Annotated in this window: 52 protein-coding genes and 2 tRNA genes (2 of these 54 cut by a window edge); 27 read left to right on the plus strand and 27 right to left on the minus strand. The window is 72.2% G+C overall.

Going from position 1 to position 57,671, the window contains the following annotated elements:
• Positions 1-1,235: the start of a replicative DNA helicase gene (locus RF640_RS00590; RefSeq protein ID WP_081994253.1), read on the minus strand. Its footprint begins 1,855 nt before the window's first position; the window shows 1,235 of its 3,090 coding nt (coding positions 1-1,235); the start codon lies at positions 1,233-1,235; its stop codon lies beyond the left edge, outside the window.
• Between the two features lie 150 nt (positions 1,236-1,385).
• On the opposite strand from RF640_RS00590, the gene RF640_RS00595 reads away from it, so the two are divergent.
• Together RF640_RS00595 and RF640_RS00600 are read left to right on the plus strand one after the other, a co-directional pair.
• Entirely contained in the window at positions 1,386-2,816 is a 1,431-nt protein-coding gene (locus tag RF640_RS00595) for an amidase family protein (protein ID WP_109221571.1), read from the plus strand.
• A 166-nt stretch (positions 2,817-2,982) separates the two neighbouring features.
• Positions 2,983-3,957, plus strand: a complete 975-nt coding sequence (locus RF640_RS00600) for an ABC transporter substrate-binding protein (RefSeq protein ID WP_109221572.1) — start codon at positions 2,983-2,985, stop codon at positions 3,955-3,957.
• Here the strand turns inward: RF640_RS00600 and RF640_RS00605 are convergent.
• Positions 3,954-5,045: a patatin-like phospholipase family protein gene (locus RF640_RS00605; RefSeq protein ID WP_109221573.1), complete on the minus strand. Its 1,092-nt coding sequence runs from the start codon at positions 5,043-5,045 to the stop codon at positions 3,954-3,956. The genes RF640_RS00600 and RF640_RS00605 overlap by 4 nt on opposite strands.
• Before the next feature lie 453 nt (positions 5,046-5,498).
• Positions 5,499-5,810 (minus strand): hypothetical protein, encoded by a 312-nt coding sequence (locus RF640_RS00610; protein ID WP_109221574.1) that lies wholly within the window; start codon positions 5,808-5,810, stop codon positions 5,499-5,501.
• Positions 5,811-5,908: 98 nt separating this feature from the next.
• On the opposite strand from RF640_RS00610, the gene RF640_RS00615 reads away from it, so the two are divergent.
• On the plus strand, positions 5,909-6,526 hold the full coding sequence (locus tag RF640_RS00615; protein ID WP_109221575.1) for a bifunctional 2-polyprenyl-6-hydroxyphenol methylase/3-demethylubiquinol 3-O-methyltransferase UbiG: 618 nt from the start codon (positions 5,909-5,911) through the stop codon (positions 6,524-6,526).
• Positions 6,527-6,631: 105 nt separating this feature from the next.
• On the opposite strand, the gene rplI is transcribed toward RF640_RS00615, so the two are convergent.
• The 5 genes from rplI to RF640_RS00640 all read right to left on the minus strand — a co-directional run bounded on the left by rplI (position 6,632) and on the right by RF640_RS00640 (position 9,091).
• Positions 6,632-7,081 carry a 50S ribosomal protein L9 gene (gene rplI / locus RF640_RS00620; RefSeq protein ID WP_017835047.1) on the minus strand — a complete coding sequence of 150 codons (450 nt, stop codon included), beginning with the start codon at positions 7,079-7,081 and terminating at the stop codon, positions 6,632-6,634.
• Between the two features lie 19 nt (positions 7,082-7,100).
• Positions 7,101-7,337, minus strand: a complete 237-nt coding sequence (rpsR, locus tag RF640_RS00625) for a 30S ribosomal protein S18 (protein ID WP_017835048.1) — start codon at positions 7,335-7,337, stop codon at positions 7,101-7,103.
• A gap of 78 nt (positions 7,338-7,415) precedes the next feature.
• Positions 7,416-8,066, minus strand: a complete 651-nt coding sequence (locus tag RF640_RS00630) for a single-stranded DNA-binding protein (RefSeq protein ID WP_017835049.1) — start codon at positions 8,064-8,066, stop codon at positions 7,416-7,418.
• Between the two features lie 111 nt (positions 8,067-8,177).
• The gene (rpsF, locus tag RF640_RS00635) at positions 8,178-8,483 is read right to left on the minus strand and encodes a 30S ribosomal protein S6 (protein WP_035924389.1); all 306 of its coding nucleotides are present in this window, start codon (positions 8,481-8,483) and stop codon (positions 8,178-8,180) included.
• Positions 8,484-8,668: 185 nt separating this feature from the next.
• A complete protein-coding gene (locus RF640_RS00640) occupies positions 8,669-9,091 on the minus strand; it encodes a TM2 domain-containing protein (protein WP_232035215.1) in 423 nt (140 codons plus the stop codon).
• A gap of 250 nt (positions 9,092-9,341) precedes the next feature.
• Between RF640_RS00640 and RF640_RS00645 the strand changes: the two genes are divergently transcribed.
• From RF640_RS00645 to RF640_RS00655, 3 genes are read left to right on the plus strand one after another with little or no spacing between them, the layout of a single operon-like run.
• Entirely contained in the window at positions 9,342-10,415 is a 1,074-nt protein-coding gene (locus RF640_RS00645; protein WP_017835052.1) for an iron ABC transporter substrate-binding protein, read from the plus strand.
• A gap of 50 nt (positions 10,416-10,465) precedes the next feature.
• On the plus strand, positions 10,466-12,004 hold the full coding sequence (locus RF640_RS00650; RefSeq protein WP_109221577.1) for an iron ABC transporter permease: 1,539 nt from the start codon (positions 10,466-10,468) through the stop codon (positions 12,002-12,004).
• Positions 11,997-13,058 carry an ABC transporter ATP-binding protein gene (locus RF640_RS00655; protein WP_017835054.1) on the plus strand — a complete coding sequence of 354 codons (1,062 nt, stop codon included), beginning with the start codon at positions 11,997-11,999 and terminating at the stop codon, positions 13,056-13,058. The genes RF640_RS00650 and RF640_RS00655 overlap by 8 nt, the downstream gene beginning before the upstream one ends.
• A 105-nt stretch (positions 13,059-13,163) precedes the next feature.
• On the opposite strand, the gene RF640_RS00660 is transcribed toward RF640_RS00655, so the two are convergent.
• The 5 genes from RF640_RS00660 to RF640_RS00680 all read right to left on the minus strand — a co-directional run bounded on the left by RF640_RS00660 (position 13,164) and on the right by RF640_RS00680 (position 19,313).
• Positions 13,164-14,285, minus strand: a complete 1,122-nt coding sequence (locus tag RF640_RS00660; RefSeq protein WP_136340908.1) for a hypothetical protein — start codon at positions 14,283-14,285, stop codon at positions 13,164-13,166.
• Between the two features lie 115 nt (positions 14,286-14,400).
• Positions 14,401-15,417 (minus strand): ABC transporter permease subunit, encoded by a 1,017-nt coding sequence (locus RF640_RS00665; RefSeq protein ID WP_136340907.1) that lies wholly within the window; start codon positions 15,415-15,417, stop codon positions 14,401-14,403.
• On the minus strand, positions 15,414-16,379 hold the full coding sequence (locus tag RF640_RS00670; RefSeq protein WP_136340906.1) for an ABC transporter ATP-binding protein: 966 nt from the start codon (positions 16,377-16,379) through the stop codon (positions 15,414-15,416). The genes RF640_RS00665 and RF640_RS00670 overlap by 4 nt, the downstream gene beginning before the upstream one ends.
• Before the next feature lie 140 nt (positions 16,380-16,519).
• Entirely contained in the window at positions 16,520-17,755 is a 1,236-nt protein-coding gene (locus tag RF640_RS00675) for a glycosyltransferase 87 family protein (protein WP_368826165.1), read from the minus strand.
• Positions 17,756-17,900: 145 nt separating this feature from the next.
• Positions 17,901-19,313, minus strand: coding sequence for a CCA tRNA nucleotidyltransferase (locus RF640_RS00680; protein ID WP_043739739.1), 1,413 nt, complete (start codon positions 19,311-19,313; stop codon positions 17,901-17,903).
• A 124-nt stretch (positions 19,314-19,437) separates the two neighbouring features.
• On the opposite strand from RF640_RS00680, the gene RF640_RS00685 reads away from it, so the two are divergent.
• The 6 genes from RF640_RS00685 to RF640_RS00710 all read left to right on the plus strand — a co-directional run bounded on the left by RF640_RS00685 (position 19,438) and on the right by RF640_RS00710 (position 26,247).
• A complete protein-coding gene (locus RF640_RS00685) occupies positions 19,438-19,938 on the plus strand; it encodes an NUDIX domain-containing protein (protein ID WP_017835060.1) in 501 nt (166 codons plus the stop codon).
• Between the two features lie 82 nt (positions 19,939-20,020).
• Positions 20,021-21,643, plus strand: a complete 1,623-nt coding sequence (murJ, locus tag RF640_RS00690; RefSeq protein WP_136341834.1) for a murein biosynthesis integral membrane protein MurJ — start codon at positions 20,021-20,023, stop codon at positions 21,641-21,643.
• A 202-nt stretch (positions 21,644-21,845) separates the two neighbouring features.
• On the plus strand, positions 21,846-23,288 hold the full coding sequence (locus tag RF640_RS00695; protein WP_109221580.1) for a hypothetical protein: 1,443 nt from the start codon (positions 21,846-21,848) through the stop codon (positions 23,286-23,288).
• Positions 23,289-23,442: 154 nt separating this feature from the next.
• The gene (trxB, locus tag RF640_RS00700) at positions 23,443-24,453 is read left to right on the plus strand and encodes a thioredoxin-disulfide reductase (RefSeq protein WP_229586515.1); all 1,011 of its coding nucleotides are present in this window, start codon (positions 23,443-23,445) and stop codon (positions 24,451-24,453) included.
• A gap of 135 nt (positions 24,454-24,588) precedes the next feature.
• Complete coding sequence (trxA, locus tag RF640_RS00705; protein WP_017835063.1) at positions 24,589-24,924, plus strand: thioredoxin; 336 nt, start codon at positions 24,589-24,591, stop codon at positions 24,922-24,924.
• A 114-nt stretch (positions 24,925-25,038) separates the two neighbouring features.
• Complete coding sequence (locus tag RF640_RS00710) at positions 25,039-26,247, plus strand: peptidoglycan-binding protein (RefSeq protein WP_109243529.1); 1,209 nt, start codon at positions 25,039-25,041, stop codon at positions 26,245-26,247.
• Positions 26,248-26,331: 84 nt separating this feature from the next.
• Here RF640_RS00710 and RF640_RS00715 read toward each other — a convergent pair whose 3' ends face one another.
• The 8 genes from RF640_RS00715 to rpmH form a co-directional block, all read right to left on the minus strand.
• Positions 26,332-27,588, minus strand: coding sequence for a ParB/RepB/Spo0J family partition protein (locus RF640_RS00715; protein ID WP_368826327.1), 1,257 nt, complete (start codon positions 27,586-27,588; stop codon positions 26,332-26,334).
• Between the two features lie 652 nt (positions 27,589-28,240).
• Complete coding sequence (locus RF640_RS00720; RefSeq protein WP_269149900.1) at positions 28,241-29,275, minus strand: ParA family protein; 1,035 nt, start codon at positions 29,273-29,275, stop codon at positions 28,241-28,243.
• 185 nt (positions 29,276-29,460) lie between these two features.
• A complete protein-coding gene (gene rsmG / locus RF640_RS00725) occupies positions 29,461-30,132 on the minus strand; it encodes a 16S rRNA (guanine(527)-N(7))-methyltransferase RsmG (RefSeq protein WP_136341491.1) in 672 nt (223 codons plus the stop codon).
• Positions 30,132-30,767: a protein jag gene (locus tag RF640_RS00730; RefSeq protein WP_368826169.1), complete on the minus strand. Its 636-nt coding sequence runs from the start codon at positions 30,765-30,767 to the stop codon at positions 30,132-30,134. Before RF640_RS00730 ends, rsmG begins: the two co-directional genes overlap by 1 nt.
• 85 nt (positions 30,768-30,852) lie before the next feature.
• The gene (gene yidC / locus RF640_RS00735) at positions 30,853-31,839 is read right to left on the minus strand and encodes a membrane protein insertase YidC (protein WP_095650042.1); all 987 of its coding nucleotides are present in this window, start codon (positions 31,837-31,839) and stop codon (positions 30,853-30,855) included.
• Positions 31,836-32,276, minus strand: coding sequence for a membrane protein insertion efficiency factor YidD (yidD, locus tag RF640_RS00740; RefSeq protein WP_017835070.1), 441 nt, complete (start codon positions 32,274-32,276; stop codon positions 31,836-31,838). The genes yidC and yidD overlap by 4 nt, the downstream gene beginning before the upstream one ends.
• Positions 32,273-32,686, minus strand: a complete 414-nt coding sequence (gene rnpA, locus RF640_RS00745; RefSeq protein ID WP_095650041.1) for a ribonuclease P protein component — start codon at positions 32,684-32,686, stop codon at positions 32,273-32,275. Before rnpA ends, yidD begins: the two co-directional genes overlap by 4 nt.
• A gap of 102 nt (positions 32,687-32,788) precedes the next feature.
• Positions 32,789-32,926 (minus strand): 50S ribosomal protein L34, encoded by a 138-nt coding sequence (gene rpmH / locus RF640_RS00750; RefSeq protein ID WP_019181680.1) that lies wholly within the window; start codon positions 32,924-32,926, stop codon positions 32,789-32,791.
• A 660-nt stretch (positions 32,927-33,586) separates the two neighbouring features.
• On the opposite strand from rpmH, the gene dnaA reads away from it, so the two are divergent.
• The 10 genes from dnaA to RF640_RS00800 all read left to right on the plus strand — a co-directional run bounded on the left by dnaA (position 33,587) and on the right by RF640_RS00800 (position 45,114).
• Positions 33,587-35,179 (plus strand): chromosomal replication initiator protein DnaA, encoded by a 1,593-nt coding sequence (dnaA, locus tag RF640_RS00755; RefSeq protein WP_017835072.1) that lies wholly within the window; start codon positions 33,587-33,589, stop codon positions 35,177-35,179.
• 629 nt (positions 35,180-35,808) lie between these two features.
• Positions 35,809-36,933 (plus strand): DNA polymerase III subunit beta, encoded by a 1,125-nt coding sequence (gene dnaN / locus RF640_RS00760; protein WP_035924354.1) that lies wholly within the window; start codon positions 35,809-35,811, stop codon positions 36,931-36,933.
• A gap of 36 nt (positions 36,934-36,969) precedes the next feature.
• A complete protein-coding gene (gene recF / locus RF640_RS00765) occupies positions 36,970-38,190 on the plus strand; it encodes a DNA replication/repair protein RecF (protein WP_017835074.1) in 1,221 nt (406 codons plus the stop codon).
• Entirely contained in the window at positions 38,187-38,852 is a 666-nt protein-coding gene (locus tag RF640_RS00770; protein ID WP_207307499.1) for a DUF721 domain-containing protein, read from the plus strand. The genes recF and RF640_RS00770 overlap by 4 nt, the downstream gene beginning before the upstream one ends.
• A gap of 351 nt (positions 38,853-39,203) precedes the next feature.
• Complete coding sequence (gene gyrB, locus RF640_RS00775; protein WP_017835076.1) at positions 39,204-41,291, plus strand: DNA topoisomerase (ATP-hydrolyzing) subunit B; 2,088 nt, start codon at positions 39,204-39,206, stop codon at positions 41,289-41,291.
• Between the two features lie 90 nt (positions 41,292-41,381).
• A complete protein-coding gene (gene gyrA / locus RF640_RS00780) occupies positions 41,382-44,087 on the plus strand; it encodes a DNA gyrase subunit A (RefSeq protein WP_017835077.1) in 2,706 nt (901 codons plus the stop codon).
• Entirely contained in the window at positions 44,084-44,698 is a 615-nt protein-coding gene (locus RF640_RS00785; RefSeq protein ID WP_136341121.1) for a DUF3566 domain-containing protein, read from the plus strand. The genes gyrA and RF640_RS00785 overlap by 4 nt, the downstream gene beginning before the upstream one ends.
• Positions 44,699-44,795: 97 nt before the next feature.
• A tRNA-Ile gene (locus tag RF640_RS00790) sits at positions 44,796-44,869 on the plus strand.
• A 33-nt stretch (positions 44,870-44,902) separates the two neighbouring features.
• On the plus strand, positions 44,903-45,025 hold the full coding sequence (locus RF640_RS00795) for a hypothetical protein (RefSeq protein ID WP_255219369.1): 123 nt from the start codon (positions 44,903-44,905) through the stop codon (positions 45,023-45,025).
• A gap of 13 nt (positions 45,026-45,038) precedes the next feature.
• Positions 45,039-45,114 (plus strand) — tRNA-Ala (locus tag RF640_RS00800).
• A 143-nt stretch (positions 45,115-45,257) separates the two neighbouring features.
• Here RF640_RS00800 and RF640_RS00805 read toward each other — a convergent pair.
• Complete coding sequence (locus tag RF640_RS00805; RefSeq protein ID WP_136341120.1) at positions 45,258-46,130, minus strand: hypothetical protein; 873 nt, start codon at positions 46,128-46,130, stop codon at positions 45,258-45,260.
• 159 nt (positions 46,131-46,289) lie between these two features.
• Between RF640_RS00805 and RF640_RS00810 the strand changes: the two genes are divergently transcribed.
• The 4 genes from RF640_RS00810 to RF640_RS00825 all read left to right on the plus strand — a co-directional run bounded on the left by RF640_RS00810 (position 46,290) and on the right by RF640_RS00825 (position 50,277).
• The gene (locus RF640_RS00810) at positions 46,290-46,835 is read left to right on the plus strand and encodes a peptidylprolyl isomerase (RefSeq protein ID WP_017835081.1); all 546 of its coding nucleotides are present in this window, start codon (positions 46,290-46,292) and stop codon (positions 46,833-46,835) included.
• 162 nt (positions 46,836-46,997) lie between these two features.
• Entirely contained in the window at positions 46,998-47,798 is an 801-nt protein-coding gene (locus RF640_RS00815; protein ID WP_136341119.1) for a rhomboid family intramembrane serine protease, read from the plus strand.
• A 341-nt stretch (positions 47,799-48,139) separates the two neighbouring features.
• A complete protein-coding gene (locus tag RF640_RS00820) occupies positions 48,140-48,832 on the plus strand; it encodes a response regulator transcription factor (RefSeq protein ID WP_017835083.1) in 693 nt (230 codons plus the stop codon).
• On the plus strand, positions 48,829-50,277 hold the full coding sequence (locus tag RF640_RS00825) for an ATP-binding protein (RefSeq protein ID WP_136341118.1): 1,449 nt from the start codon (positions 48,829-48,831) through the stop codon (positions 50,275-50,277). The genes RF640_RS00820 and RF640_RS00825 overlap by 4 nt, the downstream gene beginning before the upstream one ends.
• Before the next feature lie 211 nt (positions 50,278-50,488).
• Here the strand turns inward: RF640_RS00825 and RF640_RS00830 are convergent, their stop codons facing one another.
• The 3 genes from RF640_RS00830 to RF640_RS00840 form a co-directional block, all read right to left on the minus strand.
• Positions 50,489-51,289, minus strand: coding sequence for a GntR family transcriptional regulator (locus RF640_RS00830; protein ID WP_368826176.1), 801 nt, complete (start codon positions 51,287-51,289; stop codon positions 50,489-50,491).
• Entirely contained in the window at positions 51,286-52,287 is a 1,002-nt protein-coding gene (locus RF640_RS00835) for a zinc-binding dehydrogenase (RefSeq protein ID WP_017835086.1), read from the minus strand. Before RF640_RS00835 ends, RF640_RS00830 begins: the two co-directional genes overlap by 4 nt.
• An 86-nt stretch (positions 52,288-52,373) precedes the next feature.
• Entirely contained in the window at positions 52,374-53,219 is an 846-nt protein-coding gene (locus tag RF640_RS00840; protein WP_017835087.1) for an MSMEG_6728 family protein, read from the minus strand.
• A gap of 82 nt (positions 53,220-53,301) precedes the next feature.
• On the opposite strand from RF640_RS00840, the gene RF640_RS00845 reads away from it, so the two are divergent.
• The gene (locus RF640_RS00845; RefSeq protein ID WP_368826179.1) at positions 53,302-54,615 is read left to right on the plus strand and encodes an MFS transporter; all 1,314 of its coding nucleotides are present in this window, start codon (positions 53,302-53,304) and stop codon (positions 54,613-54,615) included.
• A 120-nt stretch (positions 54,616-54,735) separates the two neighbouring features.
• On the opposite strand, the gene RF640_RS00850 is transcribed toward RF640_RS00845, so the two are convergent.
• Complete coding sequence (locus tag RF640_RS00850; protein ID WP_035924343.1) at positions 54,736-56,424, minus strand: thiamine pyrophosphate-dependent enzyme; 1,689 nt, start codon at positions 56,422-56,424, stop codon at positions 54,736-54,738.
• A 263-nt stretch (positions 56,425-56,687) separates the two neighbouring features.
• Positions 56,688-57,671 carry the 3' portion of a sugar porter family MFS transporter gene (locus RF640_RS00855; RefSeq protein WP_017835090.1) on the minus strand. 432 nt of this gene lie beyond the right edge of the window, so only the last 984 of its 1,416 coding nucleotides appear in the window; its start codon lies beyond the right edge, outside the window — the gene reads right to left on this strand; the stop codon is at positions 56,688-56,690.

The following is a 57,671-nucleotide window of genomic DNA, read 5'->3' on the forward strand; positions in this document are numbered from 1 at the left end:
TCGGCGGAGAGCAGGCGCATCGCGATCTCGTTGCGGCTCATCTCGAGGGAGAAGATCACTGTGGTCTGGTTGTGCTTGATCGCCGCGGACCGCGCGACGTCGAGGGCCAGCGTCGAGTTGTGCGTGGGGATGAACGTCCTGCCGGCTAGATACAGGTGCGAGGGATGGTCGATCTCGATGCACCGCACCGGCACGGAGTCGATCGGCTCGACAGCCGTGAGACGCCGTCGTCCCCCTGGTTCATAGCCGGCCTCCGGGCGGTCGAGGACGGGGGCGTTGACGACGGTGTGCTGCTCTCCCACCAGCATGGAAGCCAGGATCTCCTCGGTGGTCCGCACCGCGGAGGAGTCGTCGGTGACTGTCAGCCACTGGTGCTGCTCGTCGGCGACGATCTCGGATCCGTCGTCGAAGCTCACGCGGTAGCAGGGACGTTCGGTCATGACCTCGGTGGCCGCGACCACACGGGACGGCGTGCCGTCGGCGGCGATGACTTCGTCCCCCACCTGGACCTCGCCCATGGTGGTCCACCCCGTGGGTGTGGGGATCGCAGTGTCCAGGGCGAGCGCCTTGCCCATGGCCGGCCTCGCCGCGATGACGATCATCTGACCGCCCTGGAAGCCCTGGGTCAGCTCGTCGAGCTCGATGAAGCCGGTGGGCACACCGCGCATGCCCTCGCCGCGGGAGCCGGCGGCCTCGATCTCGTCGACCGTGGACTCGATGACCTCCTTGAGCACCGTGTAGTCCTCGGAGGAGCGGCGCTCGGCCACCTGGTAGATCTCGGCCTGGGCGGCGTTGACGATGTCGTCGACCTCGCCGTCGGAGCTGTAGCCGAGCTGCACGATCTTGGTGCCGGCCTCCACGAGCCGGCGCAGCACGCCGCGCTCGCGCACGATCTCGGCGTAGAAGCCCGCGTTGGCCGCGGTGGGCACGGAGGAGATGAGGGTGTGCAGGTACGCGGGACCGCCGACGCGCTCGATCTCGCCGCGCTTGGTCAGCTCGTCCGCCACGGTGATGGCGTCCGCGGGCTCGCCGCGCCCGTACAGGGAGATCACGGCCTCGTAGATGGACTCGTGGGCGGGCTTGTAGAAGTCGACGCCGCGCAGGACCTCCACCACGTCCGCGATCGCGTCCTTGGACAGCATCATCCCGCCGAGCACGGACTGCTCCGCGACGTTGTCCTGCGGCGGGGTCCGGCCGTACTCCCGGTCGCTCCCGGACGAGCGCTCCGACACCATCGACACCTGGTCCACCTCTCCCCGCGCACCCCGCGGACAGCGGAGCGCGCACACGACGACGCCGCCCCGATCTTCCGGGCAGCCCCTCCATTCTCGCACCGACCGCGGACACCGCTTGCCGCCCGGGCCCGTCCGTGGACACCATGGATCATGACGCTCACCACAGACCTCAGCGGTCCCTGTTCGTGGGACATCAGGACCACCCGGACGGAGCTGGCCGCGGGCCGGATCAGCCACGTGGAGCACCTCGACGCCCTGCTGGAGCGCCTGCCCACGGCGCAGCGGCTGGGCGCGGTGATCAGCGCGGACCCGGAGCTGGCCCGGGCCCTCGCCCACGCGCTGGACCGCCGGGAGACGCGGGGCCCGCTGACGGGGATCCCGCTGGCGGTCAAGGACATCGTGGACGTCGCGGGCTTCCCCACCACCGGCGGGACCCGGTCGCTGGAGCGCGACGTGGTGGCGCGGGACGCCCCCGCGGTGGCCCGCCTGCGCGAGGCCGGGGCCCTGTTCGCCCTGAAGACCAACCTGCACGAGCTGTCCTTCGGCATCACCTCCAACAACGGCTCGTACGGGCCGGTGCGCCACCCCGCCGACCCGGCGCTGAGCCCCGGCGGCAGCAGCGGGGGCTCGGCGGTGGCCGTGGCGGTGGGCCTGGTCCCGGCGGCGGTCGCCGCGGACACCGGGGGCTCGGCCCGCATCCCCGCCGCCCTGTGCGGGATCGTGGGCTTCCGGCCCACCCTGGGCCGCTACCCGTCGTCGGGCGTCCTGCCGATCGCCCACTCGCGGGACACGATCGGCCCCATGGCCCGGACCGTGGACGACATCGTGCTGCTGGACGCCCTGCTCGCGGGCGAGCACCCGCTCGGCGTGCCCGGCGCGCGGCGCCTGGAGTTCGACGACGAGGGCCCCGGCCCGCTGCACGGCGTCCGCCTCGGCGTGCCCGAGCTGTTCCTCGAGGACCTGGAGCCGGGCGTGGACACGGTCTTCGGCGCGGGCCTGCGGGCACTCGAGGCGGCGGGCGCGGAGCTCGTGCCGGTGGACGTGCGCCCCGCCCGCGAGCTGGCCGCCACGGCCGGCATGACGATCGCCCTCCACGAGTTCCTGCCCGACCTCCAGGCCTATCTGGAGGCGCGCGGCACAGGACGCTCCCTCGACGAGGTGCGGGACGGGATCGGCAGCCCGGACGTGCGGCGGATCTGGGAGCTGGCGCAGGTGTTCCGCGCCGCCGACGACGACTACCGCGCGGCCCAGGAGGACCGCCGGCTCGCTCTGCGGCTGTACACCGGGGCGATGCAGGCCCAGGGGGTCACGGCCCTGGTGCAGCCCACGTGCCCGCTGACGGCCCGGCCGATCGGCGACGACGAGACCGTGGAGCTCAACGGCCGGCGCGTGCCCACCTTCGACACCTTCACCCGCCACTCCGACCTCGCCGGCATCATCGGGACCCTCGGGATCAGCATCCCTGCCGGGCGCACCGCCGAGGGCCTGCCGGTGGGCCTGGAGCTCGCGGCGGGGCCGGGGGCGGACGCCGTGCTCCTGGACCTCGCCCGCACCGTGGAGGCGCTGCTGCGCGACCAGTGAGCCGCCGCGGTCCTTTTCGGGGGACAGCGCAACAATTCAGAGCTACAACCGTTGACGAATCCAACGGTCGCCCTCTACCGTGAGGTCACCGATGTGCGTGATGCATCTCACAACGGATTCGCCGGTGCCGGGCGCCGGCAGGACCGACCCGAGGAAGAGGACCACCATGAAGCACCCGTTCGCCAGAGCAGCCGCCGTCGGAACCGTCCTGACGTTCGCCCTGACCGCCTGCGGCGGCGGGGGCACCACCGGCGGCGGCGGGGACGGCGAGGAGCTGCAGCCGCTCACCATCGGCGTCATCCCCATCGCGCCCTCCGCGCCCGTGCAGCTCGCCCTCGACGAGGGCATCTTCGAGAAGCACGGCCTGGACGTCACGATCGAGACCGCCCAGGGCGGTGCGGCCATGCTCCCGGCCGTCTCGGGCGGCTCCATGGACATCGGCGTGGGCAACCCGCTCTCGGTCATCCTCGCCAAGGACCAGGGCCTCGACATGAAGATCCTCAGCGGCTACAGCAGCTCGATGGCCGAGGGCGAGGACATCACCGGCGTGGCCGCCAACCAGGACGCCGGCATCGCGTCCTGGGCCGACCTGGCCGGCAAGCGGGTGGCCGTGAACACGATCAACGGTCAGGGCGACCTCACCATCAAGGAGGCCGTGAGCCAGGACGGCGGCGATCCCGACGCCGTGAACTTCGTGGAGATGCCCTTCCAGGACATGCCGGCCCAGCTGGAGCGCGGGGAGATCGACGCCGCCTGGGTCCCGGAGCCGTTCCTGACCCAGCTGATCAACGGCGAGCAGACCGCCCTGGTCGGCTACAACTACCAGGACACCGTCCCGGGCCTCGACACCATGGTCACCTTCAGCAGCACGGCGTTCACCGAGGAGAACCCGGAGGTCCTCGAGAACTACGACGCCGCGATCGAGGAGGCCCTCCAGTTCGCGCAGGAGAACCCCGACCGGGTGCGCGAGACCATCGTGAGCTTCCTCAACATGCCGGAGGAGGTCGCCACCGACCTGCGGCTGGAGGAGTTCGACGCGGAGGTGGACCGCGACGAGCTCGACACGCTCGCCGAGCTGATGCTCAAGTACGACGTGATCGACAACGAGGCGAACCTGGACGAGATCGTCCAGGCCGACTAGGACCGCGGCCGCGCCGGCGGGAACTCGTCGGCGCGGTCGATGGCCTCCTCGGTCATCCGCCGGCCGAGCTCGATGAGCTCCCCGGCGCGGTGGAAGTCCAGCAGCCGCCCGGCGCTCTTCGGCACGGTGATGAGCAGGTCGGGCGGGTAGCCGGCCAGCCGGTAGCGCAGCACCATGGACTGCAGCACCTCGAGGGAGAGCTGCATGACGTCCAGCGTGCGCAGCCCCGCCGGCAGGGCGCCGAAGCCGTCCTGGGTGAGCTCCTCGGCGGCGTCCACGAGCGCGTCCCGGCCGACGTCCTGGACGGCGTCCCGGACGAGGGCCTCGGCGGGGTCCACCGGGGCCGTCCCGGCGGGGCGCAGGAACCGGGACGGGGTGCCGCGGCCGCGCGTCTCCGCCAAGCGCTCCAGGACGCTGCGCGTCAGCTCGCGGTCCAGGACGTGGGAGGCGCTGCGCCGGAACCGCTCCGCCCACTCCTCGGACGGCCGCACGGCGGACGTCTCGTGGGCGGGGACCCGGCCCTCCCCGGACTGCTGTCCTCCGGACAGGGACACCGCCACCGTCACGTCCGCGCGGGTGGCGACGGTCGCGGCGATGGGCACGGGGTTCATGATCCCCCCGTCGGCGAGCAGCCGGCCGTTGAGCATGACGGGGGTGATGATGCTCGGCAGGGCGATCGACGCGCGGACCGCCACGTCCACGGGACCCTCCTGGAACCAGACCTCCTTGCGGGCGAGCAGGTCCGTGGCCACCGCCGTGAAAGGGACGGGCAGGTCCTCGATGAGCCGGCCGGCGAGCAGCTCGCGCACCTTCGCCATGATCTTCTCCGCGCGGATCACCCCGGGCGCCGAGGGGGACGGGTCCAGCAGTCGCAGCACGTCCCGCTGGCTGAGACCCCGCACCCACTGCGCGTACGACTCCATCTGCCCGGCGGCGTGGAGGCCGCCCACGAGCGCCCCCATCGAGCTCCCCGCCACGGTCACGATGTCGTAGCCGCGCTCCTCAAGCACCTCGATCACGCCGATGTGGGCGTAGCCGCGGGCGCCTCCGCTGCCCAGCGCCAGGGCCACGCGCGTGCGTGGGGACATCCGCCGCTCCTCTCCCGCAGGGACCCGGCCACTGGACCGGCCGGGTGCCCCGAGCCTAGCCCGCCGGCCGCGGAGGACGGCTCCCGGACCGGGTGCCGGACCAGCCGGGAAGGACGGAGGAGCCTATCAGCCGGCGGCGTTTTCCACGCTGTGGACAACCGGTGGAAAACGCCGTGGACGGCTGTGCACAGGTTGGGGAGAACCCTGTGGAAAGTTATGCACAGGTCGTCGCAGACCCCGTTCTGACCAGCGGCGACGATGATGCACACCCTGTGCAGGGCGGACCGGGGCACCACCGGTGCCGTCCACAGCACCGTGTTCTCCGACTCGTGTTCCGGCCCACGTCGGAGGCGGGTCCCTCAGGAGCGCCGCACACCCCGGAGCACGCCGGGCACGATGTGCGCGCCACGGACCCGCACGCCCTGTCCGGGGGGCCGGAGCGGGCCTCCGCCCTCAGGAGACCGAGGCGAGCAGCGCCAGCCACAGCAGCGGGTGGCAGAGCACCGACAGCCCCAGCAGCACCAGGAACCGGACCCGCTCGGACGCGAACCCGATGGCCCCCGCGAGGGCCACCACCGCCGTCACGGTGGCCCCCACCGCCGCCGCCGCGACGAAGCCGATCACGAAGAACGCCATGGAGGTCTCGGGCCCCGCGGAGTTCCCGCCCAGGAAGGCCACGACAAAAGCCAGTACGGTGAAGAGGAGGCACCCCACGCCGAACCAGTACAGGGCGGACGGTGAGACGCGGGAGATCAGGGACGGCATGGACCCATTGTCCCCCGGGGAACCCGACGGCCCCGCCGCACCGGCCCGCGGCCGCCCGAACGCCCGACCGACGCATCCGACCCCTCCAGGAGGTCCCCGTGGACGACAACCAGCGCATGTGGGAGGACCGGTACGCCTCCGGGGGGTCCTCCCCCGACGGCGCCCAGCCGCACCCCGAGGTGGCCGCCCTCCTGGACCGGACGGCCCGGGAGCGCACGGGCGGCCCGCCGACCGCCCTCGACCTGGGCGCGGGCACCGGCCGCCACACCCTGGCCCTGGCGGCGGCCGGCTACGACCCCACGGCCGTGGACTTCTCCCCCAGCGCCGTGCGGACCATCGCCGGGGCGCTGGCGGAGCGCGGCCTGCCCGGCCGCGCCCTGGTCGCCGACCTGCGGACCTGGACCCCCGAGCAGGAGCAGCGCTCCGGGCCCGACGCCGTGCCCCCGCAGTTCGACCTGATCGTGGCCGCGTACTTCCAGCACGACCTGGCGCTGCTGCGCCGCGCCGCCGAGTGGCTCGTCCCCGGCGGCCGGCTGCTGTGGATCACGCACGCCCCCGGCAGCGTCGAGGGCCCGCCCCCGACCGTGCCCCGGCCGACCCTCCAGGAGACCGTCGCCGTGCTCGAGGGCAAGGGACTGGACCTGCTGCGCGCCGAGCAGGTGCGCACCACCGACACCGCGCTCGACGTCGTCCTCGAGGCCCTCCGGCCCCACTGAGCGCTCCCGCCGGCCGATTCCGCTGGAGACGCCGGACATGCGGAAAGGGCCCCTGCGGCGCACCGCGGGGGCCCTTTCCGTGCTTGCACGGACCGGAGGAACCGATCAGGCGGGGACGACCTCGAACTCGACGTTCGCGTTGACGTCCTCGTGCAGACGCACGGAGGCCTGGTACACACCGGTGGTCTTGATGTGCTGGTTGAGCTCGACCTTGCGCTTGTCCACGGAGCCGAGGCCGGCGGCCTCGACGGCCTTGGCCACGTCCTCGGCCTTGACGGTGCCGAAGAGGCGACCCTCGGAGCCGGCCTTGACCGGGATGGTCACGGTGGCCGAGGTCAGCTTCTGCGCCAGGACCTGGGCGTCCTCGAGCGAGGCGACCTCGCGCGCGGCGCGGGCGGCCTTGATGCTCTCGATCTGCTTCTCGCCGCCGCGCGACCACGGGGTCGCGAAGCCGCGCGGGAAGAGGTAGTTGCGGGCGTACCCGTTCTTGACCTCGACCACGTCACCGGCAGCGCCGAGACCCGTGACCTCGGTCGTCAGGATGATCTTTGCCATGAGTGTCTGTCCTCTCTGATCAGCGGCCGGCGCCGGAGTAGGGCAGCAGCGCGACCTCGCGGGCGTTCTTGATCGCCAGGGCGATCTTGCGCTGCTCCTGCACGGTCACACCGGTGACGCGGCGGGCGCGGATCTTGCCGCGATCGGAGATGAACTTGCGCAGCAGCGCAACGTCCTTGTAGTCGATCTCAGTGACTTTGGCAGCCTTGAGCGGGTTCTGCTTTGGTTTGGGCTTACGGAGTTCAGCCTTGGCCATCGTGGTGCTCCTTGTTCTTCGAGTGGAGCCCGCGGCTTGTCACCGCGGGATGGGGTGGATGGGAAAAGTGCGGAAGGTCTAGAACGGCGGTTCGTCGTCCTGGCCGCTGCCCCAGTCGTAGTTCCCGCCGGAGGACTGGCTCCAGGGGTCGCTCTGGGGTGCGGCCTGCGGAGCGGGCTGGCGTCCGCCGCCGGAGCGGCCGCCCTGGCCGAAGCCGGAGCCGCCGCCCTGCTGGCCGCCGCCACCGCCGCCGAACCCGGAGTCGCCCCCGAATCCGCCGCCGGCCGGGGCGCCGGCGCCGAAGCCGCCGCCCTGCTGACCGCCGCCCTGCTGGCCGCCGAAGCCGCCGCCCTGCCCGCCGGAGCGGGCGTTGCGGTTGACCTTCGCGGAGGCGTAGCGCAGGGAAGGACCGACCTCGTCGACGTCGAGCTCGGTGACGGTGCGCCGCTCGCCTTCCTTGGTGTCGTAGGACCGCGACTTGAGCCGACCCTGGACGATGACGCGCATGCCCTTCTGCAGCGACTCCGCCACGTTCTCGGCCGCCTCGCGCCACACGGAGCAGCGGAGGAACAGGGTCTCCCCGTCCTTCCACTCGTTGGACTGGCGGTCGAAGGTGCGGGGCGTGGACGCAACGGTGAAGTTGGCCACCGCCGCACCCGACGGGGTGAAGCGCAGCTCGGGGTCAGCGGTCAGGTTGCCGATTACGGTGATGACGGTGTCACCAGCCATGTGGACCTCCCGGGTCGAGGATGTTCGCGGTCGTGCGGGACGTGCTGGGATCTCTCAAGCATCTCACCGGGGGCCCGGTCGGGGCGCCCTCGGTGATCAGTTGTGAAGTCCTTACTCGGCGGAGATCTTCTGCTCTTCCGGGCGGATGATCTTGGTGCGCATGATGGCCTCGTTGAGGTTCAGGACGCGGTCGAGCTCCTGGGTGGTCTGCGGGGTCGCGGTAAACCGGACGACCGCGTAGATACCCTCGGTCTTCTTCTGGATCTCGTAGGCGAGGCGACGACGGCCCCAGATGTCGACGTTGTCGACGGTCCCGTTGTCCTTGGTGACGACCTCGAGGAACTTCTTGAGAGTCGGCTCCACGGCACGATCCTCGACCTCGGGGTTGATGATCACCATCAGTTCGTACTCACGCATGTTCGAACCCACCTCCTTCGGGCTGAGCGGCTGCGGTCCTTCCGCAGCAGGAGGTTCTGTAGCGTCGTCCGCGCGCCGGCACCGCACGTCGGGCGGCGGGCACACAGACCTCACAACACTACTACACCCGCGGCCCCGCGCCCAACGGGGCGGGCGCGGGGCCGCGGTGGTCAGGGAACGGGGGCTCAGTACCGGTAGGCGCTGCGGGCGATCGAGGCGTTCACGAGGGCCGTGCGGAACGGCATGGTGAAGACGTCCACGAACATCAGCAGCATCCACGGGATCAGGAACAGGATCCCGACGCCGACCCCCGCGAGGGTCCAGCCCAGGCCCCCGAGGAACAGGTAGATCAGGCCCCAGATCGGCTGGCGCAGGTAGAACTTGTGGATGCCCAGCCAGCCCAGGAAGAGCCACAGGACGTAGGCGAGGACCACGGACTTCCCGCCCACCACGTTGACCACGGGCGGCCCGGGGTACGGGGCGCCGCGCCCGCCCCCGCCGAAGGGCTGCCCGCCGAACGGCTGCCCGTGGGGCGCCCGGGAGTACCCGGCGCGGCCGGGGTCGTCGTTCAGCGGGACGGGGCGGTAGTACTCGGGCTCGGGAGCCACGCGGATCCTTTCGGGGCGCCCGGGATCGGGCTGCGGGAAGGGCGGACAGGAACTGCTGCGGAGCGTCCTCGGCGGACGTCCTGACCCGTTCAACCGTTCGCCGGCGGCCGGTATTCCGGAGCTGTGACCCGATAAATCATACTTCTGTGCCCGAATTGCACCCAGGGGCGCATCCGTGCTGGACTGAGGATGTCCTAAGTCACAGGGACCACCGGGACCCACGACTTCCGCGCCACTCCAGGAGCCGACCTTGCGCACTGCCCGACCCCTCGCCCGCACCGCGGGCCTGCTGACCACTTCTGCCCTGGCGCTCGGACTCGCCGCGTGCGGCTCCGGGGAGACCGGCGGCACCACCGGCGCCGAGGAGACCGCGGGCACCGGCGGCGGCGACAACAGCCTCACGGTCTACAGCGGGCGCGACGAGGCGCTCGTGCAGCCGCTGATCGACCGGTTCAGCGAGGAGACGGGCATCGAGGTGGAGGTCCGCTACGGCGGCACGGCCGAGATGGCGGCGCAGCTGCTCGAGGAGGGCGAGAACTCCCCGGCGGACGTGTTCCTCGCCCAGGACGCCGGCGCCCTGGCCGCCGTCTCCGGGGAGGGTCTGCTCACGGAGCTGCCCGCGGAGACCACGGAGCAGGTCCCCGAGACCTACCGCGCGGAGGACGGCACCTGGGTGGGCGTCACCGGTCGCTCCCGCGTGCTCGTCTACAACGAGGAGGCGGTCCCCGAGGCGGAGCTGCCCGCCTCCGTCTTCGACCTCACGGAGCCCGAGTGGGAGGGCCGTGTGGGCATCGCCCCGACCAACGCGTCCTTCCAGGCGTTCGTCACGGCCATGCGCGTGGAGCACGGTGACGAGCGGACCCGCCAGTGGCTCGACGACCTCGCCGCGAACGACCCGCAGATCCGCGAGAAGAACGGGATGATCGTCTCCGACGTCAACGAGGGCGTCATCGACACCGGTCTCGTCAACCACTACTACCTCTACGAGCTGGCCCAGGAGGAGGGCACGCCCGCCGAGGACCTCGCCGCCTCCCTGCACTTCTTCCCCGACGGCGACACCGGCGCGCTGGTCAACGTCTCCGGCGTGGGCCTCGTCAACGAGCAGGAGGACGCTGACGGCCAGGCCTTCGTCGACCACCTGCTGAGCCAGCAGGGCCAGGAGTACTTCCGGGACGAGACCCACGAGTACCCGATGGTCGAGTCGGTCGACCCGCCCGAGGGCCTGCCGGCCCTCGACACCCTCGAGGTGCCCGAGGTCGACCTCAACGATCTCGAGGACCTGCAGACCACCGTGACGATGATCTCGGAGGCTGGTCTCAGCTGAGCGCACGGCGCCCCCGTTCCGTCCTGACCACCGCGGCCGTCCTGGCCGCGGTGGTCGCGCTCGTGCCCCTGTTCTACATCCTGGTGCGGACCGGGCAGGGCGGCGTGGGCGCCTGGTGGGAGCTGGTCACCACGGAGCGCACGGCCCGGCTGGCGGCGACGAGCCTGGCCCTGGCCCTCGTCGTCACGGCGGGCTCCCTCGTGCTGGGGGTGGGCAGCGCCTACCTGGTGACCCGGACGAACGTGCCGTTCCGCCGTGGCTTCGCGGTGCTGGCCGCCCTGCCCCTGGCCGTGCCCAGCTACGTCGCCGCCTACACCTGGGTGTCGGTCGCGGACCTGTGGTCCTCCGCGGCCCGCTTCGAGGGCTTCGGCGCGGCGGTGGTGGTGCTGACGCTCTACACCTACCCGTACGTCTACCTGCCCGTGGCCGCCGCGTTCGCGGGCGCGGACGTGGCCCAGGAGGAGGTGGCCCGCTCCCTGGGCCGGGGGCCGTGGCGCACGCTCACCACCGTGAGCCTCCCCCAGGTCCGCCCGGCCATCGCCGGCGGCGGGCTGCTGGCGATCCTCTACATCCTCTCGGACTTCGGCGCCGTCTCGATCCTGCGCGTGGACACCTTCACCCGGGCCATCTTCACGGCCTTCAGCGCCGGCTTCGACCGGGCCACCGCCCTGAGCCTGTCCACGATCCTCGTCCTGCTGACGGTGCTCGTGCTGACCCTCGAGGGCCGCACCCGGCGGCGGGACGCCCGCTACGAGTCCGCCGGCGCGGGCCGGGCCACGAGCACCCTGGACCTGGGCCGCAGCCGGTGGGCGGCCGCGGCGGTGCTGACCGCCACGGCCCTGCTGGCGCTGGGGGTGCCCGCCGTCTCGATGCTGCGGTGGATGACCGCGGGCACGTCCCGCGCCGACTCCTGGGGGCAGGTCCTCACGGCCGCGGCGGGCTCCCTCACGGTGTCCCTGGCCGGCGCCCTGCTGACCATGGTCCTGGCCCTGCCCATCGGCATCCTCGCCGCCCGGCACCCCGGCCGGCTCAGCGCCCTGACCGAACGGGCCGCCTACCTCGCGCACAGCCTCCCCGGGGTGGTGGTGGGACTGTCCCTGGTCTTCCTCGGCGTGACCGTCCTGATGCCGCTCTACCAGACCACGTGGCTGCTGGCGTTCGCCTACGCCACCCTGTTCCTGCCGCTGGGCGTGGCGGCGGTGACCGGCGCCGCGGCGCAGGCACCGCCGGCGCTCGAGGAGGTGGGCACGTCGCTGGGCCGCTCCCCCGCCCAGGTCTTCCGCTCGGTGACCCTGCCGCTGACCCTGCCCGGCATCGGCGCCGGCGCGGCCCTGGTGTTCCTCACCTGCATGAAGGAGCTGCCCGCCACGCTCATGCTGCGGCCCACGGGGCTGGACACGCTGGCCACCGAGCTGTGGCAGGCCACCAGCTACCAGCGCTACGCCGAGGCCGCCCCCTATGCCTTCCTCCTGGTGCTGCTCGCGACGATCCCCACGTGGGCCCTCGTCCGCCGCAGCGGCGTGGTCACGACCACCCGGACCCGGACACCGGCCCGCATCCTGGACGAGGAGCTGATCATCCATGACTGACGTCGCGATCAACCGGGTCGGGAAGTCCTTCGGCCCCGTCCGGGCGCTGCAGGGCGTGGACCTGAGCATGCGCTCGGGCGAGTTCGTGGCCGTGCTGGGCCCCTCGGGCTGCGGCAAGACCACGCTGTTGCGCTGCGTGGCGGGCTTCGAGCAGATCGACGAGGGGCGGATCGCGCTGGGCGGCCGCCTCGTGGCGCTGCCGGGCGTCCACGTGCCCCCGCACCGGCGGCACGTCGCGGTGGTCCCGCAGGAGGGGGCGCTGTTCCCGCACCTGGACGTGGCCGGCAACGTGGCCTACGGGCTGCGCCGCGGCCGCAAGGACCGGGCCGCCCGGGTGGAGCAGTGCCTCCAGCTGGTGGGCCTCGGCGGGTACGGTGCCCGGATGCCCCACGAGCTCTCGGGCGGACAGCGCCAGCGCGTGGCCGTGGCTCGGGCGCTGGCCCCTCGGCCGCCCCTCGTGCTGCTCGACGAGCCCTTCAGCGCCCTCGACGCCTCCCTGCGCTCGGAGCTGCGCCGGGACGTCCGCCGGGCGCTGCGGGAGGACGGCGCCACGGCGATCCTCGTGACCCACGACCAGGGGGAGGCCCTGTCCATGGCGGACCGGGTGGCCGTGATGAACGGCGGCCGGATCCGCCAGGTCGGCACCCCGGCGGAGATCTACCGGCAGCCGGCGGACGCGTGGGTGGCGGGCTTCGTGGGCGAGGCCGTCCTCGTCCCGCTGGACGGCGCCACGGCCGGCACCCGGCGCGACTCCCCCCTCGGGCCGCTGGTCCTGCGCCAGGACGACCGCCCCTGGACCGGGCCGATGGCCGCGGTGGTCCGGCCCGAGCAGGTGCTCCTGGCGCACAAGCGGACCCCGCAGGCCGGGCGCGGCGAGCCGGCCGTGGTGACCCGCGTGGACTACCACGGCCACGACACGCTCGTGGCCTTCCGGCTCTCGGACGGGACCGAGGCCATGTCCCGGATGGTCGACGGCCCGCTCGTGGACTACCGTCCCGGTGACCGGGTGTTCGCCCTGGTCGACGGCGAGGTCACGGCCGTCCCGGCGAGCTGAGCCGGTCCCCCGGACGCAGACGCTCAGAGACGCCGGGACACCCCCGAGGGGCAGTACCCCGGGGCGCCGAGCCGCCAGGGCCACCACAGCCACGGGAGCACCGGTCTAGTCCAGGCCCACCTCGATGTCGGCGCTCTGGCCCGTGGAGCGCACGGCGGCGCGGACGGGGAACTCGATCCGCTCCGTGACGGTCTCCCCGTCCTCCTCGTAGCTCAGCCGCGCCTCCGCGGGCCGGTGCGCGTCCGCCGTCCAGCGCAGCGGGTCCGCCGGGTCCGGGACCAGGACCAGGGCGGGCCGGGAGACCAGCCGCCACCGGACGCCGGTGATCTCCGGGTCCGGCGTCCCGGTCGCCGCCGCGGACGGCTCGAGCGGCTCCTGCGGGGCCGCCCAGCGCCGGGACGAGGGGCAGTCCTCGGGGGACAGCTCGTCGGAGTCGGTGCAGCTCTCCAGCCATTCCTCGATCCGGTCGTCGACCTCCTGCCACATCCTCGGGGAGGGCTCGATCCGCAGCGCCACCGAGGCCGGTGCCGGATCCCGGAACGCCACGGTGTGCGGCTCCAGGGGCGGGTCCGCCGTGTAGTAGGAGTTCCCGGGCAGCCCGATCGCGTAGTCCCCGGGCAGGGCCTCGAAGCGCCAAGTGCCGCCGGGGCCCTCGGGGTCGGGCACCCGGTCGTCCGGGTCCGGGCGGACGGTCTCCCCGTTGACGGAGAGCTCGTCGAGGGGGGCGGGCAGGTGGATCGAGAAGGGGGCCGCGTCCGGGGAGTCGAGTTGCCACTGGTCGTTGAAGGGACCGCTGCGCCGCACCTGGTGCACCCCGTAGACGTGGACCTCCTCCCGGTCCCGGGCGCCGTCGGGTCCGTCCCACCACACGCGCGCCCGGATCTCGGCGCGGCTCCCGCGGCGGTCCACGCCCAGGATCTCGTAGCCGCCGATCCGCCCCGCGGCGTTGCGGTACACGCGGTTCGAGAAGATGTTCAGGGTGGGGTCCGCCACGACGGCCTCGGTGCGGGACAGCAGCTGCCGCGAGCGCCCGTTCTCGAGCCCGCCGAGCCACGTGGCCACCGGGTCCTGCGGCTCCCGGTCCACGAAGACCCAGTTGACCACGGAGCTGAACACGGTCACGAGGACCACCACGACCGTCAGCCAGTGCAGCAGGGTCCGCCGCAGGCCCCGGGCGTCGACCGCGGAGAGGGCCTCGCCGGCCTCCCGCTCCCGTGACACCGACACCGCAGCTCCCGTTCCCCAGGGGTCCGTCCGGCACTCGGCCCGGACGGTGCGGGCCGCGTCCCGGCCCACCAGCTCACATCGTAGGGCCGGCGTCGCCGCCGGGACGGAAGAACCGCTAGAGCGCGCGCCTCCGGGTGGCCAGGATCCCGGCCGCGACGAGCACCAGGCCCCAGGCGCCGTAGACGAGGCCGGACTCCACGTGGGTGAGCACCGGGTCGGCGGACTGGTACATCGTGGTCAGCTGGGTGCCGGCCGCCCCCGGGGAGTACGGCTTGACGTCCTCGAGCCACTCGAAGGACAGCGCGAACAGCACGATCTCCAGGACCATCACCAGCACCACGAGCACCACGATCCCCCACGTCGTGGACTTCAGCAGGGCCCCGAGCCCGAAGCCCAGCCACGCGGTGACCATGTAGAAGACGCCCACCGCCAGGACGTTGAGCAGGACGGGCTCCTGCCACACGTCGTAGCCGAGGTCCCCGCCCGCCAGGACCGGCTGGACGACGAGGTGGCACAGGAGCCCGCTGAGCACCCCGAAGAGGAACGCGACCACGGAGAGCACCACGGTCTTGGCGAGCATCACCGGGGTGCGCCGCGGCACCGCCGTCATGGTGGTGCGGATGGCGCCGGTGGCGTACTCGGAGCCGATGAACAGCACGGCCAGCGCTCCCAGGAGCAGCATGACGAGCTGCAGGCCGCTGTTGGCGCTCGTCATGGCCAGGTACTCGCTGAAGCCCATCCCGTCCGGCAGGGCAATGTCGGACTGCGCGGCGATCTGCCGGTCCGACTCGGCGGCGAACGCGTCCTGCTGCTGCTGGACCTCCTCCTCGGTGAGCCCGAGCTCCTCCGGGGACCGTCCGTCCAGCGACTCGTCGACCTGCTCCTGCGCGGTCTGCTCGTTGAAGCTCTGCAACGACGTGGTGCTCCAGGCGCCCAGCGCCGCGAAGCCCAGGGACAGCAGCAGGGCGACGCCGAGCAGGATCCAGTGCGAGCGCAGGGAGCGGAACTTGATCCACTCCGAGCGCAGGACCCGGCCGAAGCCCAGCCGCACCCGGGACGCGGGGTCGGACGGCCCGGTGCGCTCCGGGGTACCGGTCTGCGGGCGGGGGGCGGTCGAGGTGCTGGTGCTCATGCTCGGTCTCCGGTTCGTGCGGCGGCGCCCGCCCAGGGCGCCGGGTCGGTCGGTGCGGGAGCGCCGCCGGAGCGGTACTCGACCTCGTTCTGGGTCATGGCCATGTACACGTCCTCGAGGGTCTCCGTGAGGGGGGTGAGCTCGTGGACCAGCACCCCGTGGGAGAGGGCGGCCTCGGCGATGCGCCGCGGCTCCGGCCCCGTGACCAGGAGCCCGTCGTCGTCGAACTCCGTGATGCCGGCGTCCGTGCCCTGCAGGGCGCGGCGCATCGCCTCCCGGTCGGTGGCGCGCAGCCGGGTGCGCGTGCGGCCCCCGGCGAGGATCTGCTGGATCGGCGCGTCCGCGAGGATCCGGCCCCGGCCGATCACCACGAGGTGGTCGGCGGTCTGCGCCATCTCGGACATGAGGTGGGAGGACAGGAAGACCGTGCGGCCCTCCGAGGCGAGGAACTTGGCGAGGTGGCGCACCCACACCACGCCCTCGGGGTCCAGTCCGTTGACGGGCTCGTCGAGGATCACGGTGTGCGGGTCGCCGATCAGCGCCGCGGCGATCCCGAGGCGCTGGCCCATGCCGAGGGAGAAGCCTCCCACCCGCTTGTCGGCCGCGGCCCCGAGCCCCGTGAGGTCCACGACCTCCTGGACGCGGGACTTGGCGATGCCGTGGGTCGCGGCGAGCGCCGAGAGGTGCGCGCGCGCGGTGCGCCGGGGGTGGACCGCCTTCGCGTCCAGCAGCACCCCGACCTCCGCGAGCGGCGCCCGGTGCTGGGCGTACGGCCTGCCGTTGACGCGGGTGTGGCCCCGGGTCGCGGACTCCAGCCCGACGACGAGGCGCATCGTGGTCGACTTGCCGGCCCCGTTGGGCCCCAGGAACCCGGTCACCTTGCCGGGGCGGACGGTGAAGCTGACGTCGTCCACCGCCGTCTTGCCGCCGTAGGTCTTCGTCAGGTTCTCGATCTCGATCACCGGCGCTCCTTCCGAGCACTCGTCGGTTCTTCTCCGCCACCAACCTACGGGAGAGCCGGCGCGGGACGGCACCGCCGTCAGGATGAACCCGTGCGGGCGTGGCGGCCGCCGGCCTCCCCCTCCCGGCGGAGCCGGGACGCTCAGCCGGCCTCGGAGAGCCCGATCCGCCGCGCCTGACCGCCCCGCAGGACGTCGACCGCGACCGCGACCACCAGGAGGACGAGGAGCAGCACGCGCACCGCCGCGAGCAGGTCCTGCGCGTCCCAGCCGATCAGGCCGAGCCCGGGCAGCACCGGCCAGGTCGGCTCGGGCAGGACCAGGGTGGTCCACCACAGGACCTCGACGAGCTGCCAGGCGGCGAACTCGAGCCAGTTGCGCCGGCTGAGCACCACGAGGGGCGCCAGCCAGAGCACGTGGACGAGGGAGTAGGCGGGACCGGAGAGCACGAGCACGGCCAGCAGGAGGAACGCGATCTGGACGACGCTGGGCTCCTGCCGGGTGAGCAGGGTCAGCACGAGCACCGCCACGAGGCCCAGCACGAGGGCCAGGAGCACCCACTGCCCCGCCCCCGCCGGGTCCGGGGCCGCACCCGTGCGCGCCTGCTCCACCCGGGCCCAGACGCCCCAGGAGGAGGAGCCCTCCACGGGCCCGTCCCAGGGCAGGCGGAGCTGCCGGACCCACCGGTCCGGGGCGGAGAGCAGGAACGGCCCGTTGACCAGCGCCCAGGTGAGCAGCGTCCCGGCCAGGACCACCGCGAAGTCCCGGAACTGCCGGTACCGCACGGCCAGGAGCAGCACGGCCAGGAGGACCACCAGGGGGAACAGCGCCACGGACGCCGCGAGACCCAGCAGGATCCCCGCCGGCACGGGGCTGCCCCGGACGTGGAAGAGCAGCGCCAGCATCATCAGCAGCACGGCCCACAGGTCCCACGTGCCGAAGCCCACCAGGACCACCACCGGTGCGAGCGCCAGCACGAACGCGTCCGCGCCGCGCCTGCCGGAGAGCGCGGAGACCGCGGCCACCGTGCCGATCCACACCAGGGCCAGCAGCAGCACGGAGAGGTCGGCGAACACGCCCCGGTCCACGTCCGTCCCGAACAGCGCGGAGAGGCGGGCCGCGAACCAGCCGACCACCGTGGTGATCATCCCGACCAGGGCGGGCTGGTCCCCCGCGGGCCCGCCCGTGAAGAACCCGCCCGCCCCGGACGCCTCGCCGGGCGCGATCTCGGTGGCGCACAGCGCGGGCAGGCTCTCCGCGGCGCCCCAGCCGGGCACCCGGCAGGGCAGCCGCAGCAGCCAGGCCGTCATGACCGCGTAGAGGCTCAGGCCGACGAGCAGCGCCCGGTGGCCGCCCCGGGACCCGCCCAGGGGGCTCACGGCCCCTCCCGCCGTCCGCGCAGCACGCCCGCCCCGATCCCGGCCCGAAGGACCGCAGTGAGGTCGGAAGATATGTCTTCACCGATATATGCACTCCGGGGGCAGCAGAGGACGTTCCCGGCGGCGCCGGCGCCGGACCGGGGGCTCACAGGGTGTCCGCGGCCCAGGCCCGCAGCCGCCGCTCGGCCTCCTCCGGCCCCAGCTCCCCCTCGTCCAGGCGCAGGTCCAGCAGGAACTTGTAGGCCCGGCCCACCGCCGGCCCCGGCGGGATGCCGAGCACCGCCATGATCCGCTCGCCGTCCAGCTCCGGCCGCACGGCGTCGAGCTCCTCGCGCGCGGAGAGCTCCTCGATCCGCGCCTCGAGGTCGTCGTAGGCGGCGGCGAGCCGTGCCACCTTCCGCCGGTTCCGGGAGGTCACGTCCGCCCGCGTGAGCCGGTGCAGCCGCTCCAGGCACTCCCCGGCGTCCCGGACGTAGCGGCGCACGGCGGAGTCGGTCCACTCGGCGTCCCCGTAGCCGTAGAAGCGCATGTGCAGCTCGACCAGCCGGCCCACCGTCCTGATCGTGTCGTTGTCGAAGCGCAGGGCCCGCATCCGCTTGGCCGTGAGCTTCGCGCCCACCACCTCGTGGTGGCGGAAGCTCACGGCACCGGACTCCTCGAAGCGCCGGGTCGCGGGCTTGCCGACGTCGTGCATGAGCGCGGCGAAGCGCAGCGCGAAGTCGGGCCCGGGCACGGGGCCGTCCGGACCGGACTCCAGTGCCGCGGCCTGCTCCATGACGGTCAGGGAGTGCTGGTAGACGTCCTTGTGCCGGTGGTGCTCGTCCGTCTCGAGCTGGAGCGCGGGCACCTCGGGCAGCACGACCTCGGCGAGCCCCGTGCTCACCAGGAGGTCGATGCCGCGGCGGGGCCGGCGCCCGCAGACCAGCTTGACGAGCTCCTCCCGCACGCGCTCGGCCGAGACGATCGCGATGCGCTCCGCCATGCCGGTCATGGCCGCGCGCACCTCGGGCGCCACCTCGACGTCGAGCTGGGACGCGAAGCGGGCGGCGCGCATCATGCGCAGGGGGTCGTCCGAGAAGGAGTCCTCCGGGGCGCCCGGGGTGCGCAGCGCCCGGGCGTGCAGGTCCTTGATCCCGCCGTGCGGGTCCACGAGCTCCAGGCCGGGCAGCCGCAGCGCCATGGCGTTGATGGTGAAGTCGCGGCGGAACAGGTCGTCCTCGAGGGAGTCGCCGAAGGCCACCTGCGGCTTGCGGGAGTCCGCGTCGTAGGCCTCGGCCCGGTAGGTGGTCACCTCCAGCTGGACGTCGCCGCGGCGCATCCCGATGGTCCCGAAGGCGCGGCCGATCTCCCACACCGCGTCCGCCCACCCCGTGACCACGGCGAGCGTCTCCTCGGGCGTCGCGTCGGTGGTGAAGTCCAGGTCCAGGGAGGGCCGGCCGAGGAAGAGGTCCCGCACGGGCCCGCCCACGAGGGAGAGCTCGTGGCCGGCGGCGGAGAACCGCCGCCCCAGGTCGAGGGCGGCGGGGTGGATCGCGTGGGCGTCGGGGAGCTGCGTCATGGTGCCGCCCATTGTTCCAGACCCCGGGGCGCGGACCCGGCCGCCGCGGCCCCGCCGGAACCGACCGCCGGAGCCCCTCCCCCGCTCCGGCGGGAGCCCGGGCGATTGTGGCAAGGTAGGAGACATGGCTTTCCCCGTACCCAGCGCACCGAAGAAGCGGCCGACCGCGCCGGCCGCTGCGCTGCCCACGGTCGAGGAAGTCTCCGCCGGCGGGATCGTCGTCGACCTCGGCGCGCCCTCCCACCCGGTGGCCATCATCGCCCGGATCAACCGCGGCGGGCGCCTCGAGTGGTGCCTGCCCAAGGGCCACCCCGAGGGCGAGGAGTCCAACGAGGAAGCCGCGATCCGCGAGATCGAGGAGGAGACCGGCATCGCCGGTGAGGTGCTGAGCCCGCTGGGCAGCATCGACTACTGGTTCACGGTCTCCGGGCACCGCGTGCACAAGACGGTGCACCACTTCCTGCTGCGCGCCACGGGCGGTCACCTCACCACGGACAACGACCCCGACCACGAGGCCGTGGACGTCGCCTGGGTGAACATCGACGACCTCGGCCGGAAGCTGTCCTTCCCCAACGAACGGCGCATCGCCGACATCGCCCGTGAATACATCATCCACCAGCTCTGAGACCGCGGAGCCCTCCGGGCCGGCCGGGAAGGGCACCCCGGCGGCCCCGGCCCGCCGCTCGGGCGCGGCCTCCAGCGCCATCATGGCCTCGGGCACGCTCGTCTCCCGCGCGCTGGGGTTCGTCAAGACGGTCCTCATCACGGTGGCGATCGGCTCCATCACGACCGTCTCCGACGTCTTCGAGCTCGCGAACACGCTGCCGAACCTGATCTACGTCCTCGTGGCGGGCGGCATCTTCAACGCCGTCCTGGTGCCGCAGATCATCAAGGCCTCCAGGACCGCCGACGACGGCGGGGCCGACTACATCGCCCGCCTGCTCACCCTCGCCGTGCTCGCCCTGCTGGGGGTCACGGCGGTCGTGGTGCTGCTGGCGGGACCCATCATCCGGACCATGGGCACCGACTGGACCGAGGAGCAGCTCTCGCTCGGGCTGACGTTCGCGCTGTTCACGTTCCCGCAGATCTTCTTCTACGGCCTCTACACCGTGGTGGGGCAGGTCCTGAACGCCCGCGGCGCCTTCGGCTGGTACATGTGGGCGCCGGTGGTCAACAACGTGGTGGCCATCGCAGCGCTGCTCGTGTTCGTCCAGCAGTTCGGGGCGTACGCCGAGACGGTGCACACCCTCGAGAACTGGTCCCCGGCCAAGACCTTCTGGCTGGCGGCCATGGCCACGGTGGGCGTCGCGGCCCAGGCCCTCGTGCTGTTCTGGCCGCTGCGCCGGCTCGGGCTGGGACTGCGCCCGAAGTTCGGCTGGCGCGGCATCGGCCTCTCCACCGCGGCGCGGCTCGCGGGCTGGACCCTCGCCACCGGGGTCCTCGCCAACCTGGCGTTCCTGACCCTGACCAAGGTCGCGGCGATCCCCACCGGCTACCGCCCGGAGTACCTCGCGATGGACCCGCCGCAGCAGATCGCGGGCGTGGCGGCCCTCAACCAGGCCTCGATGCTGTACTCCCTCCCGCACGGGGTGATCGGGCTGTCCATCGCCACGGTGCTGTTCAACCGGATGGCCGCCGCCTCGACGGACGGGGACCGGGCCGGGATGGTCGCGTCCCTGTCCTCGAGCCTGCGCATCACCGGGGTGGCGACGGTCTTCGCCACCGTCGCCCTCGTGGTCTTCGCCGGCCCCCTCGGCATGCTCTTCAGCGGCGGCGTCCCCTCCGCGGGGGCCGTGGTCGGCCAGGTGATCACGGTGATCGCGATCGGCGCGCCCTTCATGTCGGTGTCCTTCATGCTCGGCCGGGCGTTCTACGCGCAGGAGGACGCCCGCACCCCGTTCCTCGTGCAGGTCGGCGTCGCCCTCTTCACCGTGGTCTCGGCGCTGCTGATCTGGTCGTTCGTCCCGCCGGACCTCATCGTCTTCGCGGTCGCCGCGTGCTACGCGGCCCAGAACGTCCTGAGCGCGCTGATCTACCACGTGGTCCTGGTCCGCCGGATCGGGGACTACGACGTGGCCCGGATCGTGGACTCCCACGCCCGGATCCTCGTGGCGTCCCTGCTCGCCGGCGCGGTGGGTGCCGTGGCCCTGGTCCTGCTCGGCGGATACGACCCCGCCGGCTTCCCCTGGACCAACCAGCTGACGGCGATCGCGACCGTCGCCGCGGGCGGGACCGTCATGGGGATCGCCTACCTGGGCGCCCTCAAGCTCTGCCGCGTCCGGGAGCTCGACAGCCTCGTGTGCCCGCTCCTCGCGCGCCTCGGCCGCTGACCGCCCCGACCGGGCGGACCGGGCGCCCGGACCGAGCGCTCGGACCGGCCGTGTGACGAGGCTCTCGGCCGCGGGAGGCCGGGACCGGTAAAGTGCTGAGTGGTCGGTGACGTGGGTCAGGAACACCCCTTCTGCCCCGCCGGCCACCCCCGCCCGCGAATTCCGGCCCCCGCCGCGGATTCCCGACCCCCAGGGAGCCAACGTGCCCGCACCGATGAAGCTCGGTTCCGTCCTCGGCGGCCGCTACAAGGTCGTCACCGACGTGCTGGCCACCGCCGAGGGCGACCGCGTGCTCGAGGGACAGGACCAGATCCTCGGCCGCCGCGTGTCGATCCTGCTGCCCGCGGAGCGGCACACGTCCCTGCTCGTGGAGAACGCCCGCTCCATGGCCAACGGCAGCATCGGCGCCCCCTTCCAGATCCTGGACCTGGGCCAGGCGGAGGCGCACACCTACCTCGTGACCTCGCACACCCCGGCCGCGGACATGCTGGACTCCCTGCTCGTGGAGCCGGACGACGTCGAGGACGAGTCCCTCAGCGACGACATCTTCGGCGCCCCGCGCGGCAGCGGCCCCGGGTCCTACGTGTACGACGAGCCGGACCCCACCAGCCCGACCCCCGTGGTCGCGACCGAGGCCTCCGACGACCTCGGCGGCGCGGCCCCCCAGCCCAAGGTCACCCGGTGGCGGGACGACGACTCGTACGACGACGCCGCGCCCGCCCCCTCGGTGCGCACCCGTCTCGGCCGGCCGGTGCGGGTCAGCGCCACCTCGACCCGCTCGACCCTCTTCGACCGCGCGGCGGCGAGCGGCACGGCGGCCTCGGCCGTCCGCACGGCCGGGACGGACATCGACCCGGGCTACGACGGCGACAACCGCTACGACAGCTACGACGACTACGACGACGGGCACCCGGACACGCCCCACGGGCCGGAGGAGGCGGCCGCGGCCGCGCCGCCGCGCCGGGAGGCGACCGCGGACCGGCCGCAGAAGGGCGGCCGGGGCCTGCTGCTGCTCCTGCTCCTGCTCCTGGCCCTGCTGATCGGTGCCGTGGTGTTCAGCTTCGACCGGCTGGGCGGACTCTTCGCCGGCTCGGAGAGCCCTGAGCCCGCCGTGAGCGCGCCGGCCGAGGAGCAGGCCGGGGCGGAGCAGGTGCAGCCCAGCCCCGAGCCGGAGGCCCCGGCCGCCGAGCCGGAGCCCCGCGCCGTCACCCGGGTGGTGCCCACCGACCCGGGCTTCATGGCCGACCAGGACGCGCAGCTGGGCCAGATCGTCGACGGCAACCCGTCCACCTACTGGATCAGCTACGGGTTCTCCGACCCGAACTTCGGCAACCGGACGCCGAGCGTCGGCCTCGCCGTGCAGCTCGAGGAGCCCGCGCCCGTGGAGACGCTCAGGCTCAGCCAGTCGGCCGGCTCGGGCGGGATGTTCGACGTGTACGTCAACGACACCCCGAGCCTGGACGGCGCCGACCAGGTGGCCTCCGGCTCCTTCACGGGCCCGGAGATCACGGTTCCGCTCGCCGCGGCCGCCCAGGACGAGGACCAGCAGTACGTGATCGTGAACTGGACGCAGCTGCCGCAGCTGACGAACCCCATCGCCGGGTTCAACCACGGCCTGCGGATCGGCGAGATCCAGCTCGACTGAGGGCCCCGCTCCCCCCGCCGGACCCGCCGGGGCGGGTCCGGCACCGGAATATCCGCCGCGCGCGCCCCGTTGTGCCAGTGGTCCCTGCGGTCGGCGTGCCCGGCCGCTCCCTGTACGGAAGGTCTGCAGAACAGTGAGCCCCGACTTCGGTCCCGTGATCAACGCCCTCAACCTCGTCCCCTCGACCGGCGAGCCGAAGGCCGGCGCGGACGACGAGACCGTCCACGAGGTGATCATCGTGGGATCCGGCCCCGCCGGGTACACCGCGGCCGTCTATGCGGCGCGCGCCAACCTCCACCCCATCGTCTTCGCCGGGTCCGTGACCGCGGGCGGTGAGCTGATGAACACGACCGAGGTGGAGAACTACCCCGGGTTCATCGACGGGATCCAGGGCCCGGAGCTGATGTCCAACATGCAGCAGCAGGCGGAGCGCTTCGGCGCCGACATCCGCTACGAGGACGTCGTCGCCCTCGAGCTCGAGGGCGAGGTGAAGACCGTGACCCTCGAGGACGGCTCCGTGCACCGCGCCCACGCCGTGATCCTCGCGACCGGCTCCGCGTACCGGGAGCTCGGCCTGCCGGACGAGAAGCGGCTCTCCGGCCACGGGGTGAGCTGGTGCGCCACCTGCGACGGCTTCTTCTTCAAGGAGCAGCACATCGCGGTGGTCGGCGGCGGCGACTCCGCCCTCGAGGAGGCCACGTTCCTCTCCCGCTTCGCCTCCAAGGTCACGATCATCCACCGCCGGGACAGCTTCCGCGCCTCCGAGATCATGCAGCAGCGCGCCTTCGACGACCCCAAGATCGAGGTCCTGTGGAACGCCGAGGTCGTGGGCATCAACGGCGAGGACAAGGTCCGCTCCGTCACCGTCCGTGACACGGAGTCCCACCAGACCTCGGAGCTGCCCGTGACGGGGCTGTTCGTCGCCATCGGCTCCGATCCCCGCACCGCCCTGGTCAAGGACCAGCTCGAGCTCACCGTGGACGGCACCATCGCCGTGGACGGCCGCAGCTCCACCACGAGCCTCGCCGGGGTCTTCGCGGCGGGCGACGTCGTGGACGCCACCTACCGCCAGGCCATCACGGCGGCGGGCTCCGGATGCGTCGCCGCCGTCGACACCGAGCACTACCTCGCCGCCCTGCACGACCGCTCGGTCCTGCACAGCTGAGCCGTCCCGGTCCGGGCGCCGCCGGCGCCCGGACCGGCATGGGCCATAATCGAACCAGATCCGCCTTCCGCACCACGTCACCCAGAGCGGTCCGGGCACGCCGACCGCGCGCCCGGCACCCGGACAAGGAGAAACATGAGCGCCGCCAAGAACGTCACCGACGCCGACTTCCGCACCGAGGTCCTCGAATCGGACAAGCCCGTCATCGTGGACTTCTGGGCCGAGTGGTGCGGCCCCTGCCGCATGGTCGGCCCGGTCCTCGACGCGATCGCCGCCGAGCACGCCGACGCCGTCGAGGTCGTGAAGCTGAACGTGGACGAGAACCCCGCCGTGGCGTCCCAGTACGGCATCACGTCCATCCCCGCCATCTACCTCTTCTCCGGCGGCGAGGTGGTCAAGAAGGCCATCGGTGCGAAGCCGAAGAGCGCCCTCGAGAAGGAGTTCGCCGACTACCTCGTTCCCGGGAACTGAGCGGACCCCCGACATCCGCGACACCCCGGGCTCGTCCGCCCCTCCCCCGTCGGGGAGGGGCGGACGAGCCGCTGTCCTGGCGCCACGCCGACCCCTCCGACCCGTGGGACACCCGTGAACAACGACGACACCGAACCGATGCTGCGCCGGACCATGACGAGCCGGCGGGTGGTCAGCCTGCGGGAGCGGCTGCTCCGGGCCGGCGTCACCGTGGCCTACCTCGCCCCGCAGGACGTCAACAACCCCTCCTACTTCGACGACCACGTCGACGCCGCCGTGCGCGCCTTCCAGCAGGAGCGCGGGCTCATCGTGGACGGCCTGGTGGGCCCGGAGACGGACCGGTGCCTCAACGAGGCGCAGTACGCCCTCGGTGACCGCCCGCTCTACGCCGACGACGGCCATCCGCTCCGGGGCGACGACGTCAGCATGCTGCAACACAACCTCTCGCGGTTGGGTTTCTACTACGGACACTTGAACGGGGTGTTCGGCAGCAGCACGCACCACGCGGTCATGGAGCTCCAGCAGAGTCTGGGTCTCGGGGCCACCGGAGTGGTGGACCGCGAGACCATCGCCGCGCTCGCCCGGATCAACAAGAACATCACGTCCTCCAAGGCCTTCTCGCTGCGCGAGTACCACCGCCTGGAACGGGCCACCTCGGCCCTGCGCGGCCGCTCCGTGGTGCTGGTCCCGTCCGGGGCAGCGGGGCAGCAGCCGCCGGCCTCGGCGGCGCCGGACTTCCGCGACCGCGCCGACGAGGTGACCCGGGACGTCGCCGTCCGCGCCTCCGAGCTGCTGCACGAGATCGGCGCCGACCCCTCGGTGGTCTCGCCCGGGCGGAAGCTCCACGACCGCCGCGGCGTGCCCGTGCGGACCGCAGACTCCACCCGGGAGGCCGTCGCCGGGAGCCGGACGGACTCCGTGGTGGTCACCCTGCACTGCGACTGGAACGCCTCCCCCGCCGCCGGCGGTGTCGCCTCCTACTACTGGGGCGAGCAGGACCGCTCCGAGATCTACTCTCCCATCGGCGAACGGGCCGCGGTGCTCGTGCTCAAGGAGATGGTCGCCCGGACCGGGGCGCTCGACCTCGGCACCCACGCCCGGCAGTGGGACCTGTTGCGCTCCCAGGACGCGCCGACCATCTGGCTCGACCTCGGCTACCTGTCCAGCCCTGCCGACCGGGCCGCCCTCGCCGATCCCGAGCACCGGAACCACCTGGCCGAGGCCGTCGTCTTCGGTCTGCAGCGCATGTTCCTGCTCGCGGAGGACGACGTGCCCACGGGCACCATGAGCGTCGACGACGTCGCCGAGTACAACGGACGCTGAAACGCCCCGCCGGGCGGACCCGGCGCACGGAAGAGCCCCGGTGTTTCACGTGAAACACCGGGGCTCTTCCGTGCGATCGGTGGTCTAGGTGCGGTCCATCCCGGGGTCCAGCACCTCGATGATGCGGTTCAGGTCCTCCACCGAGGCGAACTCGATGGTCATCTTGCCCTTGCGGGCGCCCAGGGCGATCCGCACGCTCGTGTCCAGGCGGTCGGAGAACGCCTCCGCGATGTAGTCGAGCCGCTCCTTGTTGCGCCCGGCCGGGGCGGCCGCCCGCTGCGGCTTGCGCTCCCCCGTCTCCGTCAGCTGCACGGCCTCCTCCGTGGCCCGGACCGAGAGCCCCTCCGCCACGATCCGCTGCGCGAGTCGTTCCATCTGCGCGGGGTCGGCCAGGGACAGCAGGGCGCGGGCGTGCCCCGAGGACAGGACGCCGGCGGCCACACGGCGCTGGACGAGCGGCGGCAGGCGGAGCAGACGGATCGTGTTGCTGATCTGGGGGCGGGATCGGCCGATGCGCCGGGACAGCTCCTCCTGCGTGGCGCCGAACTCTTCCAGCAGCTGCTGGTAGGCCGCGGCCTCCTCGAGCGGGTTCAGCTGGCTGCGGTGCAGGTTCTCGAGCAGGGCGTCCCGGAGCAGGTCGTCGTCCGCCGTCTCGCGGACGATCGCCGGGATGGTCGGCAGCCCGGCGCGCTGGGTGGCGCGCCACCGTCGCTCGCCCATGACCAGTTCGTACGACTGCTCCCCGTCCTCGCGGGTGGGTCGCACCACGATGGGCTGCAGCACACCGAGCTCGCCGATCGAGTACGCGAGCTCTGCGAGCTCCTCCTCGTCGAACACCTGACGGGGCTGCTTGCGGTTGGGGTGGATGGCCGCGACCGGGATCTCGGCGAACGTAGCACCGGGCACCGCCGCCAGCTCCTCGACCGCCGCGTCCGTTTCACGTGAAACATCGCCCGCGGACGTATCGGAAGCGGGACGGTCCGTCACGGCGGTCGCCTCGGTCGCCTCTCCCGCGCCGGAATCATCTGTCGCCTCCGGCGCATCGCCCGCGGCGGCGGGCCCGGCCGGAGAGACATCGAGTCGCTGCTGCTCCGGCTCCGCCGCGGTCCGGCTGCGCCCCCCGGACGGGGCCTCGACGTCCTCCGCGGACGGGCGAGTCTCCTTCGGATTCGATGTTTCACGTGAAACGCCGGCCCGGTTCCCCGGACCGGGTTCCGCCGTCGTCGACGACGTCTCCCCGGGGTCAGCCGCCGGCGCGGCGTCAGGGGCACCGGCCGATGGCAGGAAGAACATGTCCGAGGGTCGGCTGACAAGTGTGGTGTTGCGCAGGGCCTCGCCCATGTCCATCCGCGCTTTCATGGCCTTCTGCCGAGCGGCAGGGCTGACGGTCCTGCTCCGTCCCCCGGCAGCCGACCGCTTCGCCGGCTCGGCGGACCCGGGCTGCTCGGGGACGTCATCTGCGTCTGCGGTCCCGCCAGCGGGACGCGCGGCGGCCTTCGACGTGCTCGGGGTCCTAGTGGCTGGCTCTCCGCCGGCTGAGGGCCGGTGCGTCGGGGTCCCGGTTGCTGCGTCTGGCTGGTCGGTCGAATTCTCAGCACGTGCGGGTGCGGCTTCAGCGGACGTCGTTTCACGTGAAACATCCGTGCGGGCCGCGTCCTTCCGGGACGTGTCCTCCGCGCTCGTCGACGGCACCGGAGCCGGGCCGACGTCCGCGCCCTGTTCCTCCTTCACCGGGGCCTCGGCAGCGGGTGCACTCGGAATGAGCGCCCCCAGACCTCGGCCCAGTCCACGTCGTCGTTCGCTCACGATGTTCCTCTCCCTCGCCCGGCAATCCGGACAATTCTAGCCGAGCCACGCGTTCCGACGTGCCGTTTCACGTGGAACGGTGGGTCCCTTGCGCCCGGCGCGGGGCGGGAACAGCAGGACGCCCGCCTCCAAACGGAGACGGGCGTCGGGCGGGGGAGTGGCCGGGAAATGGCCAGGGGCCGCTCCGTCAGCGCTGGGCGCGCTGGGCGATCTCGGCCGCCGCCTCCAGGTAGGACAGCGCCCCCGTGGAACTGGGGTCGTAGCTGATGACGCTCTGCTGGTAGCTCGGCGCCTCCGAGATGCGCACCGAGCGGGGGATCATGGTCTCCAGGACCTCGGCGGGGAAGTGGTTGCGCACCTCTTCGGCCACCTGCGACGCGAGGTTGGTGCGACCGTCGTACATGGTGAGCAGGATCGTCGACACCGACAGCTCGGGGTTCAGGTGCTTCTGGATCATCTCGATGTTCTTGAGCAGCTGGCTGAGCCCCTCGAGCGCGTAGTACTCGCACTGGATGGGGATCAGGACCTCGGTGGCCGCGACGAACGCGTTGAGGGTCAGCAGCCCGAGACTCGGCGGGCAGTCGATGAAGACGTAGTCGAGCCGCTCCAGACCGTCGGCCTCGCGCTGCTTCGCGTACGCCTCGAGCGCCCGGCGGAGCCGGTGCTCGCGCGCCACCATGGACACGAGCTCGATCTCCGCGCCGGCCAGATCGATGGTGGCCGGGACAACCCAGAGGTTGTCCGCCTCGGCGGACGGCTTCACCGCGTCGGCGATGGGCATCTCGTCGATGAGCACGTCGTAGGTGCTGTCGACCTCCGAGTGGTGCTCCACGCCGAGGGCCGTCGACGCGTTGCCCTGGGGATCGTTGTCGATGACGAGGACGTTCTGCCCCTGTCGGGCGAGGGCCACCGCGATGTTCACCGACGTGCTCGTCTTGCCCACGCCGCCCTTCTGGTTGCTGATCGTGAAGATCCGCGTTGCGGCGGGCTTCTCCAGCTGGACCTTTTTCAGCCTGGCGCGTCGCCTGGTCTCCTCCACGAGCTTCCTCCCCAGCGGCGTGTCCTCCGCCATCGTTGTGGTCATCTTGGGCAGCTGTCCGTCCGTTTCACGTGAAACACGAGTACCCCGATCAGGAACAACCTTGATCGATTGATCAAGCGGATCGGGGGGAAACTCGGCGTCGAAGCCTCGCGGACTTCCCGCGCCGTCGTCGATCGGCATCTGACTGCGCACCTTCCCGGTTCGTCTCGAACTCGTTCCGTCGGAGCACGCCTCCCGCGGGGGAGGGGTGCCTGGGACCGCGCCGCAGGTCAGGTTGCCGTCGACCCGTGGCCGAGCTCGGCGCACCGCCCGTGGCACACTCCTCCCAGCCTACCGCCGACACCGCGCGGAGCAGGCGGCGGTGCTCAGAGCCGGACCCGCACCACCGTGGTGGGCTCCTCGAGCAGGTCCGCCCCGGCCGGGACGATCTCGGTGGACCGGGCGCCGAGCCGGTCCAGCTTCTTCTGCGCCTTGCGCACCTCGTCCGCCGCGGAACGGCCCTTGAGGGCGAGCAGCTCTCCGGTGCCGCGCAGCAGCGGCAGGGTGATGTCCACGAGACCCACCAGGGCCGAGACCGCGCGGGCGGTGACCACGTCCACCTCTCCGACCTCGTCCCGGGCCTGCTCCGCCCGGGCCCGAAGCACACGCACGTTCGTGAGCCCGAGGTCGGCCACGACCTCGTCCAGCCACTGCACGCGCCGCTCCAGCGGCTCGATGAGCGTGATCTGCAGGTCGGGCCGGGCCAGGGCGAGGCACAGCCCGGGCAGACCTGCGCCCGATCCGACGTCGGCCACGCGGGCGCCGGTCGCGATGAGCTCCTCGACCACGGCGCAGTTGAGCACGTGCCGGCTCCACAGCCGGGGCACCTCCCGCGGGCCGATGAGCCCCCGGACGATGCCGGATGACGCCAGGTGCGCCACGTAGCGCTCCGCCAGCGGCAGCCGCTCGCCGAACAGCCGCTCGGCGGCGCGCCGCTCCTGCTCGTCCGGGACCGGCGGGTCCTGCGGAGCGGGGGAGGGGCGCGGCTCCTCGGCCATCAGCCCTGCGGAACGGACACGACGATGTGCCGTGCCGCCCCTTCGCCCTCGGACTCGCTGACGAGACCCTGCTCGGCGACCACGTCGTGCACGATCTTGCGCTCGTAGGCGGACAGGGGATCGAGGTGCACGCGCTCCCCGGTCTCCTGGGCCTCGCGCACGGCGGCCAGCGCCAGCTCCTGGAGCTCACCGGCCCGGCGGAGTCGGTAGCCCCCGATGTCGAGCACCAGGCGGGAGCGCCGGTCGGTGGCGGCCAGCACGGAGAGGCGCAGGAGCTCCTGGAGGGCCTCCAGGACCTCACCGTCCTCGCCGACCAGCGCCGACAGGCCTTCGACGTCGTCCCCGTCGGCGACGACCGACAGGTAGGTGCGACCGTCGCGGACCTCGATGTCGATGTCCCCGTCGAGGTCCGCCGTGTCCAGCAGCTCCTCGAGGTAGTCGGCCGCGATCTCGCCCTCCTCCTCGAGCGGATCGACGGCGTCGGTCTCTGCGGCGGCGGTCTCCGCGGCCGGGGTTTCCGCGGCCGGGGTCTTCGCGGCGGGGGCTCCCGCCCCGGCGCCGCGGTCGGCGTCGTCGCGCGGCGCGGGGGGCTGCACGTCGTCGGCGTCCTGGGTGGTCTGCCGGATGTCGGTCATGTCGTCTCCTGGGGCCGTGGAAGCACGGGGCCGGGCGCGCCGGCCCCGTGCGGGGAGGGGGTCGAGCCGGGTCGGCCGGCCGCGGTCATCGCGCCTGTTTCCGCTTCGCCTGCTGCCTCTGGCGCTTCTTGCCGACCGGCTGCTGACGCTGCCCGGCGGCGGCGCGGGCACGCTGCTCCTCGATGTCGGCCTCGTGCTCCTCCACGGTCTTGCCGAGCGGGGGGAGCCCCTTGGCGGCGCGGCGCTCGTTGAGCTCCTGCTCGGCCTGCGAGCCCGGGGTCGGGTTGTTGCGGATGACCCACCACTGCTGGCCCATGGACCAGACGTTGGAGACGGTCCAGTAGATGAGGACGCCGATGGGGAAGTTGATGCCGCCGATCGCGAAGACCAGGGGGAACAGGTACAGCATCATCTGCTGCTGGCGGTACATGGGGGAGGCCTTCGCGGCCTCGCTCATGTTCTTGGCCGTCAGCTGCTTCTGGGTGAAGAACTGCGAGGCGGACATCGCGACGATCATCACGATCGCCAGGAGGATCGTGGCCACGTGGTTGCCGTCGCCGGGGTTGAGCAGCGTGGAGAACAGCGGGGCGCCGAAGAACGTGGCCTCGTTGAAGGACTGCACGGTGGCTGCGTTCAGGACGTGCACGCCCTCGCCGGCGGCCGCGGAACCGGGCACGCCGTTGAGGACCTGGAACAGCCCGAAGAAGATGGGCATCTGCACCAGGATGGGCAGGCAGGCGGAGAACGGGTTGGAGCCGTGGCTCTTGTACAGCTCCATCTGCTCCTGGGCCATGGCCTGCCGGGACAGCTGGTCCTTCTTGCCCTTGTACTTGGCCTGGAGCTTGGCCATCTCCGGCTGCAGCTCCTGCATGCCGCGCATGGACTTGATCTGCTTGAGGAACAGCGGGATGGTCAGCGTGCGCATGACCAGGGTCAGGCCCACGATGCACAGCACCCAGGTGATGCCCGCGGCGGGGTCCATCCCGATGGCCGTCAGCATCTCGTGGAACACCCACAGCACGGCGGAGACGACCCACCTGAAGGGGAAGAGGATCATTTCGAACAGGTTCATGGGGAAGGCTCTCCTTGGGCCGCGGGACCGGTGGCCCCGGCGGGGTGGTGCTGGTGGCGCTCAGCAAGGGTGGGATGGTTCAGCAGGACGATCCGGGGAAGGGACGCGAAGTCGGGGAAGACCCGGCCCCCGTCCGGGACCCTGTCGATCCCACCCGCCGCCCAGGGGTGGCAGCGGAGGAGCCTGCGGACGCTGAGGCCCAGGCCGCGCACGACGCCGTGCACCGTGACGGACTCGAGGGCGTAGGCCGAGCAGGAGGGGAAGTACCGGCAGACGTCCCCGTACAGGGGGGAGACGATGGTCCGGTAGAGCTTGAGACCCGCGATGAGCGCGTTCTGGGGCAGGAACCACAGGACCTGCCACGCGGACGCCGGGCGGACGAACTCGTGGGGAGCCGCCGCGAGGAGGTCCTCGGGCGCGTGAGCGTGCTCGCTCATGACTCCGGCTCCTCCCGTGCGGGTCGTCGGTCTGCTGCGGTGGTCGTCGTCCCGGCGGTCCCGGGAGCCCCGGCCCGCGCGGACGCCGTCCGCCACGCCTTCGCGTAGTCGGCGGCCAGCTCCGTCCAGTCCGCGCGGGAGGCGGGCGGCAGCGCGCGCACCACGACGTCGTAACCGTACGGGGCCTGCCTGACCGTGGTCTGGGCGAGCTCCCGGAGGCGTCGCTTCACCTTGTTGCGGCGCACGGCGTTGCCCACGGCCTTCGAGACGACGAAGCCGAACCGGGCCGGGTGCTCTTCGCCGGTGGGACGCACATAGACGACGACGTTCCGGCGCCCGTTGCGGGCGCCGGAACGCGTGGTGGCCGAGAACTGGGCCGAGGTCCGGATCCGGTGCTGTTCAGGCAGCACGGTCCCGCTCCTGCACGGTCGGCGGCTCGGGCGGCTCCGGCACGACGAGGAGCGCCCGTCGCGGGGCGGTCCTCGGAAGCGCCGGCGCCGACACGGACCGGCTCAGGCGGAGAGCTCGGTGCGGCCCTTGCTGCGGCGGGCGGCGAGGATGGCGCGGCCGGCGCGGGTGCGCATCCGGGCACGGAAGCCGTGCTTCTTGGCGCGACGGCGGTTATTCGGCTGAAAAGTCCGCTTGCTCACTGGTTACTCCAAAGGCGTCAGGGTGTGCGCCCGTCCTCGGGCTCACCGCACCGGGTTCGGCGCGGCGGAGAGGGACGGTCACAGCGGTGCTGGTGGATGCGTCCGAGCATGCGGATGGGCATGACAGTGGACACAAAAGACTACTTCACCCTAGACAACGGGCAGGGGGCGGTCAAATCAGCGACGGGTGGCCGCGGGCCCCGGTGCCGCCGGCGCGGGAGCGGGGCGGCCGGGGCGGAACCGGGTCGAACGGTGGTCGAGTGCTGGACCGGGCACCGGGAGACCCGGCGCCGCTGTGCAGTTCACATCCTACCCACAGCTGTGCACGGATCTTCATCACATCCTGTGGAAAACCGGCCCGGCCGGAGCCGCGGAACCACGCGGATCGGGCGTCGAACTACACGTCTGTAGTTCCTGGAGCCCCCGGAAAACGGCTATGAACAGGTTCGGCGCATGTTCTAGGCTGGCACTCGCGGCTGGCCCCCGACAGCTTTTCCACCGTTGTGAACAACGCTGTGGACAAGATCCCCGGCGAGGGGCCGGGACGACCCGTCCACCGCCTCGTCATCCCGACGACAGCTCGATGACATCTCGACGACAGCAGGAGTACGCGTGGGCACGCAGGACAATCAGGCGCTCAGCGCGCAATGGGCCGAATGCGTGCAGTACATGTACGAGGACCCCATGACCACGGGGCGCTACCGGGGGTTCATCTCCCTGGCCCAGCCCCAGGGCCTCATCGGCACCACGCTGCTCGTCGCGGTCCCGAACGAGCTCACCCGCGAGTTCTTCCAGAACCAGATGGCGTCCGTGCTCCGGTCCTCCGTGGGCCGGGCCTTCAGCCCCGAGACGCTCGTGGCGTTCGTGGTGGACGCCGACCTCGAGACCGCTCCCGCACCGGAGGCGGGCGCCTCGACGCCCACCGCGGCCCTGCCCCCGATCAGCGAGCTCGAGGCGGAGCGCAACCGCACCGACCTGCCCGCACGGGTCGACCACGCCGACACCGCCGACGCGGTGGAGGTCGACCGGCGGACGGCCGGCCTCGACCGGCAGCCCGCCGGGCTCATGGCGCCGCCCCCGGAGCCGGCACACCGCTCCGAGATGGGCGGGGCCGACCGGACCCTGCCGCCGCCGCGGGACCCGCAGGCCGCCCCGCCCCGCCGCCCCGTCCAGGACACCGGCACCGCTCCCGCCGTGGTGGGGGAGTGGGACAGCTCCGCGCGGCTGAACCCCAAGTACGTCTTCGACTCCTTCGTGATCGGCCAGTCCAACCGGTTCGCCCACGCCGCGGCCTTCGCGGTGGCCGAGACCCCGGCCAAGGCCTACAACCCCCTGTTCATCTACGGGGAGTCCGGGCTGGGCAAGACGCACCTGCTGCACGCGATCGGCCACTACGCCAAGCGTCTCTACCCCCAGGTGCGGGTGCGCTACGTGAACTCGGAGGAGTTCACCAACGACTTCATCAACTCCATCCGCGACGACGAGGGCTCCTCCTTCAAGGAGATCTACCGCAACGTGGACATGCTGCTGATCGACGACATCCAGTTCCTGGCGGGCAAGGAGCACACGCAGGAGGAGTTCTTCCACACCTTCAACGCGCTGCACAACCACGAGAAGCAGATCGTGATCACCTCCGACATGCCGCCCAAGCAGCTCACCGGCTTCGCCGAGCGGATGCGGTCCCGCTTCGAGTGGGGCCTGATCACCGACGTGCAGCCGCCGGAGCTGGAGACGCGCATCGCGATCCTGCGCAAGAAGGCCACGAGCGAGGGCATGGACGCCCCCGACGACGTGCTGGAGTACATCGCCTCCCACATCTCCACCAACATCCGCGAGCTCGAGGGCGCCCTGATCCGGGTCACCGCGTTCGCCTCCCTGAACAAGCAGTCGGTGGACCTGCCCCTGGCCGAGCTGGTGCTCAAGGACCTCATCACCGACGACGGCGCGCAGGAGATCACCGCGGCCTCGATCCTGGCCCAGACCGCGGTGTACTTCGACATCAGCCTCGAGGAGCTCAAGAGCAAGTCCCGCACGCGCACCCTGGTCACCGCCCGGCAGATCGCGATGTACCTGCTGCGCGAGCTCACCGACATGTCCCTGCCGAAGATCGGCCAGGAGCTCGGCGGCCGCGACCACACCACGGTGATGCACGCGGACCGCAAGATCCGCACGCTGATGGCCGAGCGCCGGCAGATCTTCAACCAGGTCACGGAGCTCACCAACCGGATCAAGCAGCAGCAGCGCGAGGGCTGAGCCCGGCCCCACCCCTCCTCGAAGGCCCCGGCGGTGCTCCGCCGGGGCCTTTTCGTGTAGTTCGTCCACAGGCTCCGCCCGCGGGATCCCGGGCCCGGAGGGGCCCTCCTGCACAGGATGTCGGCGCTTGTGGAGCGCCTGTGCACAGGACAGAACCCACACCTGTGGATAAAATTGTGGAATTCTCCGTCCGACCGGTGGAGAACCTCGGTACAACTCGGCGGAGGGCTGTGGAACCCGCGGAACCACGCGGATCTCGTCCACCGGCAGCATGCGTTCCGGTGGACCCCGAACCACAGGAACTCAACAGGCCGCCACCGCCCGGGTGCTGGCCGAGGGGCAGTTATCCACAGATTCCACAGCGGTTATTAACACTCCCATCCTTAAAAAGACATCTGGCCAAACAACAAGAATCCTGGAGCGCCGACCCCGTCCGGGCCCTCACGGCCCCGGATCACCCGGACGCCGCCACGGAGCGGCCGAATGGCCGTCCCGTGAAACGGACCGATACGATGCAGAGGGCGAAGACCCTGTTCGCACCGCTGCACCCCGCGGCGCGGCCCGCACCGGACCCTGTCCGGGACCGTGGCTCCGCCGTCCTTGCTCAGACTGAAAGGCAGCAACCTCTCGTGAAGTTCTCCGTCGAACGCGATGTTCTCGCCGAGGCCGTCACCTGGACCGCTCGGTCCCTCTCTCCTCGGCCCCCGGTCCCCGTGCTGTCCGGTCTGCTCATCCGTGCGGAGGGCGGTCAGCTGTCCATCGCGAGCTTCGACTACGAGATCTCCGCGCGGCTGTCGATCAGCGCCGACGTCCAGGAGGAGGGCACCACCCTCGTCTCCGGCCGTCTGCTCGCGGACATCTGCCGCTCCCTGCCCTCCGCCCCGGTCGAGGTGCACGCCGACGAGGGGAAGGTCACCCTGACCTGCCGCTCCTCGCGCTTCAACCTCGCGGCCATGCCGGTCGGCGACTACCCGGAGCTGCCCGCGCTGCCGGACGTCTCCGGCGTGGTGGCCGGCGACGAGTTCGCCCACGCCGTGGCGCAGGTGAACATCGCCGCGAGCAAGGACGACACCCTGCCCATCCTCACCGGCGTCCGCGTGGAGATCGAGGGCGAGAAGATGACGCTGCTCGCCACGGACCGCTACCGGCTCGCGATGCGCGAGCTCACCTGGCGGCCCAGCACCCAGGACATCTCCACGGCCGCGCTGATCAAGGCGCGCACCCTCAACGACATCGCCAAGACCCTCGGCCCGGCCGGTGACATCAACATCGCCCTGTCCGACTCCGCAGAGCTCGTCGGCTTCGAGTCCGGCGGCCGCCGCACCACGAGCCTGCTCATCGACGGCGAGTACCCCAAGATCCGGTCGCTGTTCCCGGAGCACACGCCGATCACCGCGGCGGTGCGGACCACCGAACTCGTCGAGGCCGTCCGGCGCGTCTCGCTCGTGGCCGAGCGCAACACCCCCGTGCGCCTGGCCTTCACCCAGGGGCAGGTGGCCCTGGACGCCGGGACCGGCGAGGACGCCCAGGCCTCCGAGGTCCTCGACGCGCACCTCACCGGCGACGACATCACGGTGGCCTTCAACCCGACGTACCTCTCCGAGGGCCTGCACGCCTTCGCCTCCGACTACGTCCGGTTCTCCTTCACCGCCCCGCCCAAGCCGGCCGTGCTCTCCGCCCAGGCCGAGCCCGAGGGCGAGGACAAGGACGACTACAAGTACCTGCTGATGCCGGTGCGGCTCCCCAGCCAGTGACCGGCCGGCCCGGAACCGGAAGCTGCTGATCCCGGCGTGTTCGTCGACCACCTCTCCCTGCTCGACTACCGGACGTATGCCCATCTGGACATACGTCTCGCTCCCGGGACCACCGTGTTCCTCGGGCCGAACGGCGTGGGCAAGACGAACATCGTCGAGGCCCTCGACTACACGGCGGGCCTGTCCTCGCACCGGGTGTCCTCCGACGGCCCGCTGATCCGCTTCGGCGCCGACCGCGCGATCGTCCGCGTCCGGGTGCGGCGGGGCGGGCAGCAGACCGTCCTGGAGCTCGAGCTCAACGACGGCCGCGCCAACCGGGTGCGCATCAACCGGGCCTCCCCGGTGCGGGCCCGGGACGCACTCGGCATCGTGCGGACCGTCCTGTTCTCGCCGGAGGACCTGGCGCTGGTGAAGGGGGACCCCTCCCACCGGCGGCGCTTCCTCGACGACCTCGCGAAGTCCATGCGCCCCGTCCTCGCGGGCACCCTGGCCGACTACGAGAAGGTGCTCCGGCAGCGCAACGCGCTGCTGAAGTCGGCCCGCCGGAGCGGCCGGTTCACGGACACCCACCGGTCGACCCTGGCGGCGTGGAACGACCAGTTCGCCCGCGCCGGCGCCGGCATCCTGCACGCGCGCCTGCAGCTCATCGACGCCCTGGCGCCCCAGGTGGCGACCGCCTACGGCCAGCTCACGGACGGGACCAAGGAGACGACCCTGCGCTACGTGTCCTCGGTGCTGCCCGAGAGCGCGGCCGGGGACGCCGAGCGGCTGCGCGGGTTCACGCCCGCGGACCTGCACCAGCTGATCCTCGACGCGTGCGAGGCCTCGGAGCAGCGGGAGCTCGAGCGGGGGCTGACCCTCGTGGGCCCGCACCGCGACGAGCTCGAGCTGCTGCTCGGGACGGCGCCGGCCCGGGGCTACGCCTCCCACGGCGAGACCTGGTCCTACGCCCTCGCGCTCCGCCTCGGCTCCTGGTACGTCCACCTGGCGGACGACCCCACGGAGGGCGCCGCGCCGATCCTCGTCCTGGACGACGTGTTCGCGGAGCTCGACGCCCGCCGCCGCAGCCGTCTCGCCGCGATCGTGGCCTCCGCCGAGCAGGTGCTCGTGACCGCCGCGGTCGAGGAGGACCTCCCGGCCGAGCTCGTGGCCGGTCCGCACGACGTGGTGCGGGTGGGTCCCGGCACCGCCGTCCGGGACGACGAGCAGGCGCCCGCCGGGACCGGTCCGGAGCCGGAGGAGGCGTCGTCGTCGTGACCGGGCCGCGGCGCGAGGACGACCCGCTCCCCGCCGGGGAGGCCCAGGAGCCCCCTGTCCCCGAGGCGAACGTCGTGCGGATCGAGGACGAGATCGACGCACCGGCGGCGCTGCTCACCCGGATGCGCCACGCGGCGGAGGCGCGCGGGGACGGGCGGCTCTACGGCGCGGCCGCCCGGCGCAACCTCAAGGGCTTCGGCGCCGCCATGGAGGCGGCCACCGCGTCGGCCGCCGAGCGCCTGGGCCGCCGCGGCAACGACGTCGACCCGCGGGCGCTCGGCGGGTACTCCGGGGCGGGCCGTTCCGCCCGCGACCCCCGGGGGGTCGGCACGGTGCTGGACGGGCTCGTGTCCGGGCGCGGCTGGAAGGCGCCGGTCGCCGTGGGCTCGGTGCTGGCCCGCTGGGACGACCTCGTGGGCCCGGGCATCGCCGGGCACTGCCGGCCGGAGAGCTTCGACGAGACCGTGGTGCGGGTCCGGTGCGACTCCACCGCCTACGCCGCGAACCTGCGCCTCATGGTCCCGCAGCTGCTGCGCATGTTCGACGAGCACCTGGGGGAGGGCATCGTCACCCGGATCGAGATCCTCGGTCCCACGGCCCCGAGCTGGAAGCGCGGCCGCCGCTCCGTGCAGGGCCGGGGGCCCCGCGACACCTACGGCTGAGGCCGGTGGTCCGGACCGCTGAGCGGCCTCGTGGCGCGCTGCGGCCCCCCGGTGGCGTCCTGGGGGTGGCGGAGCGGAGGAAAAGTGGTCCTGAGGCCCTTTCCCGGCCGCTCAGAGGGACCTGTGAGCACCCCGAGCCCACGGTTTTCCGATAGAATCGGTTCCAGACAGCAATCGACGGACCGGGCCCCCACGGCCGATCGCGACCACCTCGCCCGCGGCGCGGGCACCCGGAGTCGTCGACCCGTTCCGACCCCGCACGAGCCGATGAGCCGCCCGAACGTCTCATCGGCGTTCTCTTGTGCCGTCCGGAGCGGGACCGGTGTGCCCAACAGGAGGAGCCAGGAACCCGTGGCAACAGAGGATCCGCAGAAGCGCGAGTACGGTGCCGGTGACATCACCGTCCTGGAAGGTCTCGAGGCCGTCCGGAAGCGACCCGGCATGTACATCGGCTCGACCGGCCCGCGGGGGCTGCACCACCTCGTGTACGAGGTGGTCGACAACTCGGTCGACGAGGCCCTGGCGGGCTACTGCGACCACATCGAGATCACCCTGCAGGCCGACGGCGGCGTCAAGGTCGTGGACAACGGCCGCGGCATCCCCGTGGACATCCACCCGACCGAGGGCCGGCCCACGGTCGAGGTCGTCATGACGATCCTGCACGCGGGCGGCAAGTTCGGCGGCGGCGGCTACGCCGTCTCGGGCGGGCTGCACGGCGTGGGCATCTCCGTGGTCAACGCGCTGTCCCGGCGCGTCGAGACCGAGGTGCGGCGCCAGGGCCACGTCTGGCGGATGGTCTTCGCCGACGGCGGCATGCCCCAGGGCGAGCTCGTCCGGGGTGAGGAGACCTCGGAGACCGGCACCACCCAGGTCTTCTACCCGGACCCCGACATCTTCGAGACCGTCGACTTCGACTTCGAGACGCTGCGGGCCCGCTTCCAGCAGATGGCGTTCCTCAACAAGGGTTTGCGGATCACCCTCACGGACGAGCGGGCGCCGGAGGAGTCCGGCGAGGAGATCGCCGGCTCCGCCTCGGACCGCACCGCCGTCCACGCGGACGCCGAGCCGGTCGAGGGCCGCGACGGCGGCACCGACGTCGCCCGGCTCAACCACGAGGACGAGGACGGCGCCGGCCACCGCCGGGTCGTCTACAAGTACGACCACGGCCTGCTGGACTACGTGACGTTCCTGAACACGTCCAAGAAGGCCGACCTCGTCCACGACGACGTCATCGCGCTCGAGTCCGAGGACACGGAGCGCAAGATGTCCCTCGAGCTCGCCATGCAGTGGACCACGGCCTACACCGAGTCCGTGCACACGTACGCGAACACGATCAACACCCACGAGGGCGGCACCCACGAGGAGGGCTTCCGCTCGGCGATGACGTCCCTCGTGAACCGCTACGCCCGGGAGAACAAGCTGCTCCGGGACAAGGACGAGAACCTCACCGGCGACGACGTCCGCGAGGGCCTCACGGCCGTCATCTCGATCAAGCTCGCCGAGCCCCAGTTCGAGGGCCAGACCAAGACGAAGCTCGGCAACTCCGAGGCGAAGACCTTCGTCCAGCGCGAGGTGAACAACCGGTTCGGCGACTGGCTCGAGCGCAACCCGGCCGCGGCACGGGAGATCATCCGCAAGGCGATCAACGCCTCGCAGGCGCGGCTCGCGGCCCGCAAGGCGCGCGAGACCACCCGGCGCAAGGGCCTGCTCGAGTCGGGCGGGATGCCCGGCAAGCTCAAGGACTGCTCCTCCAAGGACCCCTCCCTGTCCGAGATCTACATCGTGGAGGGTGACTCCGCGGGCGGCTCGGCGGTGCAGGGCCGGGACCCCGCGCACCAGGCGATCCTGCCGCTGCGCGGCAAGATCCTCAACGTGGAGCGCGCGCGGCTGGACCGGGCGCTGTCCAACACCGAGGTGCAGTCGATGATCACCGCGTTCGGCGCCGGCATCGGCGACGACTTCGACATCGAGAAGGCGCGGTACCACAAGATCGTGCTGATGGCCGACGCCGACGTGGACGGACAGCACATCACCACGCTGCTGTTGACCCTGCTGTTCCGGTTCATGCGCCCGCTGATCGAGCACGGCTTCGTCTACCTGGCCCAGCCGCCGCTGTACCGGATCAAGTGGTCCAACGCCCCGCACGACTACGTCTACACGGACGCCGAGCGGGACGAGGCGCTGGCGCGCGGGCTCGCCAACAACCAGCGCATCCCCAAGGACAACGGCATCCAGCGCTACAAGGGCCTCGGCGAGATGGACTACACCGAGCTGTGGGACACCACGATGGACCCCGACCACCGCACCCTGCTGCAGGTGACCATGGAGGACGCGGCCGCCGCCGACCAGATCTTCTCCGTGCTCATGGGCGAGGACGTCGAGTCCCGCCGCGAGTTCATCCAGCAGAACGCCAAGGACATCCGGTTCCTCGACATCTGATCCGCGACATATGTCCCGCTCGGCATGCAATGACCGGGGGCGGGACCTGCGCAGGACCACGAGGACGAGCAGACAGAACGGAAAGACCGCATGAGTGACGAGACCCAGGACGGACCGACCCCGGAGGACGCCGGCCTCGCCGGCGACCTCGAGCACACCCCCGTGCTGACCGACCGCGTGGAGCAGGTGGACCTGCAGACCGAGATGCAGCGGTCCTACCTCGACTACGCGATGGCCGTCATCGTGGGCCGCGCCCTGCCGGACGTCCGGGACGGGCTCAAGCCGGTGCACCGGCGCGTGCTGTACGCGATGTACGACGGCGGCTACCGCCCCGACCGCTCCTTCAACAAGTGCGCCCGCGTGGTGGGCGAGGTCATGGGCCAGTACCACCCGCACGGCGACTCCGCGATCTACGACGCCCTCGTGCGGCTGATCCAGGGCTGGGTGATGCGCTATCCGCTCGCCCTGGGGCAGGGCAACTTCGGCTCCCCGGGCAACGACGGCGCGGCCGCCCCGCGGTACACCGAGACCAAGATGGCGCCCATCGCCATGGAGATGGTCCGGGACATCCACGAGGAGACCGTCGACTTCCAGGACAACTACGACGGCAAGAACCAGGAGCCGTCGGTGCTGCCGTCCCGGTTCCCCAACCTGCTGGTCAACGGCTCGTCCGGCATCGCCGTGGGCATGGCCACCAACATCCCGCCGCACAACCTGCGCGAGGTCGCGGACGGCGTGCAGTGGTACCTCCAGCACCCGGACGTCTCCAACGAGACGCTGCTCGAGGAGCTGCTGCAGCGGATCAAGGGCCCGGACTTCCCGACCGGCGCGCAGATCCTCGGGCACAAGGGCATCGAGGACGCCTACCGCACCGGCCGCGGCTCGATCTCCATGCGCGCCGTGGTCAGCGTCGAGGAGATCCACAACCGCACCTGCCTGGTGGTCACCGAGCTGCCCTACCAGGCGAACCCGGACAACCTCGCGATGAAGATCGCGGACCTCGTCAAGGACGGCCGCATCACCGGCATCGCCGACATCCGGGACGAGACCTCCGGGCGCACCGGGCAGCGGCTGGTGATCGTGCTCAAGCGCGACGCGGTGGCCAAGGTGGTGCTCAACAACCTCTACAAGCACACGCAGCTGCAGGACAACTTCTCCGCCAACATGCTCGCGCTCGTGGACGGGGTGCCCCGCACACTGAGCCTCGACGCGTTCATCCGGCACTGGGTCACCCACCAGATGGACGTCATCGTCCGCCGCACCGAGTACCGCCTGCGGCAGGCCGAGGCGGAGGCCCACATCCTGCGGGGTCTGCTCAAGGCGCTCGACGCCCTCGACGAGGTCATCGCGCTCATCCGCCGCTCCCCGACGGCCGACGACGCCCGCAGCGGGCTCATGGAGCTGCTGCAGATCGACGAGGACCAGGCGCAGGCCATCCTCAACATGCAGCTGCGCCGGCTCGCGGCCCTCGAGCGGCAGAAGATCCAGGACCGGCACGCGGAGCTCGAGCGGCTCATCGCCGAGTACACCGAGATCATCGCCTCGGAGGAGCGCCAGCGCGGCATCATCTCCTCGGAGCTCGACGAGATCGTGGGCCGCTACGGCGACGACCGCCGCTCCGAGATCATGTACGGCTACGACGGCGACATGTCGATGGAGGACCTGATCCCCGAGGAGGAGATGGTCGTGACCATCACCCGCGGCGGATACGTCAAGCGCACGCGCTCCGACCAGTACCGCTCCCAGCGGCGCGGCGGCAAGGGCGTGAAGGGCGCGCAGCTGCGCGGGGACGACGTCGTGGAGCACTTCTTCGTCACCACCACCCACAACTGGATCCTGTTCTTCACGAACCTGGGCCGGGTCTACCGCACCAAGGCGTACGAGCTGCTGGAGGCGGGCCGGGACTCCAAGGGCCAGCACGTGGCGAACCTGATGGCCTTCCAGCCGGGGGAGCGGATCGCCCAGGTCATGGAGCTGCGCTCGTACAGCGACGCCCCGTACCTGGTGCTCGCCACCCGCAGGGGCCTGATCAAGAAGTCCCGGCTGATGGACTACGACACCAACCGCACGGCCGGGGTGATCGCGATCAACCTGCGCGACGACGACGAGCTCGTCTCGGCCCAGCTGGCGTCCGCGCAGGACGACCTGCTCCTGGTCTCCCGCAACGGGATGTCCCTGCGCTTCACCGCGAGCGACGAGGTGCTGCGGCCCATGGGGCGGGCGACCTCCGGGGTCACCGGCATGAAGTTCCGGGACGGCGACGAGCTGCTCTCCGCCAACGTGGTCACCGACGACGCCTACGTCTTCGTGGTCACCGAGGGCGGCTACGCCAAGCGCACCAAGGTGGAGGAGTACCGGGTGCAGGGCCGCGGCGGCATCGGCATCAAGGTGGCCAAGCTCGCGGAGCAGCGCGGCCGGCTGGTCGGCGGGATCATCGTGGGCGAGGAGGACGAGGTCCTCGTGGTCATGGAGTCCGGCAAGGTCGTGCGCACCGGCGCCTCCGAGGTCCCGGCCAAGGGCCGCGACACGATGGGCGTGATCTTCGCGAAGCCCGCCCAGGGCGACACGATCACCGGGGTGGCCCGCAACGCCGACCGGGAGATCGCCGAGGAGGTCGACGCCGAGGCCGTGGCCGAGGTCGACGTCCAGCTCGACGAGACGATGGAGACGGCCGACGTCCTGGACACGGGCGAGGCAGACGGAGAGGCCGACGAGCTCGGTCCGGTCCCCGGTTCCGGGGACACGACGGACGATGAAGTAGCGTTGGACCCGAACAACAACGGAGGTAACGCATGAGCTCGAGTTCCGGCTCCAACACCGCCGGCCGGTCCGGACGCTCCCCGCTGGCGTCCGCACCCCGCCCCGGGAACGGGTCGCCGTCCGGGACGGCGAGGCCCTCGACGAGCGCCCGGACCGCGCCGAAGCCGGCGAAGTCGGGCTCGGGTCCCGCGAAGCCGAGCGCCACCCGGTCCGGCTCCGGCCCGGCGAAGAGCGCCCGGCCCGCGAGCTCGACGAAGGGCCTGGTCCGCCCGGCCCCGCGGCCGCGGGTGCGCCGGGCGCGGCTCGTGGTCTCGAAGGTGGACACCTGGTCGGTGCTCAAGCTCGCGTTCCTGCTGTCGGTCGCGCTGGGGATCATCACCGTGGTCGCCGCGGTCGTGCTGTGGATCGTCCTGGACCTCACGGGCCTGTTCGACGGGATCAACGAGCTGCTCGGGATGCTGGGCGGCGCGGGCGGGGCCCTGAACATCAAGGACTTCCTGTCCTTGGGGCAGATCGCGATCTTCGCGACCATCGTGTCCGTGGTCAACGTCATCCTGCTGACCGCCCTGTCGGTGCTCGCCGCCCTGCTGTACAACATCGCGGCGGCCCTCGTGGGCGGGATCGGGCTCACCCTCACGGACGACTGATCCGGCGCGGTTCCGGGGAGTCCGGCCCGGCCGGGGCGATTTGGCACGGGTCGGCAACTCCGGTATCGTTTCTTCTCGGTCCGCAAGGGCCGTGAGAGGGCGTATAGCTCAGACGGTTAGAGCGCTTCGCTGATAACGAAGAGGTCCCAGGTTCAATTCCTGGTACGCCCACGGTTTCCCTTTTCCGCAGCTCAGGAGGCAGGCGTGAACAGGAAGATGGCTGCGGCTCTCGCCCTGGTCGGCGCGTCGGTCGCGGTGCTCACCAAGCTGCGGGAGGCCGACGCCGACAGGAATGCCTGGGCGGACGCCACCGACGAGGTGGAGTAGCCCGGTACACCGCGGGGACGTGGCGCAATTGGTAGCGCATCTGCTTTGCAAGCAGAGGGTTAGGGGTTCGAGTCCCCTCGTCTCCACCACATCGGATCCCGATCGAGCAGACGCTCGGTCGGGATCTTCTCGTTCCCGGCCGCATCCCCGGGCGCATCACCGCGCGCCGCCGCAACGGCAGAGGCCCCCGCTCCCTGCCGGGAGCGGGGGCCTCTGCCCGAACGGGCGGGGGTCAGGCCTCGTTCTCGTCCTTCTTGCCCTGGATCTGCTCCTTGACCTCGTGGATCGTGGTCTTGGCGTCCTCGCCGACGGTCTTGGCGCTGTCCCTGACCTCGGCGGCGGCCTCCGAGACACCACCGGACTGACCGGCCGGGGTGGTCGCGTCCTTGACGTCGTCGACCTGCACACCGGTGCCGGCGGCCACGGTGGACTGCTGGGCCACCGGGGAGGCGGTCACGCGCGGGGACGTGGCCGCCGGGGTCTTCCAGGGGTCCTCGACCGGGCGCGAGGCCTTCCAGGCGGCCACGCCGGCCGCACCGCCGGCCACGAGCAGGCCCAGCAGCAGGAGACCCTTGTGGGACTTCTCGGCCTTCTTCTGCTGCCTGGCGTAGTCCTTGGCGACCTTCGAGGCGGCCTTCTTCGCGTTGGCCACGGCCTTCTTGTCACCGGTCAGCTTCGCGACGATCGCCTCGAGCTGCTCGGGGGTGTCCGCGTCGGCGAACTTGCCCGCGAGCAGGGCGGCGGCACCGGCGTACTTCGCCTGCATCGCGGCGCGGCTCTCGGAGGCCCGGTCCGCGGCCTTCGCGGCCACGGGGCCGGCGGTCTTCGCGGCCTTGGCCGCGACCGGGGCGGTCACCGCGGCGGCCTTCAGCTTGGCGGAGCCGGAGAGGTCGTGGGCGCGGCCCAGACCCTCCTGGACCTTGGGGCCGGCGGTCGCGACGCCACCGGCGAGGGCCGCGGCGCCCGCCTCGACGCTGTGCTGGAGCCGGGGCGCGAGGTCGCCGATCTCCTTGGACGCCCACTTGCCGGCGTCCAGGACCTTGCTCTCCGCGGCCTTCTGCGCCGCGACGGCCTTCTTCTCGCTCTTGGTCTTCTTGAAGCTCATGAATCCATCCCTCCTCGGGTCGTGACAATCCACTGTCAGCATACGGGCAGAGCCGTCGGGGCAGGAGGGTGCGCCGCGCAATCCCGGGCCTTTTCACTGTGCGCTGAACCCCGCTGCCCCACCGGGAAGGGCCTCCGGGGACCGTGCAAGAATGGGCGCATGACTTCTGCCATCCCCACCGCCAAGGCGACCATCCACACGAACCACGGCGACATCGTCGTGAACCTGTTCGGCAACCACGCCCCGAAGACCGTCAAGAACTTCATCGGCCTCTCGGACGGCACCCAGGAGTGGAGCGACCCGCGCACCGGTGAGAAGCAGACCGGTCCCCTCTACAAGGACGTGGTCTTCCACCGCATCATCAAGGACTTCATGATCCAGGGCGGGGACCCCCTGGGCCAGGGCATCGGCGGACCGGGCTACGAGTTCGACGACGAGATCCACCCCGAGCTCGACTTCAACGAGCCCTACATCCTGGCGATGGCCAACGCCGGCAAGCGCAACGGCAAGGGCACCAACGGGTCCCAGTTCTTCATCACCACCGCCCCGACCACCTGGCTGCAGGGCAAGCACACCATCTTCGGCGAGGTGGCCGACGACGCGTCGCGGAAGGTCGTGGACGAGCTGAACAGCGTCCGCACCGGCGGCATGGACCGTCCGGTCGAGGACTGCGTGGTCACCTCGATCGACATCGAGCAGCTCTAGATCCGAGCAGTCTCCCCGTCCCGGCACCGCCGGGACGGGGACCAGCGGCGCAGGCCCGTCCGGAGCGATCCGGACGGGCCTGCGCCGTTGCCGTCCCGTCCGCCCCAGTCCATCCCGTCCAGCGAACCGGGCCCGCGGAGAAGCGGCCCAGGAGGAGTCCCAGTGAGCGGCGAGCGACCGCAGTACGGCGCGTCCACCGGGGGAGACGTCCCGGTGTGCCCGCGCCACCCCGACCGTCCGGCGTACGTGCGGTGCCAGCGGTGCGGCCGGCCGACGTGCCCGGAGTGCCAGCGCACGGCCGCGGTGGGCGTCCACTGCGTCGACTGCGTGCAGGAGGCGACGCGCTCGCGCCCCGCCGTCCGCACGAGCCTCGGCGGCCGCGCGGCCCAGGGCTCCCCGATGCTCGTCACCTGGTGGCTCGTCGGCGTCAACGCGGTGGTCTACGCGCTGCAGTGGCTCGGGCAGGCGGCGGGCGTGAGCCTGCTGCAGATGTTCGCCTACGCCCCCGTGACCACGACCTCCGAGCCGTGGCGGATGCTCACGAGCGGTTTCCTGCACTCGATGTCCAGTCCGCTGCACCTGATCCTGAACATGTACATGCTCTACCTGTTCGGGCGGATGCTCGAGCCGGCGCTGGGTCGCGGCCGGTTCCTGCTGCTGTTCCTGCTCTCCGTCCTGGGCGGATCCGTGGGCGTCCTGCTCCTGTCGCACCCGCTCAGCCTCGTGGTCGGCGCGTCCGGGGGCGTCTTCGGCCTGTTCGGCGCCCTGTTCGTGCTGCAGCGCCACCTGGGGCAGTCCATCACGCCCATCGCGGTGCTGATCGGCGTGAACGTCGTCTTCGGCTTCCTCTTCCCCGGCATCGCCTGGCAGGCGCACCTCGGCGGACTCGTCACGGGAGCCATCGTCGCCTTCGGCTACACGGCCGCCAGCCGCCGGCGCCGGGGTGCCGGCGGCCGCCGGTGACGCCGGCCGCAGCCCGTCCCCGAGCACTCGCGCGCCGGCGGACGACCGTGTTCTCCACAGGGGTTGTCCCCACCTGTCGACAAGTTACACCGGTGGAATTCCACACCTGTGAGCAACGGTGTGGACAGGGCCGGGGCGGCTTCCACAGCTGTTAATAACGCTGTGGAGAGCGAGCTGTGCACACAGTTCTCCACACCTGTGGACAACGTTGTGCACCGGTTGGGGAGAAGGGGCACGACCGTGCCGGCCGGGATGCCGTCCTCATCGGATCCTCAGGCGGCGTGCGGAAGACTGGAGGGGTGCGGATCCCGCCGCGCCCACGGAGGAGAACGGGAGGACACGTGCGCGTGCTGCTGGTGGAGGACGAGGTGGACCTCGCGGAGTCGCTGCGCCGCGGGCTCACGAACGAGGGCTTCGTCGTCGACGTCGCCCACGACGGCATCACCGGGGGGTGGCTGGCCGGCGAGAACCCCTACGACGTCGTGGTCCTGGACCTGATGCTGCCCGGCAGGAACGGCTACGCGGTGCTCGAGGGGCTGCGCGCCGCCGAGAACTGGGTCCCCGTCCTGATGCTCACCGCCAAGGACGGCGAGTACGACCAGACCGACGCCTTCGACCTCGGCGCCGACGACTACCTCACCAAGCCCTTCAGCTTCCTCGTGCTCGTGGCGCGGCTGCGCGCCCTCATCCGCCGGGGGGCGCCCGAGCGGCCCGTGGTGCTCACGGTCGGGTCCCTGCAGCTCGACCCCGTCCGCCGGACCGTGACCCGCCGGGGGACGGCGCTCGAGCTCACCGCGAAGGAGTACGTCATCCTCCAGTACCTGATGCAGAACGCGGAGAAGGTCGTCTCGAAGCTGGAGATCATGGACAACGCGTGGGACGCCGGCTTCGAGGGCTCCGAGAACATCGTCGAGGTCTACGTGGGCTATCTCCGGAAGAAGATCGACGCGCCCTTCGGCCTCTCCACCCTGCAGACGGTCCGCGGCATGGGCTACCGGCTGGTCCCGGACGAGCCCGGGGCGCCGGCGTCGTGACCTCCGCCAGGAGGGGGCTCCTCGACCGGTGGGGGGTGCGGGAGCGCAGCACCGCCGCCGCGGCGCTGCTCATCCTCCTGGTGATGGCCGTGGCCGGAGCCGTGCTGCTCGAGGTCCTCAGCCGCGCGGCCGTGGGGGCCGCCCACGACCAGGCCGTGGCCCGGCAGACGGAGATCCTCCAGGACCTGGGGCTCCCGTGGGGCCCGCGCAGCGCCGGGGGCGCGGCGGGGGAGACGGCCGTGTTCACGCAGGCCGGGCTCGGCGAGCTGATGCTGCGGCTCGGCCGCCCGGGGGTCATCGTGCAGCTCCAGGACGCCGACGGACAGGTGGTGGCCGCGTCCCCCGCCAGCGCGCTGGGCACGGACCTGTCCGTGCCGGTCCTGGAGCCGGGGCGGTCCTTCGACTCCGCGGCGACCGGGGACGGGCTCGCGCTCAGGACCGACGACCACGTGTATGTCGCTCACGGCATGTACATCAACGGGGTGCCCCTGACCCTCACCGTGGCCGTGCCCATGGCGCTGCAGCAGGGCACCCTCCAGACCGTGTCCCTGTTCCTGCTGGTCGGCGGGCCGGTGCTGGCGCTGCTCGGCGCCGCGCTCATGTGGTTCCTGGTCGGCCGCTCCCTGGCCCCGGTGCGCCGCATCACCGGACAGCTCCGGCGCATCGGCACGGCCCGCCTGGGGGAACGGGTCGACGTGCCCCCCACCCGGGACGAGATCGCGGCGCTCGCCGAGACCATGAACGGGATGCTGGACCGGCTGCAGACCTCCGACCGGGCACAGCGGCGGTTCGTGGCGGACGCCTCCCACGAGCTCCGCAGCCCGCTCGCCACCCTCACCACCACGATCGAGGTGGCCGCCTCCGACCCGTCCGGGGCGACGTGGCCCGAGGTCGCCCCCGTCCTGAGGTCCCAGTCCCGCCGCATGGGCCAGCTCGTGGAGGACCTCCTGACCCTCGCCAAGGTCGACGACGCCGGGCTGCGGCTGCGCACCGCGGACACCGACCTGGACGAGGTGGTCCGGGAGGAGATCGCCCGGATGCGGCCGGCCTCGCGGCACGAGGTGCGCGTGCACGTGGACCCCGTGCGGGTCCGCGGGGACGCCAGCCGGCTCCAGCAGGTGGTCCGCAACCTGCTCTCCAACGCGGAGCGGCACGCGGACACCTGGATCGCCGTCTCCCTGGTGGCCGAGGGGGACGAGGCGGTCGTGACCGTGGTCAACGACGGCGACCGCATCGCGCCGGAGGACCGGGAACGGGTCTTCGAGCGGTTCGTGCGGCTCGACGACTCCCGGACCCGGGACACGGGCGGATCCGGGCTGGGCCTGGCCATCAGTCGGGAGATCGTCGCGGCCCACGGGGGGACGATCGGCGCGGGCGAGGACCCGGAGGGCCGGTGCCGCTTCCAGGTGCGTCTCCCGCGGGAGGGCGGGGACGGCGAGGGCTGAGCACCTCGCGTTCACCTCCCGTTGGCGGCACCGTCACGCGGGCAGCCTAGCGTCTCCCTGGTCGGCGGGAGCCCCCCGACCTCGCTCCGACGAGCACGGATGCACCCCCGGGCAGCCGTGCGGAATGCCCCGGTCCGTCGGCGGACCGGGGCATTCGACTGCTCCGCGACCGGGGGCCCCGGCCTCCGGCGGCGGCTCGCCCGCCGGGCTCTCAGTACCCGGCGGCGGCGGCGCCCCAGACCTGTGCGGTGAGCTCCTCGAGGCGCTCCTCGGGCGTGTGCTGGGCGCGCAGGGCCTGGGCGACGAGCCGCTGCGCGGTGGAGGCGAGGTGCTCGCGCATGGCGCGTGCCGCCTCCGCCTCGTCCCGGGCGAGCACGGCCCGGACCAGCGCGTCGTGCTCGCGCGCGAGCTCCCCGACGGGCCGCCGCGACGTGGCGGCGACGACGCCCAGGAAGGACGTGGTGGTGCGCAGCCGCTCCACGAGCTGGACGGCCTGGGCGTTGCCGGCGACGAGCAGCAGCGCACGGTGCAGTCCCTCGTCCGCCTCGGCGGTGGCCTCGAGGTCCCCGGTCCCGGCCGCTTCGTGCAGCGCCTCCCACCGGGCCCGGATCCGGTCCAGCTCCTCGGGCGCCGCGAGACGTGCGGCCCGGCGGGCGGCCGGGACCTCCAGGGCGGTGCGCACCGCGAAGATCTCGGCGACGTCGTCGGGACTGACCTCGACGATCTCGAAGCCGCGGTTGCGGTGGAACCGGATCAGCCCGGCCTCGCCCAGCCGCAGCAGGCCCTCCCGCACCGGGCTGCGGGAGACGTCCATGGCGGAGGCCAGCTGCTGCACCGAGTAGAGGCGCCCGGGCTCCATCTCGCCCGCCGTGATCGCCCGGCGCACCGCGGCCATCACCTGCACGGCGAGCGAGCTCCCGGTCGTGGCGGTGACGGACGGCAGCGCGGGGGCCGTCGGCCCGGGACGGTCGCCGGCCGGGGACCCGGCGACGGAGCGGGGTGGGGTGGTCACGGGGTGATCGTCAGCTTGATGTCCCCGGGCCGGTGCTCCTCGGCCCGCTGCATGGCCTCCGCGATCCGCTCGAGGGGGAACTCGGGCCCGAGACAGTGCTCCACGTCGATCTCGCCCTCGGAGATCCGCCGCAGGGCCTCGCGGAAGGACGTCAGCCCCGGCTCGGCCTGCGCCGCCACGGAGCACTGCAGCCGCAGGTTCTTGCGGAACGCCGTCCACAGCGGGACCTCGGTGTGCCCGTGCCGCTCCGGCAGGCCGAAGAAGCCGACGATGCCCCGGTCGGCCGCGAGCTCGACGGCCTGGTCGCGCAGCACGTCGTGCCCCACGGCCTCGATGACGAGGTCGGCGCCGCGGCCCCCGGTGACCTCGGCCACGACCGCGGCGAGGTCCTCCTCCGGCACCCGCACGGGGACGGCGCCCAGCCGGCGGGCGACCTCGAGCCTGCCCGTGTCCAGGTCGGAGGCGACGACGTGCGCGAAGCCCAGTCGGCGGGCCTCCTCCACGAAGAACAGCCCGGCGGAGCCCGCGCCCATCACCACGCACGTGTGCGCCCGGCGGGCAGGCGTCTCCACGGGCCAGAACTGGCGCATGGCGTAGAGGCACGTGCCGTACTGCTGGGCCATCATGAGCCGCCGCAGCTGCAGGGAGTCGCCCGGGTCCGTGCCGGCGGGCAGCTCCACGACGTGCAGGTCGTCCAGCAGCTGGAGCTCCGCGAAGCACCCGCCCATCTCGCCCTGGGGGACCGTCAGCACCAGGGTGCCCTCCGGGACGCGCTCCGAGCGGGACTCGACCACCACGCCGACCCCTTCGTGGCCGGGGTAGCCGGGGCGGCGCGGGCCCTCCGCGTGGAGCAGCCCGTGGAAGGCCGCGTGCAGGTCGGATCCGCAGATCGAGGCGTGCAGCATGCGCACCACCAGCTGACCGGGTTCCCGGGCGTGCGGATCGGGCCAGTCGGTGACCGTGACGGTGCCCGTGGTGGGGACGTGGGATGCTCGCATGCGCGCCTCCTGGGGTCGGGCGCGCCGGGCGCCGGTGGGTGACATGCTACCCACGGTTTGGTGCCGCGGACGGGCGTGACGCCGGATTAAACCCGCGGCGCGCCCGGATCGGCGCCGACGGCCTCGGCGGGGACCGCGAAGACGGGGCGGGGGGACTGCAGCCGGGCGGGTGCGGGCAGGTCGCGGCGCAGCACCCGGTCCCCGCGCTCGAGCTCGAGGGAGAACCCGCCGACGGCGTGGTGCACGTTCTCGCCCAGCACCGTCCGCTCCACGACCTGCTCCGGGCCGGGCGGCCCGTGCAGCAGCAGCACCGGCTCACCCTCCCGCAGCTCCTCCTCGACGCGGGCCACCGCCTGCACCCAGTGGCTCTCCCGCACGCCGTCCGGGACGCGGAAGGGCACGACGACGGCGCCGCCCGCCGCCTCGTGCGCGCCCGGCGCCAGGACCCACGCCCGCCGGCCGTGCGGCGGCTCGGCGGGTGGCGTGCGGCCCTCCGCGGGCACGGGCCACACGTAGTCCAGGCCGGCGGGGTCGCCGGGGAAGACCGCGCGGTAGAGCTCCTCGTCCTTGCGCAGCAGGTTCGACCGGTGCGAGCGGTGGAACGCCTCGTCGCCCAGCCAGGGCGGCGGCGGCGCCACGTCGTCGTCGGGGGCGCGGTCCCAGGCCTCGGGGGCGAACTCGCGGATCTGCCACCCCGTGCTGTCGGCCCCGCCGCGGGCCGTCCACTCGTCGACCATCGCGCGGCCGTAGGCGACCAGGGCGGGCACGTGCCCGGCCCACATCGCCGTGGCCGGGTGGCGGTACCACCCGTAGCCCGGCACGGTGGCCGCGCGCAGCACCTGCAGGGTCTCCACCCGCTGCTTGCCGAGCCGCTTGCGGTCGAGGACGCGGGCCGAGCGGGCGAAGTCCGGGTACGGGAGGAAGGTCTGCACCGCCCCAGTGTCCTACGGATCCGCGGCCTCCACCACCGCACCGGCTCGTGCGCCGGGGCCCGCGCGGGGGGACACTGGGGGCATGCCCCTGCCCCGCGCGCTGGAGCCGTTCCGGCTCGGCCGGTACCGTGTGCTCGCCTTCGCGATGTTCAGCAGCGTCTTCGGCGCCGGGATGTGGGCGGTGGCCCTCGTGCACCAGGTCCTGCAGCTGGACGGCACGGCTGTGGACCTCTCGGCCGTGACGGCGGTGGGCGCCCTCGGCATGCTCGTCTTCGTGCTCGTGGGCGGGATCGCGGCCGACCGCTTCCCCCTGGCCCGGGTGCTGCGCCTCGTCGAGACCGTCAACCTCCTGACGGCGGGGACGGTCGCGGTCCTGGCCCTGGCGGACGGGCTGCGCATGGGGCACCTCGCCGCGGCGGCGTTCGTGTTCGGCGCGGGTCTCGGCTTCTTCTATCCGGCCTACTCGGCCTCGCTGCCCCGGATCCTGCCCGCCCGGCAGCTGCTCGCGGCCAACGGGGTGGAGGGCACGGCGCGCCCGCTGCTGCAGCAGGCGGCGGGACCGGCCGTGGCGGGTCTGCTCATCGGGCTGGTCGCTCCCGGCGGCGCGCTCGCCCTGATCGCGCTCTGCCACGCCGCCGCGCTCGTGCTGCTGCTGCGCCTGCACGTGCCCGGCCACGACGCCGATTCGGACGCCGGCGCGGACGCCGGCGCGGACACGGATCCAGGCGCGGGGGAGCCGTCCCCGCCGCGGGAGGCGGTGGGCGCCCTGCGGTCCGTGCGGCAGGACCTCATGGAGGGCGTGAGCTACACGGTGCGGACCCCGTGGCTGCTGTGGACCCTGCTGTGGGCGGTGCTCGCGGTCTTCCTGCTGCTGGGTCCCCTGGAGGTCCTCGTCCCGTTCCTGGTCCGGGACCGGCTGAGCGGGGACGCCTCCACGTTCGGCTACCTGCTGGCGTGCTACGGCGGGGCCAGCGCGGTGGCCTCCCTGGTGGTCGCGTCGCTGCCCCTGCCGCGGCGCTACCTCAGCTGGATGATCGTGCTGTGGGGGTTCGGGACGCTGCCCTTCGGTCTCGTCGCGACCACCGACTCGTTCTGGGTCATGGCGCTGTGCCTGGCCTTCGTGGGCGCCGGGGACGGCGCGGGCATGGTGCTGTGGGGCACTCTCCTGCAGCGCCGGGTCCCGCGCCACATGCTGGGGCGGGTCTCGAGCCTCGACTTCTTCGTCTCGATCGCCCTCATGCCGGTGTCGATGGCGGTCGCGGGACCCGTGGCCCAGGTGGTGCCCCTCCCGGTGATCTTCTGGACCGTGGCCCTGCTGACCCCGGCGCTGGGGCTGGTGGCCCTGTGGGCCGGGCGGATGCGCGAGGACGAGCTGGCGCACCCGCTGGCCGGCTGAGCGCCGCCGTTGCACCCCACAGGGCGCAGGGACGGGGACGTGCGGACCGGTGGCGGTGCCGCGTCCCGACCGGACGCGGCACCGCTCCGCTCACCGCACGAGCGGTGGACGGCCCGCGGGTCAGTAGGCCTTGACGCGCTGCTCCACGATCAGGTGGATCAGGGCGAACTGCCCTTCCTCGTCGATCGCCCTCAGGGCGGCCTCGAGCGCGCCGGGGATCTCGGCGTCGGTCTCCACGCGCACCCCGAACCCGCCGAAGGCCTGGGCCATGAGGGCGAAGTCGGGGTTCTTGAGCTGGGTGCCCGAGACGCGGTCCGGGTAGTCCCGCTCCTGGTGGGTGCGGATCGTGCCGTACTCCTGGTTGTCCATCACGATGACCAGCGGGGTGGCCCCGTACTGGGCGGCGGTGGCCAGCTCCTGGCCGTTCATCAGGAACTCGCCGTCACCGGCGATGGTCACCACCCGCCGGCCGGGGTAGCGCAAAGAGGCCGCGACGGCGGAGGGCACCGAGTAGCCCATGGAGCCGTTGCGGGCGGAGATCATCGCCGCGTACCCCTTGGCGGGGAAGTAGCGGTGCGCCCAGTTGGTGTGCTCCCCGGCGCCGAAGGTGCACATGGCGTCGTCGGGCAGACCCGCCACGAGGTGGGCCATCATGGTGTCCATCCGGGCCCGGCCTCCGGACGGCTCCGTGGCCGGCTCCGTGGACACGGGGGTGGAGAACTCGACCTGCTGCGCCCGCAGCCGGGCGGTCCACTCCTTCCACGCCGGCTTGGCCGGCAGGTCGATGCGCACGAGGTCGCGCACGAACACGTCGGGCTTGGCCACGATCTGGTAGGACACCGGCCCGGAGCGCCCGCGCAGGGACGGGTCGATGGTGACCAGGAAGTTCTTCTTCTCCCAGTCCTGGCGGACCAGGAACCCGTTGGTGATGACGTCGCCGGGGACGGTGCCCACGAAGACCAGCAGGTCGGTCTCCTCGAGCATCTCGAAGGTCGCCTTCGGGCGGCCGTAGCCGATCGGGCCCACGTAGGAGTCCGAGTCGAACGGGACGGTGCCCTCGGTGCGCCACTCGGCCGCGGCCGGGAGGTGGTGCTCCTCGAGCCAGTCCGTGAGGCCGGCCGCACCCTCGACGGTCCAGTCGTTGCCGCCGGTCACGAACAGGGGCTTCTCCGCGGTCGAGAGCGCGTCGCGCAGCGCCTTCCAGTCGTTGACCGTCATCCCGCCGTGGGCCACGGGGATCGGCGGGTGCAGGGTCGCGTCGATCTCGGCCCGGATGATGTCCTCGGGCAGACCCACGACCACGGGGCCGGGGCGGCCGGAGTTGGCGGCGAACATCGCCTCGGCCACGATCTCGGAGGCCCGCTCGGCGTGGTCGAGGACCATCACGCGCTTGGCCCCGGAGTCGAACCACGCGTGCGGGTCGAACTCCTGGAACGCCTCCTTGTCGCGGTGCTCGAACGGGATCAGGCCCACGAACAGCACCATCGGGGTGGAGTCCTGCCACGAGGTGTGCAGGCCCACGTGGGCGTTGGCCGCGCCGGGGCCGCGGGTCACCATGGCCACGCCCGGGACGGGGCCCATCTTGCCGTCGGCCTCGGCCATGTAGGCCGCACCGCCCTCGTGGCGGCAGACGACCGTCTCGATCGACGAGTGGTGCAGACCGTCGAGCACGTCCAGGTAGGACTCGCCGGGCACCACGTAGGTGCGCTGCACGCCGTGCGCCACGAGCGTGTCCACGATGACGTGGCCCGCCGACTTGCGGGCAGTGGTCTGTGCGGGGGATGCGGGGTCCGCAGTGGTCTGGGTCAACGTGGGTCCTTTTCGCCGTTGAAAATGGAGCGGTGGGGCTGGGCAGGCCGGAACCGGCTCGGGGGTCCGGGCCTGGCGCAGTTCATCCGAAAATACCCGATGCGGGCGGCGATCCGTGTCCTGGCGGTCACGGAGGAGTAAAGAAGGACGCACAGCGCCCGCGGTGCCCTGTGCGCTCCCGGGCCCGGGCACGACGACGACGGCGGCGGTGGTCTCCCCCGGAGGGGACGATCACCGCCGCCGTCGTGGATCCTGCGCGGTGCTCAGTCCTGCATGTCCTCGAGCTCGATGCCGGTGGTCTCGCGGACCATCTTGATCGTGAAGATCAGGGAGACGAGCCCGAAGAACGCGTAGAGCCCGTACGCGACGCCCAGGGAGAAGGCCGCCAGGGCCGGGAAGGTCACGGTGACCAGCCAGTTGGCGATCCACTGCACGAATCCGGCCACGGCCAGGGCGGCGCCGCGGATCCGGTTCGGGAACATCTCGCCCAGCAGGACCCACATCATGGGACCCCACGAGACGCCGAAGAAGACCACGAACAGGTTGGCGGCCACGAGGGCGAGGGGACCGGCGGTGGGGCCGAGCACCGGTGCGCCGTCGACCACGTCGGCCGTGGCGAACAGGACGGCGAGGGTGGCGAGGGACAGGGTCATGCCCGCCGAGCCGATGAGCAGGAGCCGGCGCCGGCCGACCTTCTCGACGAGCGCGATCGCCACGATGGTCACGGCGACGTTGACCACGGACGTGATCACCGTGATGGTGAACGAGTCGGCCTCGGTGAAGCCCACGGACTGCCAGAGCACGTTCGAGTAGTAGAAGATCACGTTGATGCCCACGAACTGCTGCAGCGCGGCCAGGCCGATGCCCACCCACACGATCGGCTTGAGACCGGCCGTCCGTCCCTTCAGATCGGACAGCCGGGGCTTGTGCTCGATCCGGAGGGTCTCCTTGATGAGGCGCACCCGCTCGGCCGCCGACGCGGAGCCCTGCAGATTGGCCAGCACGGCCTCGGCCTCGTCGGAGCGACCGTCCTCCACCAGGTAGCGGGGGGACTCGGGGATCGTGAACGCGCCGATCAGATAGGCGATGGCCGGGATGGCCTCGGCCATGAACATCCACCGCCAGGCCTCCAGGCCGAGCCACAGCTCCTGGGTGGAGCCGCCGGCCATGGCGGCGAGCCAGGCGTCCACCGCCAGCGAGATGAAGATGCCGAGCACGATGCCCATCTGCTGCAGCGAGCCGAGCCG

The organism is Kocuria sp. CPCC 205231, assembly GCF_040980965.1.
In the GTDB taxonomy this organism is placed as follows: Bacteria; Actinomycetota; Actinomycetes; order Actinomycetales; family Micrococcaceae; genus Kocuria; species Kocuria rosea.

What these genes read in the sequence shown, in the direction of transcription:
- RF640_RS00810 (WP_017835081.1), top strand. Translation starts at nt 46,290, where the DNA reads ATGACTTCTGCCATCCCCACCGCCAAGGCGACCATCCACACGAACCAC.
- RF640_RS00665 (WP_136340907.1), bottom strand. Translation starts at nt 15,417, where the DNA reads ATGAGCACCAGCACCTCGACCGCCCCCCGCCCGCAGACCGGTACCCCG.
- RF640_RS00720 (WP_269149900.1), bottom strand. Translation starts at nt 29,275, where the DNA reads ATGCCGATCGACGACGGCGCGGGAAGTCCGCGAGGCTTCGACGCCGAG.
- rplI (WP_017835047.1), bottom strand. Translation starts at nt 7,081, where the DNA reads ATGGCAAAGATCATCCTGACGACCGAGGTCACGGGTCTCGGCGCTGCC.
- RF640_RS00655 (WP_017835054.1), top strand. Translation starts at nt 11,997, where the DNA reads ATGACTGACGTCGCGATCAACCGGGTCGGGAAGTCCTTCGGCCCCGTC.
- trxA (WP_017835063.1), top strand. Translation starts at nt 24,589, where the DNA reads ATGAGCGCCGCCAAGAACGTCACCGACGCCGACTTCCGCACCGAGGTC.
- murJ (WP_136341834.1), top strand. Translation starts at nt 20,021, where the DNA reads ATGGCCTCGGGCACGCTCGTCTCCCGCGCGCTGGGGTTCGTCAAGACG.
- RF640_RS00730 (WP_368826169.1), bottom strand. Translation starts at nt 30,767, where the DNA reads ATGACCGACATCCGGCAGACCACCCAGGACGCCGACGACGTGCAGCCC.
- RF640_RS00630 (WP_017835049.1), bottom strand. Translation starts at nt 8,066, where the DNA reads ATGGCTGGTGACACCGTCATCACCGTAATCGGCAACCTGACCGCTGAC.
- RF640_RS00600 (WP_109221572.1), top strand. Translation starts at nt 2,983, where the DNA reads ATGAAGCACCCGTTCGCCAGAGCAGCCGCCGTCGGAACCGTCCTGACG.
- RF640_RS00845 (WP_368826179.1), top strand. Translation starts at nt 53,302, where the DNA reads ATGCCCCTGCCCCGCGCGCTGGAGCCGTTCCGGCTCGGCCGGTACCGT.
- RF640_RS00835 (WP_017835086.1), bottom strand. Translation starts at nt 52,287, where the DNA reads ATGCGAGCATCCCACGTCCCCACCACGGGCACCGTCACGGTCACCGAC.
- RF640_RS00685 (WP_017835060.1), top strand. Translation starts at nt 19,438, where the DNA reads ATGGCTTTCCCCGTACCCAGCGCACCGAAGAAGCGGCCGACCGCGCCG.
- gyrA (WP_017835077.1), top strand. Translation starts at nt 41,382, where the DNA reads ATGAGTGACGAGACCCAGGACGGACCGACCCCGGAGGACGCCGGCCTC.
- rsmG (WP_136341491.1), bottom strand. Translation starts at nt 30,132, where the DNA reads ATGGCCGAGGAGCCGCGCCCCTCCCCCGCTCCGCAGGACCCGCCGGTC.
- RF640_RS00610 (WP_109221574.1), bottom strand. Translation starts at nt 5,810, where the DNA reads ATGCCGTCCCTGATCTCCCGCGTCTCACCGTCCGCCCTGTACTGGTTC.
- RF640_RS00715 (WP_368826327.1), bottom strand. Translation starts at nt 27,588, where the DNA reads ATGGGCGAGGCCCTGCGCAACACCACACTTGTCAGCCGACCCTCGGAC.
- RF640_RS00805 (WP_136341120.1), bottom strand. Translation starts at nt 46,130, where the DNA reads ATGAGCTTCAAGAAGACCAAGAGCGAGAAGAAGGCCGTCGCGGCGCAG.
- yidC (WP_095650042.1), bottom strand. Translation starts at nt 31,839, where the DNA reads ATGAACCTGTTCGAAATGATCCTCTTCCCCTTCAGGTGGGTCGTCTCC.
- yidD (WP_017835070.1), bottom strand. Translation starts at nt 32,276, where the DNA reads ATGAGCGAGCACGCTCACGCGCCCGAGGACCTCCTCGCGGCGGCTCCC.
- rpsR (WP_017835048.1), bottom strand. Translation starts at nt 7,337, where the DNA reads ATGGCCAAGGCTGAACTCCGTAAGCCCAAACCAAAGCAGAACCCGCTC.
- RF640_RS00785 (WP_136341121.1), top strand. Translation starts at nt 44,084, where the DNA reads ATGAGCTCGAGTTCCGGCTCCAACACCGCCGGCCGGTCCGGACGCTCC.
- RF640_RS00595 (WP_109221571.1), top strand. Translation starts at nt 1,386, where the DNA reads ATGACGCTCACCACAGACCTCAGCGGTCCCTGTTCGTGGGACATCAGG.
- RF640_RS00680 (WP_043739739.1), bottom strand. Translation starts at nt 19,313, where the DNA reads ATGACGCAGCTCCCCGACGCCCACGCGATCCACCCCGCCGCCCTCGAC.
- RF640_RS00605 (WP_109221573.1), bottom strand. Translation starts at nt 5,045, where the DNA reads ATGTCCCCACGCACGCGCGTGGCCCTGGCGCTGGGCAGCGGAGGCGCC.
- rpsF (WP_035924389.1), bottom strand. Translation starts at nt 8,483, where the DNA reads ATGCGTGAGTACGAACTGATGGTGATCATCAACCCCGAGGTCGAGGAT.